Origin of the sequence: Brevundimonas sp. (genome assembly GCF_035627055.1) — a bacterium.
Lineage (GTDB): Bacteria > Pseudomonadota > Alphaproteobacteria > Caulobacterales > Caulobacteraceae > Brevundimonas.
In genome coordinates this window covers 112688-168138 of sequence record NZ_DASPMM010000010.1, presented here as the reverse complement: position 1 = coordinate 168138, position 55451 = coordinate 112688, and the positions used below count along the sequence as shown (strand labels likewise).

Here is a 55451-nt window from a genome sequence, read left to right as displayed (position 1 = left end):
TGTTCAACCTGCTGGACACGCCGGGGCACGAGGACTTTTCGGAAGACACCTATCGCACCCTGACCGCCGCCGACTGCGCGATCATGGTGCTGGACGCGGCCAAGGGCATCGAGCCGCAGACCCTGAAGCTGTTCGAGGTCTGCCGCCTGCGCGACATCCCGATCATCACCTTCATCAACAAGCTGGACCGCGAGGCCCAGGATCCGATGGCCCTGCTGGACGAGATCGCCTCGCGCCTGCAGCTGGACCCGGCGCCGATCTGGTGGCCGGCCGAGAGCGGCAACCGCCTGCGCGGCATGGTCGAGATGGGCACCGGGATGTTCCAGCCCTATGCGAAGAAGCCCGCCGGCGCCGCCGAGGATGTGCCGCACCCCGACGCCCTGCCCCTGTCCGAGGCTGCACGGTATTTCGAACAGGGCGAGCACGAGGCGCTGCTGGAGGCGCAGGAACTGGTGGAGGGCGGCTATCCGGCGTTCGACCGCCAGTCCTTCCTCGAAGGCCATATGACGCCGGTGCTGTGGGGCTCCGCCCTGCGTCACTTCGGCATCGACGAACTGCTCAAGGCCATCGGCGAATGGGCTCCGCCGCCCAAGGTGATGAAGGCCCAGAAGGCGCCGCCCGCCGGGACCCGCAACGCCGCCGACCCTGTCGCCCTGACCGTCGAACCCGGCGAGTCCGAGGTCACCGGCTTCGTGTTCAAGGTCCAGGCCAACATGGACCCCAACCACCGCGACCGCATCGCCATGTTCCGCATGGCCTCGGGCAGGTTCCAGCGCGGCATGAAGCTGAAGGTGCAGAACACCGGCAAGCAGCTGTCGGTCAACGCCCCCATCATGTTCTTCGCCAGCGACCGCGAACTGGCCGAGGACGCCTATGCCGGAGACGTCATCGGCATTCCCAACCACGGCGTGCTGCGCGTCGGCGACAGCCTGTCGGAGAGCGGCCTGATCCGCTTCGCCGGCCTGCCGAATTTCGCGCCTGAAATCCTGCAGCGCGTCCGGGTCAAGGATCCGCTGAAGGCCAAGCACCTGAAGAAGGCGCTGGACGGCCTGGCCGAGGAGGGCGTCACCCAGCTGTTCCGACCCGAGATGGGCAGCGACTTCATCGTCGGCGCCGTCGGCCAGCTGCAGTTCGAGGTCATGGCCGACCGGCTGGGCGAGGAGTACGGGCTGGAGGTGATCTTCGAGCCGTCGCCCTGGGCCGAGGCGCGCTGGATCGGCGGGACGAAAGCCGATCTCGAGGACTTCATGGGCAAATACCGCGGCCAGATGGCCCGCGACATCGACGACGACGCGGTGTTCCTGGCCAAGTCCAGCTGGGAGACCGGCTATGTGATGGAGCGCTTCCCGCAGGTGGCCTTCACGAAGACGAAGGAGCGGGGGTAGGCCCCGCCCTCAGCCGAGGATCAGCAGGTCGCAGTCGCCGTACGTCGGCCCCTCGGGCCCCTCGGCGATTTCGGCCTCCATGCGGCGGAAGCCGTCCTCGATCTCGGCCTCGTCGAGGTGTTCGAAGGTCGAGATGGCGCGGGTGCGCAGGCGTCGCGCCGATTCCGCCAGGGTGTCGGTGAAGGTCTCGCGGATGACGTCGAGGGCGACGGGCTCCAGGCCGACCTCCGCGAACAGGTCGGTGACGTCGGCGAGCGCCGGAAACATCTTCAGCTCGACCGCGCGGGCGCTCGGGAACCAGCGGTGCCAGTGGACCTCGGGCATCCGGTCCGAGAAATGGCTGCGGATCAGCAGCCGCCCGCCGGGCCTGAGCACGCGCCGGATTTCCCGCGCGGCGGCGGGGCGGTCGCGCACGTGGTGGAAGGACAGGAACATCAGCACGAGGTCACAGCTCGCATCCGGCAGCGGGATGGCCTCGGCCCGGCCGGCCAGATACCGCACCGCCTCGGGATGAGGCGACGCCTCGGCCTGTTCCCGCATCCGGTCGAAGGGCTCGACGCCGTAGACCGGTCCGCCGAACAGTTCGGCCAGCAGGGCCGTGAATCGGCCGGTGCCCGAGCCGAGATCGAGGCAGGCCAAGGGGCGCTGGGCGGGCGCACGCGCGGCGAAGGCTTGCCCCCACCGCGCCCGGCTGGCGGCCAGCAGCTCGCGCCCGGCCTGATAGCTCTCGTGCTGGCGCTGGTTGTAGTCCACGGCGTCGATCATCGGCTTCCTCGCATCTGATGACGCAGGGGAATGCCCGGCTTGCGGCGCCCGGCCTAACGACTTATCCGACCGTGTTCGTGAGTTTTCCGCACATGAAACCGTCCGTCCCGCCCCTTCCGCTGAAAGCCCTCCAGGCCTTCGAGGCGACCATGCGCCTGGGCGGCATGGGCCGGGCGGCGGAACGGCTGGGCGTCACCCACGGCGCCGTCAGCCGCCAGATCGGCCTGCTGCAGCAGGCGCTCGGCCATCCCCTGTTCGAGGGGCCGCGCAACGCCCGCCGACCGACCGCCGAGGCGGAACGGCTGTGGGGCGAGATCGCGCCGGCCTTCGCCGCCCTCGAGCAGGCGGTGGCCGGCCGGACGCGGGCCGGTCGGCGGGTGCGGGTGTCCTGCCTCTCGACGCTGGCGGCGCGCTGGCTGATCCCCCGCCTGCCCGACTTCGCCGTCGCCCACCCCGGCGTCGTGGTCGAGCTGACCGAGTCCTACGCCGCCCTCGACCGGACGCTGGGCGGCGCCGACCTGGCCATCCGCATGCTGGCCTCCGACACCGCCTGTCCCGAGGGCCTCGAGGCCGTGCCGTTCATGGACAATTCGATCGGCATGGTGGTCGCCCCCGGAGGCGCGCCCGACGTCCGGCTGCTCTCCCGCTCGCATCCTTCGGCCTGGACGGACTGGACCGCCCTGACCGGGCGATCCGCCCCGGCGGGCGGGCCGATCGAGTTCGACCACCAGCAGACCATGATCGAGGCGGCCCTGGCCGGGCTGGGCGCCGCCGTCAGCCAGCGCCCGCTGATCGAGGCCGACGTCGCCGCCGGGCGGCTGGTCGCGCCGCACGGATTCGTCGGCGACGGCGCCGCCTTCGCCGCCTTTCACAGGCGGGGCGAGGCGGCGGCGCCAATGCGGCGATTACTGCTCTGGCTGCAGGCGCAGGGCCGGGCCTGACCGCTTTTCCTGCGGCCCTCCAGATCAACCTGAGGCTGGACGTCACTCCATAAACAAGACTTAGATGTGGGCTTCCGGGGGAGGTTCCATCTTGTCGTCCACTATCCATCGCCTGCTGCTTGCCCTGCTGCTGTTCGCCCTGACGCCGACCTCCGCTCTCGCGGAGTGGAGGCGGGCCGAGAGCGAGCATTTCGTCGTCTACAGTGATGGCTCGGAACGGTCGCTGCGTGAGTACACAGCCAAGCTGGAGCGGTTCGACGCCCTGTTGAGCTCGCATTTCGGCGGCGCCCGCACGGAAGCCCGTCGCCTGCCGGTCTATCTGGTCGGCGACGGCCGCGCGCTTCGGGTCGCCGTGCCGGGCCTTCCGCCGGGGATCGCCGGCTACTATTCCAGCAGCGATACCGACGTGTTCGCCGTCCTGGTGCGGGGCGAAAGCGACGACATCCTGCTCCATGAATACAGCCACCACGTCATGGCGCGGGCCGGGGATGTCCCGTACCCGGGCTGGTTCCGTGAAGGCTTCGCGGAGTATTTCGCCACGGCCACGGTGACCGAGCGCGGCGAAGCGTCCTTCGGCCTGCCCGGCGCCGGGCGGCTTCAGGCCCTGCAACGGAACAGCTGGCTGCCGATGGACGCGGTGCTGCGGGCGACCAGTCCCCTGGACATCGCCGGCGAGACGGGCCGGAGCATGTACTACGCCCAGTCCTGGGCCCTGACCCATTGGCTGCTCGCCGACACCGCGCGGATACGGAACCTGTCCGCCTATGTCAGCGCGGTCAACGGCGGCCGGGATCCCGTCGAGGTCTGGCAGGAGGTCTTCGCCATGACGCCCGACCAGTTGTCGGCCGCGCTTCGCTCCCATGTGCGCGGGCGGCTCTCCTACGCCAAGCTCGACATGCCGCCCATCAGCCCGACGATCACCGTGGCCACCCTGTCGCCCGCGGCCGAGGCGGTGCTTCTGCCGATGGTCAACGCCCGCTCATGGAATCCGGAGGCCGTGGACGGCCCGGCCCTTCTGGCGACGCTGCGCGCAGCCGCGGTCCGCTTTCCCGACGATCCCATGGCTCAGGTCGCCGTGGCCCGCGCGGAGATGCGCTGGGGAGACGCGGCCGCCGCCGAGACGGCCCTGACCCGCGCGCTCGACCGCCAGCCAGACAACGTCGAGGGCGTGGTGCTGATGGCGGACCTGGCCATGGAGCGGGCGGCCGAGGCCACGGACGAGGCGGAGCGCGTCCGGCAGCGGGATCTGGCGCGGGATTTCATCGACCGGGGCCTGGCGGCCGACGCCACCGACTACATGGTCCACGCCGCCGAGGGGCGCTTCCGCCGATACAGATACTGACGCCTCCACGGCCAAGCCGAACCCCGGCGGCGGCGCTGCGTTTGCAATGGCAGCGAGAGGGACGGCTGTCAGTCCCGAAGCGGGACGGAGCGCCGGTCAGCCCCATGTTCGAATTCGGCCGGGACCTGAGGAAACTCTTCGAAAAGGCGCGCGAGAGCGACGACCTCGGCTGGCTGGAGCTGATCGGCGCCGATCTGGTCGAGGCCGAGGCGCGTCGCGAGGCCGTCGACGCCGGCCGGGTGTCGTGCACGCGCCCCTTCGACAGCTGGATGCGCGCCGCCGCCCTGTGGCGCGAGCACGCCCGCCGCACAGGCCGCCGCGAGAGCCTCGAGCGGGCCGCCAAATGCGCCTCCGACGCCACCCGGCACACGACCACCCCGGACCAGACCGCCATGGCGGCCATCGAGTCCGGCGAGATTCACCTGCTGCGCTTCGACCTCTTCGGCGGACCGGCGGCGCTGACCGCCGCCCTGGCCGACGCCCAGTCCCTGACCGCCGAGCGGCCGGTGACGCGGGCGGCGGCGGCGGCGCTGCACGCCCGGCTGTGCGCCCGGCGGGCCCGGCTGTCGGGCGAGCCGTCGGCCCTGCTCGACGCGGCGGCGCTGCTGGACGCGGCCCTGCACGGGTCGCGGTGCCTGCCGCCGACCACCGGCGACGAACTGCGCATCGACCGGGCGGCGCTGGCCCTCGAGGCCGGGGTGGCGCGGCGGGATGGCCGGCTGCTGGACCAGGCGGGGCGGGACCTGCGCGCCCTCGTCGAAGCCGCCTCGCCGGACTACCGGCCCCTGACCCGGGCGCGGGCGCTGGCGCTGGCGGGCGCCGGCCTGATGGCGCTGGCCGAACTGGCTGACAACGAGGCGGCCAGGGCGCAGGGACAGGCGCTGTTCGACGCCGCCGCCGAACAGTTCACGCCCGACCACAGCCCGCTGGACTGGGTCGCCGTGCGGCTCGCCCACGCCGGGGATACGCCCCTGCTGCTGCTCGCCCAGGCCGAGGCGCTGAGCCGCGAACCGGGCCTGATCCTCGGGGGCCTGGCGCGCGAGCGGCGCATGGCGGCCGAGGCCGCCCTGGCCGAGGCGATGCAGGACGTCGAGGGGCTGACGGGTCTGGAGGCGATCGTCCGCCGCCGGCTCTCGGACGCGGTCCGCACCGAACCGCTGGACTGGGCCGCCGATCAGATCGGCATGGCGCATCTGGCCATGGCCAGGGGCCGCCTGACCGGAACCGAGCCGCGCGCCGTCGGCCTGATGCTGGCCGAGGCGCTCGAGACCGCCCGCGAATGGGGCGCGCCGGCGCTGATGCAGCGCGCCGTGCTGGCGACGCCGGAGACTGTCGCGCGGGCCTGAAGACAGGCGGCAGGCAGCGGGCAGCGGGCAGCGGGCAGCGGGCAGCGGGTTGAGCTGTCGCATCGGCAGCGGTCAAGGCTGACTGGTCCGGGTAGGCGCCGGCTGCCTGCCGCCTGCCGCCTTCTTATCCCCCCAGCGCCACGAACCCGCCGTTGGCGAAGCACGACTTGCCGTAGCGCAGCGGCTGGCCGTCCTCGGCCATGACCCGGCCGCCGGCGGCTTCGAGCACCGCCTGCCCGGCCGCCGTGTCCCATTCGGAGGTCGGGCCGGTGCGCGGATAGGCGTCGAACCGCCCCTCGGCGATCAGGCAGAATTTCAGCGACGAGTCCGTCCCCTGCCACTGCTTGCAGCCGTGGCGCGAGGCGAGGCGCTCGGCCTCGTCGTCGGTCATCGAGTGGCTCATCACCGCCATCGGCGCATCGGGACGGTTACGGACCTTGATCGGCTGCCAGCCTTCGCCGAAGCGGCGGCGGAAGGCGCCGCCGCCGGGCGCGCCGCTGCGCCAGGTCATTCCGGTCGCCGGGGCGGTGACGACGCCCGCCACGACAGCGCCCTTGTGAACCAGCGCGATGTTGACGGTGAAGCTCTCGCGCCCCTCGATGAAGCCGCGGGTGCCGTCCAGCGGGTCGATCAGCCAGAACCAGTCGGCGGCCTCGGCGGGCGCGCCGTCGGCGGCCACCGCCTCCTCGGCGACGGTCTGGACGCCCGGATACAGCCCCTCCAGCCGCTCCAGGATCAGGGCCTCGGCCTCGCGGTCGGCGCGCGTCACCGGGCTGTCGTCGGCCTTGGCCTCGGCCACGACCCCGTTGCGCCAGTAAGGCAGGATGACGCGGGCCGCGTCCTCGGCGATGTCGGCCAGCGCCTCGGTCAACGCACCCGAGGCGAGGTCGGCGGTCAGTCGTTTGCTCATGGCCGCTCCGATAGACCATCGGGACGGTTTGAAGAACCGGCAAATCAGGGCAGCGTCCGCGCGACCGATCACCTGTTGTTTTCGAGCCCGATGACCGACACCGCCGCCCCCTCTCCTCTCCCCGACGGCCAGGCCCTGGCGGCGCTGGTCGCCGGCAAGCTGTGCCACGACTTCATCAGCCCGGCCGGGGCGATCAGCTCGGGCCTGGACCTGCTCAAGGACCCCACCGCCCAGGACATGCGCGACGACGCCATGGGGCTGATCGAGGCCAGCGCGAAGAAGATGGTGGCGCTGGTCGCCTTCGCCCGGGTGGCGTTCGGGGCGGCGACCTCGGCCGAGCGGTTCTCCGGCGCCGAACTGGGCGAACTCGTCGCCGGCCTGACCGAGGGCGGGCGGGCGACGCTCGGCTGGCGGGTCGACGCCGGCGACTATTCCAAGGCCGAGGCGCGGGCGCTGGTGAACCTGGCCTATCTGACCATGGCCGCCCTGCCTTCCGGCGGCGCGGCGGCGGTCTCCACCGAGCGCGGCGAAGGGCTGAGGATCACCGGCGTGGCCGACGGTCCGAGGGCGCGGCTGAAGCCCGAGGCGGTGGCCGGACTGGCGGGCCGTCCGCTCAGCGAGGGCCTGCCGGGGCAGTGGATCCAGCCCTACTGGCTGTGGCTGACGGCGCATGACGCCGGCGGCTCGCTGGAGGTGCAGGCCGACGACGGCCGCGTCTCCCTTTCCGTCCACATGCCTAACTGAGGCTTAAGCCGGTTTCCCAAGGACTCATTAACCGGCGCACGGTGATTATAGGGACGACGCACACACGCAGGCGTTGTGCGCATTTGGAACCGACACGTGACCCCCAGAACCTGTCTGATCGTCGACGACAGCCGGATCATCCGCAAGGTCGCCCGGCGCATCGTCGAGGGCCTCGGGTTCGAGGTCGATGAGGCCGCCGACGGGTCCGAGGCGCTGGCCTTCTGCGCCGGGATGATGCCCGAGGTCATCCTGCTGGACTGGTCGATGCCGGTGATGGACGGGATGACCTTCCTGCGCCGCCTGCGCACCCTGCCGGGCGGGGCCGGACCCAAGGTGTTGTTCTGCACCATCGAGACGCGGGCCGAACGCATCGCGGAGGCCCTGTCGGCCGGCGCCGACGACTATGTGATGAAGCCGTTCGACGGCGAGATCCTGACTTCGAAATTCGCCGAGGTGGGGGCCGTCTGAACCCATGTCGCCCGACGACTTCGACCGCCTGCAGTCGCTGATGGCCTCGCGCGCCGGGTTCCGGCTGACGCGCGACCGGATGAAGCTGGCCGAACACCGGCTGGGGCCGCTGGCGCGTCGCGAGGGCTATGAGACGGTCGACGCCCTGCTGGCCTCGCTGTGGGCCCGCCCGGTGGCGGCGCTGGGCTGGGCCGTGATCGAGGCGCTGCTCAATCCCGAGACCTGGTTCCGGCGCGACCGCGCCACCTTCGACACCTTCGCCGGCGAGCTGCTGCCCGCCCTGTCCGCCGCGCGCCACGGCGCCCCGGTCAAGGTCTGGTCGGCGGGCTGCTCGACCGGCCAGGAAGCCTGGTCGCTGGCCATCGGCGCGCTCAACTCAGGCTTTCCCGTCGAGATCGTCGGCACCGACCTGTCGCAGCGGGCGCTGGAAAAGGCCCGCTCCGGCGCCTACACCGGCTTCGAGATCCAGCGCGGCCTCAAGGCCGGGACCATGCTGGCCTGGTTCGACCAGGCCGAGGACAGCTGGATCGCCCGCCCCGAGTTGCGCGCCTCGGTGCATTTCGCCCGGGCCAACCTGCTCGACCCGCCGACCGACGACCACCGCTTCGACGTCATCTTCTGCCGCTATGTGCTCAGCGACATGGAGCCCGCCCGGCGGGCCCAGACCCTGGACCATCTGGAGCGGCGGCTGGTCGACGACGGCTGCCTGTTCCTCGGCGCGGACGAGGCGCTCGAGGCGGACAGCATCGCCTTCCGCCCCGTGAACGGCCGCAAGGGCCTGTTCGTCAAGACGCCGGCGGCGCTGCGCCGCGCGGCCTGAGGCGCGCGCCGGCAAGGCCTTCGCATTTCGCCGACATTGACCTAGCCTTCGCCGTCATCGGGGAGGATGTCTCATGCGGCTGTTCTGGCTGATCGGATCGCTGGCGCTCGCGCTGGTCATCGGGGTCGCATCCCTGCAGGTCCCCGGTCCGGCCGGTGCCGACGCCCCGGCGACGGCCTTCTCGGCCGGACGGGCCATGGCCGATGTGCGCGAACTGGCCCGGCGGCCGCATCCGCTCGGCTCGGCGGACCACGAGCGGGTGCGCGAGGTCCTGCGCCGACGGCTGGAACAGCTCGGCCTCGAGACCTCGATCCAAACCGGACCCCTTGCGCCCGGATCGGCGCGCTATCTGCGGCGGCTGGGCGGCGATCCCGAGGCGGCGAATTTCACCGCCACGAACCTGATCGGCGTGCTGCCAGGGCGTAACCCGGCCCTGCCCGCCGTGGCCCTGATGGCCCACTATGACACCGTGCCCGGCTCACCGGGGGCGGCGGACGATTCCACCGGCGTGGCCGCCGTGCTGGAGAGCGTGCGGGCCATCCGGGCGCGCGGCCCGGCCGAACGCACCCTGGTCGTGCTGATCACCGACGCCGAGGAGATCGGGCTGGACGGGGCGCGGGCCTTCTGGGGCGGCCATCCGCTGCGCGACCGGATCGGCGCGGTGATCAATCTCGAGGCGCGCGGCGGCGGCGGCCGCGCCATGATGTTCCAGACCGGGCCCGGCAACGCCGAAACCATCGCCCTGTTCGGCCGCGCGGGCGTGCGGGCCGACGGCGGCGTCACCTCCAATTCGCTGGCCGTGTTCGTCTATGAGCTGATGCCCAACGACACCGATTTCAGCGTCTCGAAGGACCGCGGGATCCCGGGCCTGAACCTGGCCTTCATCGGCCGGCCCGAGCAGTATCACGCCCCCTCCTCGACCCCCGAGGCGCTCGATCGGGGCGCGCTCCAGCACATCGGTTCGCAGACGCTGGAGAACGCCGACGCCCTGCTCCGCGCCGAGGCCTTGCCGGGGCGCACCGCCAACGCCGTCTACGCCGATCTGTTCGGCCGGGTGATCCTCAGCCATTCGCCGGCCGCGGGCTGGGGACTGCTGGCCCTCGCCGCGGCGCTGCTGGCGGCGGCGGCGTGGCGGGCGCGCAGCCGGGCGGGGCTGACCTTCGCCGACATCGGCCGCGGCGCGGTCGACGGCGTCTGGTTCCTGGCCACCGGCCTGGTCCTGACCCAGGCGGTGCGGACCCTGGCCGGGCCGATGGCGCAGCGGGCCGAAAGCGCCGACGCCTACTACACCCTGCTGGCCCGCCTGCCGTGGATGGAGGCCGGCGCCGCCCTGACCGTACTGGCGCTCGGCATGGGCCTGCTCGGCGGGCGCGGCCGCCCGGACCGGCGGGTGAGCGCCGGTGCAATCGCGGCCGCCGCCGTCCTCGCTCTGGGGCTGGGCGGACTGAACCCGCTCATTATCGGCGCGTCGGTCGTCGCCGTCGGCCTCTCGCTGGCCCCGGGACTGGCGGCCCGCACGGCCTGGGGCGGCTGGACCGGCCTGATCGCCCTCGTCCTCGTCCTCGCCGCGGCCGCCCAGACGCTGGCGCCGGGCACGGCCTTCCTGTTCCTGTGGCCGGGCCTGCTCGCCGCGGGCGTGGCGGCGCTGGCGAGCCTCCTCGATCCCGGCCTGATCCGCGCCCGCTCTCTGGCGCCCGTCGCCGTCGCCGGCGCCGCCGGCGGGGCCTGGCTGATCGGCATGGCCCATCCGATCTTCCTCGGCATCGGCCTCGACCTGCCCGGCGTGCTGGTCGCGATCGGCCTGCTGGTGCTGATGCTGGTGCGGCCGATGTCGCCCGGGCGCGGCGCGGTCCGCCCGTGGCTGATGGCCGCGCTGGCGGTGCTCGTCCTAGGCGGCGCCCTGTCGCTGGCCGCCCGGGCGGCGGAGCCGATGGCGCCGCCGGAGACTCCCGCCGCGTCCTGAAATCGCGGTATGGCGGCGGACGCCTGCCGCTGACCGGAGTTCTCCGTGCCCGAACAACCGCTCTACCTCGAAGACCTCCACGTCGGTCAGACCTTCACCACCGGTTCGGTGACCGTCACCACAGAGGCCATCAAGGCCTTCGCACGGGAGTACGATCCGCAGCCCTTCCACCTCGACGAGGACGCCGCCGCCGGCAGCCTGTTCGGCGGACTGGCGGCCAGCGGCTGGCATACGGCGGCGCTGAGCATGCGGCTGATGGTCGACGGCCTGCCGTTCGCCGGCGGGCTGATCGGCGTCGGCGGCGAGACCACCTGGCCGCGCCCGACCCGGCCGGGCGACACGCTGACGGTTCACATCGAGGTGCTGGAGATCACGCCGTCCCGGTCGCGCCCCGACCGCGGCATCGTCCGCACCCGCCACGAGACCCGCAACCAGCACGGCGAGGCGGTGCAGATCTCCACCCTCGGCATCGTCGCCTGGCGCCGGCCGGCCGAGCCCTGAGCCTCAGCCCCCGTCGGCCCACACCGTCTTGTACAGGTCGAAGCGCCGGTCGCGCAGGTTGCGCACCGTGCCCTGCGACTTGGCCCAGGCCAGGTCCGACAGGTCGAGGTCCGCCACCGTCACCGTCTCGACGTTCTCGCTCGCCTCGGCCGCCACCCCGTCCCGCGCGAACGGGAAGTCGCACGGCGTCAGGATGCAGGACTGCGCGTACTGGATGTCCATGTTCTCGACGTTCGGCAGGTTGCCGACATTGCCCGACAGGGTGACGTAGCACTGGTTCTCGATGGCCCGCGCCTGGGAGCAGTAGCGCACCCGCAGATAGCCCTGCCGGTTGTCGGTGCAGAACGGCACGAACAGCAGCCGCGCCCCCTCGTCGACCAGCCGCCGCGCCAGTTCCGGGAACTCCGAGTCGTAGCAGATCAGCACCCCGATCGGCCCGCAGTCGGTGGGAATGGCCTGCACCCGGTCGCCGCCCTTGATGTTCCACCAGTGGCGCTCGTTCGGGGTCGGGTGGATCTTCTCCTGCTCGTGCACCGAACCGTCGCGCAGGAAGACGTAGGCGACGTTCTGGATGTCGCCGTCCTCGGTCCGCGTCGGGTGCGAGCCGCCGATGATGTTGATGTTGTATTCGACCGCCATCTTGCGCAGCGCCTCCACGAAGCGCGGCGTGTAGCGGGTCAGGGCCTCGATCGACTCCACCGGGGTCAGCTTCTTCGATTCCAGCGACAGCAGCTGCAGGGTGAACAGCTCCGGAAACACCACGAAGTCCGAGCGGTAGTCCGAGGTCACATCGACGAAATATTCGATGTTGGCGATGAACTCCTCGAAGCTGGCGACCTTGCGGGCCTGCAGCTGCACGGTCGCCACCCGCACTGTCTCCTTGACCGCGAAGGCCGCGCCCCGGCCGTGCGTCTCGGCGTAGTAGGGATTGCGCCAGACCATGTGGGCGGCATGGCCCAGCGAGGCCGCGTCCGAGCTCAGATAGTTCTCCAGCACCCCGATCGGCTCGAAACCGGACCGCATGTGGAAGCCGATGACCGGGTCGTTCAGCTTTCGGGCGGTGACCGCGTCCAGATAGTCGCGCGCATCCGGATAGGCCGCCTTCCTCCGCGCCAGCCCCGGCATCCGCCCGCCGAAGACGATGCCCTTGAGGTTCTGCGCCTCGCACAGGTCGCGTCGCGCGTCGTACAGCCGCTGACCGATGCGCAGCCGGCGCCGGTCGGGATCGACGCACACCTCCATGCCGTAGAACCAGTCGCCCAGCGGATCGTGCCGCGCCGCATAGCCGCCGCCGGTGATCTGGGTCCAGGTGTGCGGCGACATGGCCGTCGTCTCGTCGATGCGGAAGCCGGCGGCGTAGCCGACGATCTCGTCGGCGAACTCGACCACGAACTGTCCGTCGGGATAGGCCGCGATCTGGCCGCGCAGCATGCCCGGCGTATAGGCCGGCATGTCCTTGTAGACCTTGGCGACGAGGGCGACGATGGCGTCCACATCGCCGAGCCGGGCGTTGCGGATGTTGAGGATGGCGGACTTGCGGGGCTTTTTCATGGGCCCTGAACGCACGGCCGGGGTTGGGGATCAAGTCCGGGTGGACATCGCGCCCCGCTAGCGGCCGGGTTCGCCCAGTTCGCGCACGAAGAAGGCGACTAACGCCGCGTTGAACGCCTGCTTGAAGGCGGCCCGGTCGAATCCGGGGTTCGAGCGGCAAAGCTCCGGCACGGCCGCCCGCATCTCCGCCTCGCAGGGGACGAGAAAATCGTGATGCAGGGCCCCCGGCACGAGCCGGTATTCGGGATCGCCGGGCAGGCGGTCGCGCAGAGGCTCGACATGGAAGGGCGCGGGCAGGACCTGGTCCTCTCCCGCCTGCCATAACTGGAGCGGGATCCGGACCTCGTCCAGGCTGGCGGCGTCGAAGGCGAAGCCGAACCCCGGCGCGGCCATGACCGCGGCCCGGATGCGATCGTCGCGGCCGGCAGGCTTCCAGCCGGCGAGGTCGAGCCCCTCCGGCAGGATGAAGGAGCAGACGAAGAAGTCGGGATGCGCCGCGCAATGGTCGAGGATGGCCTGGGCGTCGGACTCGCCGCCCGCCAATGTGGCCACCGTGAAGCCTCCGGCGGAAAAACCGAAGGCCCCGATCCGTGAGGCGTCGACCCCGGCCCGTCCCGGCCAGGCCTCCGTCATGAAGCTGATCAGGGCGCTGACCTGCGGGGCGCGGTCGGTCAGGCGCAGAGACCGGCTCATGTCGAGGGAGTTGTCGCCGGGGTGGGTCAGGGCGGCGACCACGAAGCCGGCCCGGGCCAGCGCCTCGGCCGTGTCCTGGTGGCCGAGAAAGTGCCCGCCGTTGCCGTGCGAAATGACCACGAGGGGTCGCGGGCCTCCCGCTGGATCGTCCGGGGTCCAGACCCCGGCCTCGATGACCTCGCCGGAGGGCCCCTGGAGCTGCACCCTCTGAAGGCTTTGCCACGCCGAGGCGGGCCCGGCCGCCGTAACCACGGTCACGGCCGCAGCGAGCGCCATGACGAACGGGATGAGGGGACGGATCGGGCGCAGTCGGGACATTCCGGTCTCTCGGCGGTTGGGTTGGTCTTCACTCCGGCGCTGGCCGGGCAGTCCTCGTCCAGGCTTTACCATACGGAGCGGTCGTGGCGATGTCCGCGATGACCCGATCACCGCTCGTGGTTCTCGACAGACTGACGAGACCCGCCAGAAGAGCGAGCGCGGCGGCGATGCCCAGCCCCAGGCGCGGCGCTGCGACGAGGCTCGTCAGGGTGAACAGCACGACCATGAGCACCGCGCCGGCGGTCTGGCCCGTGAGCCGGGCGGTTCCCTGCAGCCCGCCCGATGCCGCGCTGCGCTCCAGAGGCGCGGAGAGGAACATGTTGCGGTTGTTCGGGGTCTGGAACAGGCCGAAGCCCAGCCCGCACATCATTGCGAACACGACCATCGGGCGCACGTCCGCGGTCAGAGGCCACAGGGCGGCGCCGGCGAGGCCCAGCGCCAGGCACGCGCCGCCGGCGGCGCACAGCCAGGCGGTCGGGAACCGGTCGGCCAGCCGGCCTGCGACGACCGCCGTCATGGCGACGCTCAGCGGCCAGGCGGTCATGTAGCCTCCGGTCGCGGCGGTGGTCTGGCCGAGCCCGTGCTGCAGATAGAAGGGCAGCGCCACCAGCGCCGCCGCCTGGGCGCTGAAGCAGAGGACGGAGGCGATCACCGACAGCCGCAGCGACCGCCCACGCAGCAGATCGAGCGGCAGGAGCGGCGCCGCCTTGGGCCTTTCCCGGCTGAGCAGCAGGCGAAGGGCCAGGACGCCCGCGGCGGCGAGAAGGGCGGCGGCGACCGGCTGGGCCAGCAGCAACTGGGCCGCTGCGAGTAGGCTGGCGAACACGCCGGCGCTGAGAGCCATGCTGATCCCGTCGAGCCGCTGCGCCCCCATGGGCGTCCGGGGCAGCGCCCGACAGGCCAGAAGGACCGCCAGGCCAAGCGGAACGCCGGGAGCGAACAGCCAGCGCCAATCGCCCTGCGACAGGATCAGGGCGCCCGCTCCGGGGCCGGCGGAACTGGCCAGCGCCACCGTCAGCGCGTTCCAGCCGATGGCGGCGCCCAGCCGATGCGAAGGCACGGCGAACCGCAACAGCGGCACGCCGAGCGCCATCACCGCTGCTCCGCCCAGCCCCTGGAGCGCCCGCGCCGCAACCAGCCAGGGCAGCGACGGCGCCAGGGCGCACAGCCCCGAGGCGATGACGAACAGCCCCACGCCCAGGGCGAAGACGGGGCGATAGCCGAGGCGCTCGCCGAGGGCGGCGCAGGGCAGCAACGCGGCCAGCAGCGCCGTCTGGTAGGCGGTGACGACCAGCACCGCGAGCGCCGCCGGCGCCCGGAACGCGCCGGCGATCGCCGGCAGGGCCAGGTTCATCATGCCCGCGTCGAGCACCACCAGCGTCATCGCCGTCAGGACGGCGACGACGGCCGCGGCGCGTCCTGGCGGAGTGGGCGAGGCTTCGGCCTCCGTCGCCGGCGGGCCCGAGCCTGCGCCCGCCACCCGGGCTCCGCGGGGCGCGGGCTCCGGGTCCAGGGGCATCATGCGGCCGGGTCCGTGGTCCAGATCCCGTCACGGTGGACGTAGCGGGTCAGACGGCGATGCTCCCGGTCCTCGACCCGCAGGTCGCGCTCGGTGAAGCGGAACAGCAGGGCGGTGTCGCTGACGCAGCGGGTGTCGTGAATGTCGCCCGGCAAGTAGAGCTGGACCTGGCCCGCGCGAACGAGCGTCGTGTTCCGCCTGACCAGTCGAATTTCGCCGTCATCGCCCTCGGCCCTGGCCCAGGTTCCCATCTCGATCTCGCCGCGCTGGATCCCGTAGAGAACCCAGCTCCGGCCGTGGTCGTGCGGCGGCCGGTAGAGCCCGGCCTGTTCGGTATGGGCCAGCAGCATGAAGCCATGATCGGGGTCGCGGTGGAGTTCCGCCGCCGCCGGCGCCGCCTCATGGAGATTCGCCAGCCAGGCCTCTTCGGCCGAAGCGCCGAGCAGCGCCTCCATCGCCTCCTGGCACGCCTCCGCCAGTTCGGTCGTCAGCGGTCCCCATCGCGACCGGACGTCTTCTGTGAATGACTGCAGCGCTGTCCTGTCCATGAGCCTCGCCTCCGCTTCGACTGTGGGCGGCAGGCTACGAGCCTCGCGAAATTGCGGAAGACGCAGCATTTGCATGTTATTGCTGCACTTGACGCCATGTCGGCGCGACGGTGATGAATGGCTCTCCCGGACCTGAACCTGCTGGTCGTCCTCGACGCGCTGCTGGCGGAAGGCAGCGTCTCCGGCGCGGCGCGGCGGCTGCGGCTGAGCCCTTCAGCCATGAGCCGCGCCCTCGGACGCGTCCGCGAGGCCACCGGCGATCCCCTGCTGGTCAGGGCCGGGCGCGGTCTGGTTCCCACCCCGCGCGCGGCCGAGTTGCGCGACCGGGTCAGCCGGCTCGTCGAGCAGGCGGGGGCGGTTCTGCGCCCGGATGACCGCGTCGACCTCGCCACCCTCGCGCGCACCTACACGCTGAGGACCAGCGACGGTTTTGTGGAGACCTTCGGGCCCCGTCTGCTCGCCCTGGTCGCGGACCAGGCGCCGGGGGTTCGTCTGTTCTTCCTCCAGAAGGCGGACAAGGACAGCACGCCGCTGCGCGACGGGCGGGTCGACCTGGAAACCGGCATCATCGAAGCGGCGACGGGTCCCGAAGTGCGCAGCCAGGCGCTGTTCCGGGACCGGCTCACCGGCGTGGTTCGCAAGGGCCACCCCCTGGGCCGCGGGGGAGTGACGGAGGCGGCCTGGTCGCAAGCCTCCCATATCGTGGTGTCCAGGAGCGGACTGGAGGACGGCGCCGTCGACCGGCCCTTTCTGCCCCCGGGGACCCGACGGCGTGTCGCCACCATCGTCAGCGGCTTCTCCGCCGCCCTGTCGCTGGTGCGGGCCTCGGACCTGATCGCCACGGTTCCGGACCGTCACACCTCGAGCCTCCGCGACGGCCTGGTCTCTTTCCCGCTGCCGTTGCCCTCGGAAGAATTCACCGTGTCGATGCTGTGGCACCCTCGAATGGACGCCGATCCCGCCCACCGCTGGCTGAGACGCTGCGTCCGCCAGGTCTGCGCCTGAGACAGCCGATGCACCCCTACGTCAAAATCGGACGTAGCTGAGAGGCGCTCCGAAAAGAACATATTGGCAACCGGAACAAACCGTGCACATATCCCTGCTCACAGGGAGCGGGTCACGGTCATCGGACCGAAGGCGGGCCTCTCCTCCAGTACCGAACGGGAATCATGGCAAGGGAGAGTGGCAAGGTGGCGGCACAGGCGAATCTCAAATTGGTCGGCAAGGACGACGGCGACAAGCAGCGGGCTCTGGAGGCGGCGATCGCCCAGATCGACCGCGCCTTCGGCAAGGGCTCGGTGATGAAGCTGGGCAAGAACGGCGTGACCGAGGCCATTCCCTCGGTGTCGACCGGCTCGCTCGGCCTCGACATGGCGCTCGGCATCGGCGGCCTGCCGCGCGGCCGGGTCATCGAGGTGTTCGGCCCGGAAAGCTCGGGCAAGACCACCCTGGCCCTGCACACCGTGGCCGAAATCCAGAAATCGGGCGGCACCGCCGCCTTCGTCGACGCCGAGCACGCGCTCGACCCGGGCTATGCCCAGAAACTGGGCGTCAACCTCGACGACCTGCTGGTTTCGCAGCCCGACACAGGCGAGCAGGCGCTCGAGATCGTCGACACCCTGGTGCGCTCCGGCGCCGTGGACATCGTGGTGGTCGACTCCGTCGCCGCCCTGACGCCCCGCGCCGAGATCGAGGGCGAGATGGGCGACAGCCTGCCCGGCCTGCAGGCCCGCCTGATGAGCCAGGCCCTGCGCAAGCTGACCGCCTCGATCAACAAGTCGCAGTGCATCGTCCTCTTCATCAACCAGATCCGTCACAAGATCGGCGTCATGTACGGCTCGCCGGAAACGACGACGGGCGGAAACGCGCTGAAATTCTACGCCTCGGTCCGTCTCGACATCCGCCGCACCGGCGCGATCAAGGACCGCGACGAAGTCGTGGGCAACACCACCCGGGTCAAGGTGGTCAAGAACAAGGTCGCCCCGCCGTTCCGCGAGGTCATCTTCGACATCATGTACGGCGAGGGCATCTCCAAGCTCGGCGAGATCATCGACCTGGGCGTCAAGGCGGGGGTGATCGAGAAGTCGGGCAGCTGGTTCTCCTACGACAGCCAGCGCATCGGCCAGGGCCGCGAGAACGTGCGCGCCTTCCTCAAGGCCAACCCGGACATCGCCGACTCGATCGAGAAGGCCGTGCGCGCCTCGACCAGCAAGATCGCCGAGGAGCTGCTGGGCACGCCCGAGCCTGACGAGGGCCAGGACCTCGAGGGCTGAGGCGAACCGCTGGACGAAGCGCACTCTTCGTACGCTTCGGACGCAGTGCACTCATTGGACGCTTTGGACTGTGTTTTCGGGTTTTTACCCGGACAAAACCCTACTTCTCCGGCCGGGTCCGCCGACCCGCCACCGACCCCGCCGGGCCGGGCCGGACGGAGCGGCCGCTCGATCCCACCCGGGTCGGGCGGCCTTTTTTTCGCAAGCGGGACCTTTCCGCGAGCGCGGCGGTTGTCGGGGTCGTCAAACCGGAGCCCGCCATGGCCGATCCCCAGGTCCAGTCCCTCAGCCAGTTCACCCTCTCCGAAACCCCGTCGGGCTATCTGCTCGAGATCGAGGGCGACGGCGGGGCCTCGATGGCCGTCGTCGCCTCGCCCGAGCAGATCGACGCCATCATCGACGCCCTCGACGACCTGCTGTCCGAGGACGAGGCGGCCGCCGACGAAGTCGACGACGGCCAGGAGGAAGAGGAAGAGGACGACGGGATCACCGACGACGTGGTCGACGACGACGAGGCTTGAGCCTCTGGTCAGATCGCGCTTGCCGACATAGCCTGCCGCCTTCTCGGGGGAGAAGGTCATGACGGACAGAGCCACGGGCGCAGGCCCGGCCATCCTGTGGGCCACGCTGGCGGCCGGGACGCTCGACATCGCCTCCGCCATCCTGCTGAACCTCGGCGTCGGACCCCAGGTCGTGCTCCAGTCCGTCGCCGGCGGCTGGCTGGGCCGCGCCGCCTACCAGGGCGGCTGGCCGACGGCCCTGCTCGGCCTCGCCTCCCACTTCGGCATCATGCTGGTCATCGCCGCCATCTACATGACGCTGGCCGCGCGTCAGCCCCTGCTGCGTTCACAGTGGCTGCTCGCCGGCGTGGTCTGGGGCGTCTTGATCTGGCTGGTCATGACGCTCGTCGTCATCCCGCTGTCGGCCTCGACCCTGTCGCCGCCCGACGCCTACCATGTCGTCCAGGGCCTGATCGTCCACGTGGTGATGGTCGGCCTGCCCATGGCGTGGATCGCCCGGCGCAGGCTCGGGGCGCCCGCCGCCGCCTGAACGGAGCCGATCACGGGCGGGTGATGCTTTCGGGCTGAAACCCCTATATGAGGCGCGTTCCTTTTCGCCTCCCCAGAACGACCCGTCATGGCCAGCCTCAACCAGATCCGCTCGACCTTCCTCGACTATTTCGCGGCCGACGGCCACGAGAAGGTCCAGTCGGCTCCGCTGGTGCCGCAGAACGACCCGACCCTGCTGTTCGTCAACGCCGGCATGGTGCCGTTCAAGAACGTCTTCACCGGCCAGGAAACACGGGCGATCAAGCGCGCCACCAGTTCGCAGAAATGCGTCCGCGCCGGAGGCAAGCACAACGACCTCGACAACGTCGGCTACACCGCGCGCCACCACACCTTCTTCGAGATGCTGGGGAATTTCTCCTTCGGCGACTACTTCAAGGAGCACGCCATCGAGATGGCGTGGAACCTGGTCACGAAAGAGTTCGGCATCCCCGCCGACCGGCTGATGGCCACCGTCTACATCGACGACGACGAGGCCTTCGACCTGTGGAAGAAGATCGCCGGCCTCCCGGAATCGAAAATCGCCCGCATCGCCGGCTCGGACAATTTCTGGTCGATGGGCGACACCGGTCCGTGCGGCCCCTGCACCGAGATCTTCTACGACCACGGCGACCACATCTGGGGCGGCCCTCCCGGCACGCCGGACGAGGACGGCGACCGCTGGGTCGAGATCTGGAACCTGGTCTTCATGCAGTATGACCAGTCGGCCGACGGGAGCCGCAGCCTGCTGCCGAAGCCGTCGATCGACACCGGCGCCGGTCTCGAGCGCGTGGCGGCGGTGCTGCAGGGCGTCCACTCGAACTACGAGACCGACCTGTTCCGCACCCTGATCGCGGCCTCGGAGCATGAGACCGGCACGTCGGCCGAGGGCGACCGCACGCCCAGCCACCGGGTCATCGCCGATCACCTGCGCTCGTCGTCCTTCCTGATCGCCGACGGGGTCACGCCCTCGAACGAGGGCCGCGGCTATGTGCTGCGCCGGATCATGCGCCGGGCCATGCGCCACGCCCACCTGCTGGGCGCCGCCGATCCCCTGATGCACCGGCTGGTGCCGACGCTGGTGCAGGAGATGGGCGACGCCTATCCCGAACTGCGCCGCGCCCAGGCCTTCATCGAGGATACGCTGAAGCAGGAGGAGATCCGCTTCCGCACCACCCTCGGCCGCGGCATGGGCCTTCTGGAGGACGCCGCGCGCGATCTCGGCGAGGGCGGCGTGCTGCCGGGCCAGACCGCCTTCACCCTCTACGACACCTACGGCTTCCCGCTCGACCTGACCCAGGACGAGGCGCGCCGGCGCGGCTTCACCGTCGACACCGCCGGCTTCGACGCGGCCATGGAAGAGCAGCGCAACCGCTCGCGCGAGCACTGGACCGGTTCAGGCCAGACCGCCTCGGCCGGCGAGTGGCTGGCCCTGCGCGACCGTCTCGGCCCGACCGTCTTCACCGGCTACGACTCCGTCGAGGGGTCGGGCGAGGTGCTGGCCATCGTCGAGAGCGGCCAGTCGGTCGACGAACTCGGCGCGGGCGAAACCGCGGAGGTGCTGTTCGACCAGACTCCCTTCTACGGCGAAGGCGGCGGTCAGGCCGGCGATAAGGGCGAGATCGAGTGGACCGACGCCACCGGCCAGCAGGGCTCGGGCGTGGTGCTCGACGTCCAGAAGCATGCCGGCGACCTGTTCGCCCACCGCGTCGAGATCAGCTCGGGCACGCTGGCCATCGGCGCGCGCGTCCAGCTGCGCGTCGCCGCCGACGCCCGCCTGACCACCCGCGCCAACCATTCGGCGGCGCACCTGCTGCACAAGGCCCTCTCCAACGTGCTGGGCGGACACGTGGCCCAGAAGGGCCAGATGGTCGACGCCGAACGCCTGCGCTTCGACTTCAGCCACAACGCGCCGGTCACCGAGGACGAACTGGCCCGGATGGAGGATGAGGTGAACGCCGTCATCCGCCAGAACCTGCCTGCCGAGACCCGGATGATGGCGCCCCAGGCGGCGATCGACGCCGGGGCCGTCGCCCTGTTCGGCGAGAAATACGGCGAAGAGGTCCGCGTGCTGACGCTGGGCCGCTCTCTGACCGAGGCGGACAAGCCCTATTCGGTCGAGCTGTGCGGCGGCACCCACGTCGCCCGGACCGGCGACATCGCCCTGTTCAAGATCGTCTCGGAGAGCGGCATCGCCGCCGGCGTGCGCCGCATCGAGGCCCTGACCGGCGAGGCCGCGCGTCAGCATCTGCTGGCCCAGGCGGGAGTGGCGAAGAAGCTGGCCCAGTCGTTCAAGGTCCAGCCCGCCGACGTGCCGGCGCGGGTCGAGGCCCTGACGGCCTCGGTGCGCACGCTGGAGAAGCAGGTCGCCGACCTGAAGAAGCAGCTGGCGCTCGGCGGCGGGGCTGGCGGAAACGCCGCGCCGGAAGAGGTCAACGGCGTCAAACTGATCGCCCGCGTCCTCGACGGCGTCGACGGCAAGGGCCTGCGCGGCGTGGCCGAGGACTTCCGCAAACAGGTCGTCTCCGGCGTCGTCGCCCTGATCGGCGTCACCGAGGGCAAGGCGGCGGTCACGGTGGCGGTGACGTCCGACATGGCCGGCAAGGTCAATGCGGCCGATCTGGCGCGCGCCGCGGTTCTGGCCATGGGCGGCCAGGGCGCGGGCGGCAAGCCCGACTTCGCCCAGGGCGGCGCCCCCGACGGCGGCAAGGCCGAGGACGGCCTGGCGGCGGTGCGGGCCGCGCTGGCCTAGGGCCGCGCGTCGTTCTGGATATCGACGGCCGCCAGCTTCCAGCTGAACAGCCCGCGGCGTTCGAGAATCAGCGCCAGCCGCTGGTCCGGGTGATCTCGGTCGGTGAGGGTGACGGCGAAGGCGTTGAGGTCGCGATAGCCCCAGGCCTGGTGGATATCGTCGCCCTCGTCGGCGGCGTCGCCCGGCTCCGGCTGGTCGCGGACCGTCGGATCCGGAGCCTCGGCGGTGGTGACCATCTGGGCCACCACCTCGGGCGTCACCGCGGCGTCGACGGCCCCGGACAGCAGCATAGGCGCGAGGATCAGGCCGAGACCGCCCAGGCCGCTCTCGGCCATGCGCGGGTCGCGCCGCATCTGGGCCGCCAGTTCGGCGTTGAGCTCGTCCTTCAGGCTCTGGCGCAGGGCCGGGAAGTCGACCAGCTGCTCGATACGGTCGGCGTCTCCCGCCTTGGCGGCGCGGATCAGGGCCTGGGCGCTCAGAACGGGCGCGGCGGCCCAGGCGGCGACCAGGACGACGATGGCCACGGCGGCCAGGCCGACGACAAGCTTCTTGATCATGTTACCCTCTGGCGTCGAAACGCCTCCCCACGGCTACGGTTGCCGCGAGTCGATCAGCCTGCCTAGCGATCGGCGGGAACGGGCGTGGTCCGGGCCGGCGGAGCAACGGCGGGGGCGGCGCCCTCGGGCAGGCCGATGTGGACCAGCTTCCACTCGAACGGGCCCTTGCGCTCGAAGGTGAAGAGGGTCTCGGACCCGCCGTCGTCGGCGACGCTCATCCGCGCGCGGTTCATGCCCCAGTAGACCGGCGTCGGCATGGGGCCGCCGGTGGTCGTGACGTCCGGCGACGGCTGGGGTCCGCCCGTGCGCTGGGAGGCGTACCGCCCTTCGCCCCGGGTCAGGGCCGCGAGGGCCGCCGGGGTCAGATAGGCCTCGACGTCCGGCGCCTGGGGCGTCGCCGCCTGTTCGATCTGGCGCCGCACGGCTCCGATCGGGTCTTCCATGAACGAGGGGGCCGGAGCCAGCGCCGCGGGGTTGCCGTCCAGCTGCGGCCGCAGCGACTGGCGCACGGCGCCATAGTCGACCAGCCGCGCCAGGCCCGCGGCGTCGTTCGCCTCGGCCGCGGACCGAAGAGCGAAGAAGGCCACGCCCGGCGCCGCGAAGAAGCTGATCGCAGCCAGCACGACCAGACCGACGATGAGCCTGCCGACCAGTTTCATCGAAACCCTCCCGGTAAGGCCGCCATCAATGCACGAAGACCGGCCCCGCTCAAACGAAAGGCTCGCCGGACGCGAGTCCGGCGAGCCCTTGAAGGTCCGCAAGGCGGAAAGCCTACCCCTCCATCGCCCGGGTCAGGTTCTCGGCGACCTTGTCGAGGAAGCCCTCGGTGGTCAGCCAGCCCTGCTGGTCGCCGACCAGAAGCGCCAGGTCCTTGGTCATGTGGCCGCTCTCGACGGTCTCGACCACGACCCGCTCGAGGGTGGCCGCGAAGCGGGCCAGCTCGTCATTGCCGTCCAGCTTCGCCCGGTGCGAGAAGCCGCGGGTCCAGGCGAAGATCGAGGCGATCGAGTTGGTCGAGGTGGCCTCGCCCTTCTGGTGCTGGCGGTAGTGGCGGGTCACGGTGCCGTGGGCGGCCTCCGACTCCAGCACCTTGCCGTCCGGTGTCATCAGCACCGAGGTCATCAGGCCCAGCGAGCCGAAGCCCTGGGCCACCACGTCGGACTGCACGTCGCCGTCATAGTTCTTGCACGCCCAGACGAAGCCGCCCGACCACTTGATGGCCGCGGCCACCATGTCGTCGATCAGGCGGTGCTCGTAGGTCAGGCCCCTCTCCTTGAACTCGGCCGCGAACTCCTCGTCGAACACCTTCTGGAAGATGTCCTTGAAGCGCCCGTCATAGGCCTTGAGGATGGTGTTCTTGGTCGAGAGGTAGACCGGGAAATTGCGCTGCAGGCCGAACGAGAAGCTGGCGCGGGCGAACTCGGTGATCGAGTCATCGAGGTTGTACATGCCCATGGCGACGCCGGCCGAGGGGAAGTCGAACACCTCATGCTCGATGACCTGGCCGTCCTCGCCCTGGAACTTGATCGTCAGCTTGCCGGGGCCAGGAACCAGGAAGTCGGTGGCCTTGTACTGGTCGCCGAAGGCGTGACGGCCGACGACGATGGGCTGGGTCCAGCCCGGCACCAGTCGCGGCACGTTCGAGCAGATGATCGGCTCGCGGAAGACCACGCCGCCAAGGATGTTGCGGATCGTGCCGTTCGGCGACTTCCACATCTTCTTGAGCCCGAACTCCTTCACCCGGGCCTCGTCCGGGGTGATGGTGGCGCACTTCACGCCGACGCCGTGCTTCTGGATCGCCTTCGCGGCCTCGATCGTCACCTGGTCGTCGGTGGCGTCGCGGTTCTCCATGCCGAGGTCGTAATAGTCCAGGTCCAGGTCGAGGAACGGGAAGACCAGCTTGTCCTTGATCATCTGCCAGATGATCCGGGTCATCTCATCGCCGTCGATGTCCACGATGGGGTTGGCGACCTTGATCTTGGCCATGCGGTTTCGCGCCTCTGACTTGGAATGGGGAGTGAGGCGCGCGGTATAGCGGCGCGCGGGCGCGGGCGCAAAGGGCGGCGGGGACTCCCGCGGGCCGCCGGTGTATCGTCGCTCGACAGGGACGCCACCCATCGGGGAAATCGCCATGAAGTACGGACGAGCGGCTGCCGTTTGCGCCGTGGCGGTGGCCAGCTTCAGCGCCTGTGGACCCGCCGACGCCGCGAAGGACAAGGCCGCGCCGGGCCCGACCGCGACGGCGTCTTCTCCCGGGCAGGCGGCGGCCTCCGCCGGCGTGGCGACTGAGTCCAGGGTCTTCCGGGACTGGATCGCCGTCTGCGACAACGGCAACGCCTGTTTCGCCTATGGGCCGGGACGAGAAGGCTTCGGCTGGCTGCGCGTGGCCATGGAGCCGGGCCCGGACGCCCGGCCGCAGGTCGCCGCGGGATACTGGCCCGAGGGAGCGGAGACGACACGCGCCTTCTCGCTGACCATCGACGGCGCCGCCTATCCGATGGCGCTGGCCAACAACGAGCCGGTCGCGGCCGAGGTCGCGCCCGCCAGAGCTCTGGAGGTGGTGCGGGCGCTCGCCGCCGGGAACACGGCCCGGATCAGCGCGGATCATGGGATTTCCCTGTCCGGGGCCGCGGCCGCGCTGCTGTGGATCGACGAGCGGCAGGGCCGGGTGGGCACGGTGACGGCGCTGCGCCGGGCCGGCGCACGCCCCGCGTCCATCGTCCGACCGGCCCCTCCCCTGCCTGTGGTCGCCCCGGCGCCCGCCGTCTCGCAGACAGGCTTCGGCGATCAGAACCAGACCCTGCCGGCCGCGTTGGAAGCCGTGCCGGCGGTGGCGGAGTGCCGCGCCGAAACCGCGGAGCACTGGGTGGGCAAGGAAGTGATGTCGGCCAGACTGGACGCCTCCACAGAGCTGTGGGCGGTTCCCTGTTTCGCCGGCGCCTACAACATGGGTCACGACTGGTACATCACGGGCCCCGGCGGCCGCGATCCGCGCCCGGCGCGCCTCGCCTCCGGTTCAGGCGAAGCCGGGGCCGGCACGATCAACGGCGGCTATTCGCCGGAGAGCCGCACGATCGTGGCCTTCGCCAAGGGGCGGGGCGTCGGCGATTGCGGAACCGCCTCGACCTGGACCTGGACCGGCCGCGAGTTCGTGCTGACCCACGAGTCCGAAATGCAGGAGTGCTGGGGCGTGCCATCCGACTACTGGCCGACGACCTGGCGAACGCGTTGACCGAAGCCGGACCCGAGGTTCTGATCATCGGGGCCGGGCCGGCAGGGCTGACCGCCGCCACCTATCTGGCCCGCTTCCGGCGGCGGGTGCTGCTGGCGGACGGCGGCGCGCCGCGAGCCTGCTGGATCCCCGTCAGCCACAACCTGCCCGGCTTTCCGCAGGGCATCACCGGCGAGGCCATCATCGGGCGGATGACCGAACAGGCGCTGGAGTTCGACGCCGTGATCGAGCCAGGCCGGGTCGAGAGTCTGGAGCGCGACGGCGACGGGTTCCGGGCGCGACTGAACGGGCGGGAGGTCCAGGCGAGGGCGGTGCTGCTCGCCACCGGCGTGGTCGACCATCATCCCGACCTGCCGGGGGTCGAGCGCGCCATCGAGCGGGCGCTGGTCCGGATTTGCCCGATCTGCGACGGCTACGAGGCCATCGACAAGGCGGTGGCGATCATCGGCAAGGACGACAAGGGAGTGCGCGAGGCGGCCTTCCTGCGCACCTATTCGGACCGGGTGACGCTGATCCACGTCGGCCCGGCGGCGGCGTTGACCAAGGAGGACGAACTGCGCCGCATGGGCGTCGAACTGATCCGCGCGCCGATCGACAACGTCCGGCTCGAGGGCGACCGGGTGACGGCCCTGGGCTGGGGCGGAGCCTTCCAGGTGTTCGACCTGGTCTATTCCGCCCTGGGGACTTCGCCGAACGCGGAACTGGCCCGGGCGCTCGGCGCCAGGGTCGGCGATGACGGCTGCATGGTGGTCGACGGCCATCAGGCGACCACCGTGCCGGGGCTCTATGCCGCCGGCGACGTGGTCCGCGGCCTGAACCAGATCGCCGTGGCCGGGGCCGAGGCCGCCATCGCCGCCACGGCCATCCACAACGGCTTGCGCGAGGCGGACGGCTGGACGGTCGACTAACCGGACGAGCGGCCGCCCCGGGACATGATCAACGGCTCGAAGGCGCCACGACCCGCAACGGTTTGCGCAGCCGGGCCCGGGCGCGGCTGCGCCGCCAATCCTGCAGCACGGCGGCCCAGCCCCATGCAACTTCCTTATGCGTATGGTGAATTTCTTCCATCCCGGCCTCCTGATCTTGCTGCGGTGAGGACAGGGCCAGAATGAGCTTGACAGGAGCTGTCCACAAACCAGATTGGCGGCGCGCAGCATAAGGGACGCTTATGTCCGACCCCCTTGCCGGAATTCCCCTCGCCTCGATCCGGGTGTTCGAGGCCGCCGCCCGCCTGAACAGCTTCACCCGCGCGGCCGAGGAACTGGGCATGACCCAGGCGGCGGTCAGCTGGCAGATCAAGGCTCTTGAGGGCCGGCTGGGCCAGAGCCTGTTCCGCCGCCTGCCGCGGGAGGTCGTCCCGACGGAGTCCGGCGAGCGGCTGTCGCGCGCCGCGACGGAGGCCATGAGCCTGCTGCGCCGGGCGCTGTCCGACCTGACCGAGGCCGATCAGGCGATCCTGTCGATCACCACCCTGGCGACGCTGGCGACGCAGTGGCTGGCCCCGCGTCTGGGCGAGTTCCAACTGGCCCATCCTGAGCTGGCGGTGCGGCTCGATACGGCGGCGCGCCTCACCGACCTGTCGCGCGAGGGTTTCGACGTCGGCATCCGCTCCGGCGCCGGCGAGTGGCCGGGCGTGGAGAGCGTCGAGGTCATGCCCAGCGTGTTCACGCCGGTCTGCAGTCCGCGCCTGCGCGACACGCTCGGCCTCCACACCGCCGAGGACCTGCTCAGGGCGCCGCGCATCGGTCTGGAGAAGGAATGGGCGGTGTGGTTCGCGGCGGCCGGCGTCGCGGCGGACGGTCAGACGCCGTCGCGGCTGCGCGCCGACTACCAGGCGCTGGAGGTCGCGTCCGCGCTGGGCGACCAGGGCGTGGCCTTGGCCTCCCCGATCCTGTTCGCCCGTGAGCTGGCGGCGGGTCTGCTGGTCCAGCCGGTGCCGCTTTCGGTCAAGCTGATCCCCGGCTACGCCTACTGGCTGGTCTGGCCCGAGGGCCGCCGGCGTTCACCCAAGATCGCCCGCTTCCGGGACTGGATCCTGGCGGCGGCGGCGGCCGATCCGAGCGTCCTCGCCGCGCGCGAGGCCATCGAGGCCGCCTGAGCCCTCAGGCCATCCGGCGCGCAGTCCAGTCGTCGACGACCCGCTCCAGCACGGTCAGCGGCACGCCGCCCCCGGCCAGCGCCACGTCGTGGAAATCCCGCAGGTCGAACCGGGGGCCGAGGGCGGCTCTCGCCTTTTCACGAAGCCGGGCCCACTCATTGTGGCCGACCTTGTAGGCGCAGGCCTGGCCCGGCCAGCCGCAGTAGCGCTCGACCTCGCTGGTCGAAGCGCTTTCCTGATCGCCGAGGGTCTCGACCATGTAGCGGATGCCCTGCTCGCGGCTCCAGCGCTTGGAATGGATGCCGGTGTCGACCACCAGCCGAGCGGCGCGGAACATCAGCGACTGCAGGTAGCCGACCTGTCCCAGCGGATCGCTCTCATAGGCGCCGAGTTCGTCGGCCAGCTGTTCGGCGTAGAGGCCCCAGCCTTCGACATAGCTGGAGAAGAAGACGAGGTTCATCAGCTTCGGCGCGGCCTCGCTCTCCTGCTGGATGGCGATCTGGAAGTGATGGCCGGGCGTGGCCTCGTGATAGGTCAGGGTCGGCAGGGTCCACTTCGGCCATTCCGAGGTGTCGCGCAGGTTGATGTAGTAGATGCCCGGCCGCGAGCCATCGAGGCTGGGCGAGTTGTAGTAGCCCAGCGAGGCCCCGGCCTCGATCTCCGGCGGCACCCGCTTGATCTCGACGCCGGCCTTCGGGAGGCGGCCGAAGGCCTGCGGCAGGCGCGCCTGCATGGCCTGCATCTGCCGGTTCAGGTCGGCGATCAGGTCGGCCTTGCCGGCGTCGGTGTTCGGCCAAGTGTAGCGCGGGTCGGCGCCGAGGGCGGCGATGCGCGCGGCGACCGAGCCCTGCGTCATGCCCTGGGCCTTGAGAAGGGCGTCGGCGCGGGCGGTCAGTTCGGCGACCTGGTCCATGCCGACCCGGTGGATCTCATCGGCGCTGAGGCGGGTGGTGGTGATGTAATGCAGGCTGTTGGCGTAGTAGCGCTCGCCGTCCGGCAGGCGGGCCACGGTCGCCTCATGTCCGGCCCCGGGCAGGCGCTGCTTCAGCACGGCCGTCTGGGCGGCGAGCGCCGGATAGACCCGCTCGGACAGCAGGCGTTCGACGCGGGGGCCCCAGTCGCCGGGGATGCCCTTCTCGGCGGCGCGGCGGACGATGGAGGCGACCATGGGCGAGTCCGCGGCCCGGGTCGCGGTCATGCCCTCCTGCTGCGAGATGGCCTTGGCCAGGATGAAGTCCGGGGGGACGACGCCGCGGGCGTGGTCCTCGCGCACGCGGTCGGTTTCGGCGGTCAGGACGTCGGCGAAGGCGTTGATGCGCGAGACGTAGGCCTCGGCGTCGGCGGCGGTCTCGACGCGGTGCTGGCTGTCAAGGAAGTCCGGGATCGACTGGTAGGCGCCGGACTGCTGACTGACGCGATAGATCTCCGGCCAGCCGCCCTGGCCGTAGGGGATGTCATAGGTGGCGATCACCGCGTCCCAGTTGGCGGCGAGGGTGTCGTAGTGGATGGCGGACTGACCCGTCAGGGTGTTCCGGTCGATGCCGGCCAGTTCGCGGCGCAGGTCGCGGGTCAGGGCGCGGCTCGCCTCTTCCTCGGCCAGGGTCGGGGCGGAGAGTCGGGAGGCGGCGGCGGCGCGCTCGCCCGTGTCGAGGCCGAGCGCGGTGACGGTTTCCGGCGAGGTGTCGAGGATGCGGTCGAAGGCGCGGTCCATGAAGGCGGTCAGTTGGGCCGAGGCGGCGTCCTGACGTGGGGCGGCGAAGGCGGGGACGCCGGCGGCGGCCACGGCGGCCCCGGCTCCGGCGGTCATCAGCAGTTTGCGGCGGTCAATCATGGCGGGCTCCCTTTGACGCCACGCCAGCTAGGCCCGGGCGGCGGCGGGCGGCAAGTTACGGAACTGTCACCCGGTCAGGTTCGGTCAGTGGGAGAGCGGGCGGCGGCGCGGCAGGGTCAGGGGCCAGGGGAGGTTCGACATGGCCCACAAGCGCATTCGCACTTTGATCGTCGCCGCGACGGGGCTTCTCGCCTCGGCCTGCTCCAGCGACCCCGCCTTCTGGGAGGCCATGGCCCAGGGCCTGGACCAGGCCGCGGCCGATCTCGAGTACCAGAACGCCAACTGCTACTGGGCGCCGCCGCCCGGCCTGCCGTATGGCGCCGCCCAGCAATACTGCCCCGGCGACTACGCCTACCGCGACTTCTACATCCCGCCGGAGTCGGGCTACTGGCGGGAACGGCGGCACGGCGGGAGCGACGGCGGCCACCGGCGCGACCGGGACGATCGCGACCGCGGCCACGGGCGTCGGGGCAAATAGGGCCTCAGGCGGCGCGGAGTTCCTGCTTGACCCGTTCGGCGAGGGTCTTGATGTCCAGCGGCTTGGGCAGGAAGGAGACGCCGACCTCGTCCTGCAGCAGGTCGGAGAAGTCGCTTTCGGCGTAGCCGGAGATGAACATCACGGGGGCGTCGCCGAGGAAGGGCCGGGCCTTCTTGAGCAGGGAGGGGCCGTCGAGCCCGGGCATGATGACGTCGGAGATCATCATGTCGATGGTGCCGGCGTGCTCCTCGGCGAGGATCAGGGCCTCTTCGCCGTCGGCGGCCTCGATGACCTCGTAGCCGCGCTGGCGCAGCAGGCGGGCGGCGATTCCGCGTACGGCGGCCTCGTCCTCGACGAACAGGATACGGCCGGCGCCGGACAGGTCGCGCGGCGCCTTGGCGACCTTCTCGACCACCGGGGTCTCGGCCAGTTCGACCTCGCCGGCCTCGGGCAGGAAGATGCGGAAGGCGGCCCCCGCCCCCTCCAGGTTGGAGACGTTGATGTGGCCGCCGGCCTGCTCGACGATGCCGTAGACGGTGGCCAGCCCCATGCCGGTGCCCTCGTTGACCGCCTTGGTGGTGAAGAAGGGCTCGAAGATCTTGCCGAGGATGTCGGGCGGCACGCCGGGGCCGGTGTCGCTGACCTCGATCAGGGCGACGTTTTCGGTCGGGGCGGCGGCCCAGCCGAGGGCGCGGGCCTCGTCGCGGGTCAGACGCAGGGTGCGGATGGTCACCACCCCGGCCCCCGGCTCGACCACGCCGCGCATGGCGTCGCGGGCGTTGACGGCGAGGTTCATGACCGCGGTCTCGAGCTGGCTCTTGTCGGCGAGCACCACGGGAAGGTCGCGGCCGTAGTCCGTTTCGAGGCGGACGTCCTCGCGCAGCAGGCGGCGGAGGAGGACGGCGAATTCGCCGACCAGTTCCCCAAGGTCGAGGCGTTCGCGGCGGACGGTGGATTTGCGCGAGAAGGCCAGCAGCTTGCGCACCAGATCGGCGGCGCGGATGGCGGTCTGGCGGATTTCGTTGAGGCCCTCGTAGGAGGGGTCGCCGACCGGGTGGCGCTCCAGCAGGCCCGACAACTGCAGCTGGATGGCGGTCAGCAGGTTGTTGAAGTCGTGGGCCACGCCGCCGGCGAGCTGGCCCACGGCCTGCATCTTCTGGGCCTGCGACAGCTGCAGCTCCATCGACTTCTGGGCCGAGACGTCGAACAGCCAGATGCGGCGCTTGTCACCTTCGGGGGCGACGTAGAGGTGCAGCATCTTGTCGGGGAAGGCGCGGGCGACGAGCTCGATCGGGCCGGAGGAGCCGGCGGCCAGCCTGGCGCGGGCCTCGGCGACGCAGGCCGGATCGAACAGGTGGCCGAAGGCGGCGTCGCGGGCGGCGGCGGGGCCGGTCAGGACCGAGAGGGCGGCGTTGGCCTCCTCGACCTTGCCGCCGAACAGGTCCTCGGCGGCGATGACGGCGGAGCCGAACGGGGCCCCGGCGGCCATGGCGCGGCTCTCGGGCCCGTTCGAAGCCGGCGTGGGGGCGCTGCTGGTCATCACCGGAATGGCGGCGTCCGGCGCCGCGCGGACGAGGAACCGCCCCTCCCCGGCCATGCCGATCAGCACCTCCTGCTCGCGATCGCCGATGACGACGATGGCCCGGCCCTGCTCGCCGGCGCGGGCCTGGGCGAAGGCCATGTAGAGGGCGGAGGCGGAGCGGCCCTTGGGCAGGCTGGTGACGGCGCCGTTGCTGTCGGCCCAGGCGGCGTTGAAGGCCAGCACCTGGCCCGAGGCCCAGACCAGGGCGGCGGGCTCGGCCATGGCGTCGAGCAGGTCGACGGTGGTGTCGCCCAGCGGCTTGCGCGTCTCGCTGCGGGCGAAGGCGAACAGGCCGATCAGGGCCACGGCGCCGACGGTGAAGATCAGCACCAGCCCCGGGGCGCTCATCGGGTCGGCGCGGAAGGCCGGATAGGCCAGCGCCCCGACGGCCACGACGAAGCCGATCGCCATGACGATGAGCAGCGGATCGAAGCCCTTGCGGGAGGTTGCGGTCATGTCGCCTCGGCCCGAATCATTGGGGCGTTTCCGGCGATGATGGTCTGGATGCGCGCCGGGGGCGAATCCGGGGGCCGGCGGCGGGAGGAGGCTGGTCGGCCGAGGGGGCTTTTACCCGGGTGAAAACCCCAAAAAAGCGTCCGTAGCGTCCGTAGAGTGCATAGCGTCCGTAGAGTGCATAGCGTCCGGAACGTCCGGTTCGCGCGCGCCTCGGGCGGCGCGTCGCTGGAGGCGGATTGTCAAAGACCGGCGCCTGTCGGGGGACAGGACAGCCGCCATCATGCGCCCCCGGCTTCCCCAGGCGGGAAGATCGGTTCGAGAAAAGGCCAAGCGGTTGGAACGGCAGGAGATCGTCCGCCGAACCCGACTATGAATCCCGAAATTGCCAGCACAGCGTCATGGCCGCGCCGTCTCCTCCCCGTTCGTCCTTCGCGAATGGGGAGGGGGACCGCGAAGCGGTGGAGGGGCTGGCGGCGGATCGACCGCGCGGCGGACAGCGCCCCTCCGTCACGGCGCGTATTCGCGCCGCGCCACCTCCCCATTCGCAAACGCGAAGGGGGAGGAGACGGAAGCTCTAGGCCGCCTTGAGGCGGTCGGCTTTCTGGTCGCGGGCGGCGTTGATGCGGGCTTCGGCGATGGCGTCGGCGATCTCGTGGGTCGGGCGCTTCTCGACGGCGGAGCGTTCGAGGATTTCCTCCAGCGTCTCCATCAGGCGCGACAGCTTGCCCTCGACCCATTGCGGATCGTAGGCGCCGCCGGTCTCGCGGGCGGTCATCTCCGACGCGACGTTGATGATGCCGCCGCCGTTGACCACGTAGTCGGGGGCGTAGAGCACGCCGCGCTCGAACAGCATCTGGCCGATGTCAGGCGTGGCCAGCTGGTTGTTGGCGGCGCCGCAGACGGCCTTGACCGTCAGGCGGTTCAGGGTCTCGGGGTTGAGCGTCGCGCCGAGCGCGCACGGGGCGTAGATGTCGGCCTTGACGTCATAGATGGCGTCGGGGGCCACGACCTCGGCGTTGGTGCGGGCCGCGACTTCCGACAGCAGGGCGGTGTTGACGTCGGTCATGACCAGTTTGGCGCCGGCGGCGTGCAGCTTGTCGGCGAGATAGCCGCCGACGTGGCCGATGCCCTGCAGGGCGACGGTCAGGCCGGTCAGGTCGTCCTGCTTCCACAGGCGGCGGGCGACGGTCAGGGTCGAGCGGAACACACCCTCGGCGGTGACCGGCGACGGATCGCCCGAGGCTTCCGGGCCGTCGCTGAGGCCGAGCACATAGGGGGTGACCTTGCGGGCCTCGGCGATGTCGGCGACCGACACGCCGACGTCTTCCGCGGCGTAGTAGATGCCGCCCAGGGTGTTCACCGCGCGGCCGAAGGCGTGGAACAGCTCGGGGGTCTTCTGGGTGCGGCTGTCGCCGATGATGACCGACTTGCCGCCGCCCATCTCCAAATCCGCGACGGCGTTCTTGTAGCTCATGCCCTTCGACAGGCGCAGCACGTCCTCGAGCGCCTCGGCGCTGGAGGCGTAGTTCCACATCCGGGTGCCGCCGACCGCGGGACCGCGCGCCGTCGAGTGAACAGCGATAATGCCGCGCAGGCCGGTCTTTTCGTCAAAGACGGCGTGGACGCCTTCGTGGTTCGCGAAGGACGGGGAATCGAACAGCGTCTTACCCATGACAGGCGTCTCCCGGGGTATTTTTTGTTGCGGGGGCGTTTACGCGCTGGGGAGATGGACCGCAAGCATGGCGGTTTGCGGGCCGGCGGAAGCCCCGGGCCCGCGATGAGCCCGGGTCAGGCAGCGAGCCATGGCATTTTCGCCACGAGCCCCGCCCGAAAACCCCAGACGGACGGGCCCGCTATGGTGACGCTTGTGTCTGTGGGTTGTAGAGATTCGACGGTTGCAACCATTTGAGGACCTACCCATGAAGAAAACCATCGCTGCAGTCACGGCGGGCATCCTGCTCGTCGCAGGCCAGGCCGCGGCCGCCAACGGTTCGGCGACGGCCCGCATCGGCGACCGCGTCGGCGCCACCTCGGACGCCTCCAGCGAACTCGCGGGCGTGCCCCTGCCTGTTCTTCTCATCGGCGCCGCCGTGGTCGTCGCCGTCGTCGTCATCGCCGACGACAGCGACAGCGATTAAACGCCGACCGGGCGTTGTCAGGGCCCTCGCTTCGGCGGGGGCCTTTTTCGCGCCTCTGGCAATGACGGGCTTCCGATCGGGCGATCGGTCCGTGGGATCGGGAGTGAGCGTTGCGTTGGCTTCGGAAGCTTATCCGGCGCTTGAGGTGCCGGCGTCATCGGTGGCGGCCCAGCCGGCGGCGGGAGGGCGCGGAATACTGCGACCTGTGCGGCGCCATCCGGAGAGCGGAAGCGGATCGCTGAGCCGACAGGACGCTCGTGGCGACTACCCCCGAGAAATTTGGACCCGGCCGGAAAGCGCGCGTTGCGCGACGAGGGCCTAGCGGTCCGCCAGCGCCGGGGGGATCTCCGCCGCCCCCGACGGCAGAGGCGCGGCCGGATCGTGCAGCCAGGCTTCGGCGTCGCGGAACACGGTCCCGGCCTGCAGGTCGCGGTTCAGGATGTGCCAGCCGTCGGGATAGAAGGCGGTGCGGAGGCCGGGGCGCGGGCCGGCGCGTTCGAGGGCCCGGCGCATCGAGGCCCTCGGGACGAGGCTGTCGTGAGCGCCGTACATCAGCAGGGTGGGCGCGCGAACCTCGCCGAGGCCGGCCGAGGCCGATTCCATGAGATCGACGAGGCCATACAGGAGGTCGAAGCGCGTGGTCAGCAGGCTGTTGGGATCGCGGCCGGTGCGCAACAGCTCGATCCAGTTGTCCGAGGCCGCGTATTCGCGCACCGCCCAGTCGGGGGGCTCGACGGCGCGGTCGGGAATGGTGCGGGACGCGAGCCACAGCGCCGCGGAATTGAAGGGCCCCTGAGCCGACCAGCCCCAGACCGCCGGGGCCAGCAGGATCACCCGGTCGGCGTCGGGCGGCCGGTCCGAGGCGAAGGCGGCGATGGCGACGGCCGCGCCCATGCTCTCTCCGGCCACGGCGATGACGGCCCGCGGATGGCGCGCACGGGCGAGGTCCACGGCGACGCGCAGGTCGGCGACCATCCGGTCCTCGCCCGGCCAGACGCCCCGCCCCGGCGCCTGGCCGAAGCCGCGCTGGTCGAAGGCCCAGGTCTCGATGCCGTGCTCGGCCCACCACGGACCCGCAAGGTGGAAGGCGGCGCGGCTGTCGTTGACGCCGTGCAGGGCCACGACGACGGCCCAGGGCTCGCCCTCCGGCGTCCAGCGGGCCAGCGGCAGGCGGGCGCCGTCGTCCATGACCAGGGCGTCGGCGGCGAGCGCCGGCCCCCGGAACCCCGGCGGCGGCGTCAGCGGAGGCTGGACGGCGGGCGTGGCGCAGGCGGCGAGGGCGAGGGTCAGGAACAGGGAAAGGGCGGCCGGCGCGCGGATCATGAGGCGAGGATGCCCCGAACCCGCTCGCGAAGGTAGGGCAGCACCTCGGCCTCGAACCACGGGTTCCGCTTCAACCAGGCGGTGTTGCGCCACGAGGGGTGCGGCAGGGGGAGGATCGAGGGGGCGTAGTCGCGCCAGGCCCGGACCGTGTCGGTCATGTTCGCTTTCGCGCGGTCGCCGAGGGCCCAGACCTGGGCGTAGCCGCCGACCAGCAGGGTCAGCTCGACCTGCGGCAGGCCGGCCAGCAGCTGCGGCCGCCACAGCTCGGCGCAGCGGCGCGGCGGGGGATAGTCGCCGCCTTTCGGCGCGGTGCCCGGATAGCAAAAGGCCTGGGCGGCGACGCCGAGGCGGCGGTCGGCGTAGAAGGTTTCGTAGTCCACGCCCAGCCAGTCGCGCAGGCGGTCGCCGGAGGGGTCGGTGAACGGTCGGCCGCTCTCGTGGACGCGGCGGCCGGGGGCCTGGCCGCAGATCAGCAGCCGGGTCTCGGGGAAGACATGGATGACCGGGCGCGGCGTATGCGGCAGCTGGCCGAGACACGCCCGGCAGGCGCGGATGTCGGCGAGGACGGCGTCGAGGGTCATGCTTCTCCCTCCCCGCCCCGGGGAGGGTGGCTGAGCCGGAGGCGAAGCCGGGCGGGGGCGGCGGATGAGGCGGACAGCCGTCCCCACCCGTCGGCTGCGCCGACACCCTCCCCGGGGCGGGGAGGGAGAACGGAAGTCCTAGTCCTCATCGCTCTCCGGCTTCGGCGGAAGCGCCGCCAGGGCCGCGGCGGCTTCGGCCTCGGTGGGCAGGCGCAGGCGGATGACGCCCTTGAAGGCGTTGGGGTCGACCGGCTTGCCCTTCTTGGTGATGGTAAGCTTGCCCTGACGCATCAGGCCGAGGGCGCAGGCGCGGACCTTGGGCAGCATGCGCTGCCACTGTTCGGGCTGCAGCTCCTTGGCCACGTCGGCGGGCTCGATGCTCTTGCCGCCGACATTTTTCGGATCGGCCTTGGCCAGTTTTTCGAAGATGGCCGTTTCGATGGGGTCGCTCATCGCGCCTGTATGGTGCATTGCGGGATCAGAAAGAAGGCGGAGTTTTTGGATGGTCGCGAAAGTCACTGTCACCGAAGGCGAGTTCGCCGGCTGGCAGATGTACGACCTGCACGGCACCTTCGACCAGGTGGTCGGGCCGTTCTATTTCAAGCCGGACCCCGACGGGCGGATGCGCTGCGCCTTCCGGGCCGAGCCGAAGCACATGAACGCCGGGAACCGGATGCACGGCGGCTGCCTGATGACCTTCGCCGACATCGCCCTGTTCCAGACCGCCTATCAGGAGATGGAGGGGGCGTCGGGAGTGACGGTGCAGCTCGACTCCACCTTCATCGACGGGGCCTATGTCGGGGAGCTGGTCGAGGCCACGGGCGAGGTGATCCGGGCGGGCAAGAGCCTGATCTTCGTGCGCGGCCAGATCAACGCGGGGGAGCGGGTGCTGATGACCTTCTCCGGCGTGATCCGGAAGTTTGAACGGCGGGGTTAGCCGTCGATGATGCCCTGGAGGATGACGGCCATGCGGTCGCGCATCTGCTCGCAGTCCTTCGGCTTGAGACCGAAGCCGCCGGTGATCTCGCGGCTGACCGCCATGCCCATGACGAAGGCCGCGGCGAGGCGGGCGCGGACGGCGGCGTCGGGGCCGCCGACCCACTCCGCGAAGGGATTGAAGAAGCGCTCGTTGCCGGTGCGCTGGACCAGCTCCATCGCCTTGGTCGAGCCGACCGAGCGCAGCAGGACGAGCAGGCCCTTGAGCTTGCTCTCGCTCTTGGCCTCGTAGATGGCCTCGTGGGCGATGCGCTCGCCGAAGGTCGAGCGGTCGCCCTCCATCAGCTCGGCGCCGTTCTCGCAGCTGTCGAGCACGGCGGTGAACAGGTCTTCCTTGGAGCCGAAATAGCGGGACACCAGGGCGGCGTCGACGCCGACGTCGCCGGCGATGTCGCGCATGCCGACGTCGTCATAGCTTTCCCGCGCGAACCGTTCGCGCGCGGCGTCCAGAATGGCGGCGCGGGTCGCCTCGGCGTTTCTGGGCCGAGGCGCGACATGACAAAACAACAGGATAGCTCCTGAACAAAGCCCCACCGGCTATATGGCTTTGTCATCGCCCGTTGACAAGCGGCGATGCGATCACCATTAAGTCACCGGGCGTTGACTACCGGCTTCCTCCCCGATCGCCGCAGTCGACTGAGACAGGGATTCGCTCCCTTACGGAGACTGGCATTCATGCGCACGGTGAAGATCGTGGCCGCGTCCGCCCTTATGGCGGCCGCGCTCTATGGCTGTTCCTCGAAGAGCGAGGCGCAGGCCCCGCCGGCGCCGTCGGTTACGGTGGCCGTGCCGCTGGTGCAAGCGGTTCAGGACTGGGACGAGTTCACAGGTCGTTTCGAGGCGACCCAGTCGGTCGAGGTGCGCGCCCGCGTCGGCGGCTACGTCTCGGGCGTCCATTTCCGCGACGGCGACTATGTGCGGCGCGGCCAGCTGCTGTTCACCCTGGACCCGCGTCCGGCGCAGGCCGCCCTCGCCTCGGCCCGGGCGCAGCTGGCGCAGGCCCAGGCGCAGCTGACCCTGGCCCGCACCGAACTGGAGCGGGCGGAGACGCTGCTGGAGTCGCAGGCCGTGTCGCAGGCCGAGGTCGACACCCGGCGCGGCGCCCTGCAGACCGCCCAGGCCGCGATCGCGGCGGCCAACGCCAATGTGCGGGCGCGGCAGCTGGATCTGGAGTTCACCCGGGTGACGGCGCCGATCTCGGGCCGGGTCTCGGACCGCCGGGTCGACGCGGGCAATCTGGTCGCCGGCGGCTCTTCGGCGGCGGACGTGCTGACCACGGTGGTGTCCAGCGCGCCGATCCATTTCGTCTTCGACGGCTCGGAAGCCGTGCTGCTGAAATACCAGCGGCAGGCCCGCAACGGCGCCGCGCCGATCCAGGTGCGGCTGCAGGATGAGGCGACCTTCACCCGGGCGGGGACGCTCGACTTCACCGACAACGCGGTCGACACCGCGTCGGGCGTGATCCGGCTGCGGGCGGTGATCCCCAACGCCGACGGCTTCCTGAAGCCGGGCATGTTCGGGCAGGCGCGGCTGGCGGGCTCGGGCAGCTACCGGGCCATGCTGGTGCCGGACGCCGCGATCGCCACCGACCAGGCGCGGCGTATCGTCTATGTCGTCGCCGCCGACGGTTCCGTCGCGCCCAAGCCGGTGCAGCTGGGGCCGGTGGTCGACGGCCTGAGGGTGATCCGCTCGGGCCTCGTCCCGACCGACCGCGTCATCATCAACGGCGTCCAGCGCATCCAGGCGCCGGGCATGAAGGTGCAGGCCCGGCTGGGCCAGATCCGTCCGGTCGCCCGCGAGGCCCAGATCCCCGTGACCCAGGCCGCGCCGGCCTCGACCGCGACCTTCGCCAACAGCCTGTCCTCGGGCGACTGAGCCGGACATGAACATCTCACGCTTCTTCATCGACCGGCCGATCTTCGCGGCCGTGATCGCGGTGTTCATCACCCTGATCGGGGCCTTCGCCTATCCGCTGCTGCCGCTGTCGCAGTATCCGGAGATCGCGCCGCCGACGATCACCATCAACACCGCCTATCCGGGCGCCTCGGCCGAGACCGTGGCGGAGACCGTCTCCGCGCCGATCGAGCAGGAGGTCAACGGCGTCGAGGGCATGCTGTATCTGACCTCGTCTTCGACCTCGGACGGGACGGTGGCGGTCACCGTCACCTTCCAGCCGGGCACCGACCTGGATGCGGCGCAGGTGCTGGTCCAGAACCGCGTCGCCCTGGCCGAGCCCCGCCTGCCCGAACAGGTGCGCCAGATCGGCGTCACCGTGAACAAGCAGGAAAGCGGCTTCCTGATGATCGTCGGGCTGACCTCGCCCGACCGGTCGCTGGATAACGACTACGTCGGCAACTACGCCCAGTCGGTGCTGCGCGACCGGCTGCTACGCGTCGATGGGGTCGGCAACGTCCAGGTCTTCGGCGGCGGCAACTATTCGATGCGGGTCTGGATCGATCCGGCCAAGGCGGCCGCGCGCGGCCTGACCGGGCCGGACATCGTCACAGCCCTGCGCGCCCAGAACGTCCAGGCCGCCGCCGGCGCCATCGGCCAGCCGCCCTTCGCCACCAACGCCGCGGCCTTCCAGCTGCCGGTGCAGGTGCAGGGCCGGCTGAGCGATCCCGACCAGTTCTCGAACGTGGTGATAAAGACCGACGCCGAGGGCCGGGTGACGCGCGTGCGCGACATCGGCCGCGTCGAACTGGGCGCCCAGGACTACGGCATCCGCGGCTATTTCGACGGCCAGCGCGGCGTCGGCATCGCCATCATCCAGCAGCCGGGGGCCAACGCCCTGGCCACCGCCGAGCGGGTGCTGGACGAGGTCGAGGCCATCGGCGGCGAGCTGCCGGCCGGCATGGCCATCTCCATCCCCTACAACCCGACCGAATTCGTCGCCGCCTCGGTGGAGTCGGTGCAGCACACCCTGTTCGAGGCGGTGATCCTCGTCGTGCTGGTGGTCATCGTCTTCCTGCAGACCTGGCGGGCGGCGATCATCCCGATCGTGGCCATTCCGGTGGCGCTGGTGGCGACCTTCGCGGTGCAGCTGGCGCTCGGCTATTCGATCAACTCGCTGTCGCTGTTCGCGCTGGTGCTGGCGGTGGGGATCGTGGTCGACGACGCCATCGTCGTGGTCGAGAACGTGGAGCGCTACATCCGCGAGGGGCTGACGCCCAAGGAGGCCGCCTACCGGTCGATGAAGGAGGTCTCCGGGGCCCTGATCTCGATCGGCCTGGTGCTGATCTCGGTGTTCGTGCCGACGATGTTCGTGCCCGGCATCCCCGGCATCTTCTATCGCGAGTTCGCCATCGTCATCACCACCGCCTCGGTGGTGTCGCTGCTGGTGTCGCTGACCCTGTCGCCGGCCATGGCGGCGCTGCTGCTGAAGCCGCACAGAGCTCATGAGACGGTGCGCAGGCCGGGCGCCTGGGGCTCGGTCCTCTACTACGGCGGCTGGGCCGGACGGCGCTTCAACGAAGGCTTCGACTGGCTGTCCGACAAGTACGGCCGCCTGACCGCGCGGCTGGTGCGCACCGTCGGCATCGTGCTGATCGTCTATGCCGCCCTGCTGGGCCTGACCACGTGGCGGGTGCTCGACACCCCGTCCGGCTTCATCCCGGAGCAGGACCAGGGCTTCCTGATCGGCGTCATCCAGCTGCCCTCGGGCGCCTCGCTGGAGCGGACGGAGGCGGTGATGAGCCGCGCTTCGGACATCATCAAGAAGACCGAGGGCGTCGACGGCACCGTGGCCTTCGCCGGCCTCGACGGCTCCAGCTTCTCGTTCGGCTCCAACGCCGCGACCATCTTCGTGCGCCTTGAGGACTTCAAGGAACGCAAGACCAAGGAGGAGGCCGCCGCCGCCCTGGCGGGGGCGATCACCGGCGCCACCTCGGGCATCGAGGACGCCAACATCTTCGTCATCGCCCCGCCGGCGGTTCAGGGTCTGGGCAACGGCAACGGCTTCAAGATGATGGTGCAGGACCGTTCGGGCGCGGGCTATCGCGCGCTCGAGGGAGCCACCTTCGCCATGATGGGCGCCGCCGCCCAGGCGCCGGACCAGGTGCAGCAGGTGTTCTCGACCTACAACACCGGATCGCCGCGCGTGACCGCCGACGTCGACCGCGACAAGGCGCTGATGATGGGGGTCCAGCCCAGCGACGTGTTCAACACGCTGGGGGTCTATCTGGGCTCGTCCTACATCAACGACTTCAACTATCTGGGCCGCACCTTCCGGGTCACGGCGCAGGCCGAGCCGGCCTATCGCGACGACGTCGCCGACATCGCCAACCTGAAGACCCGCTCGGCCTCCGGCGCCATGGTGCCGATCGGCTCGGTGGCGACGCTGAAGGACGACAGCGGCCCGTCGCGGATCGTGCGCTACAACCTGTTCCCGGCCTCCGAGCTGCAGGGACAGGCGGCGCCGAGCGTGTCGTCCGGTCAGGCCATCGACCGGATGGAGCAGCTGGCGCAGGCGGCCCTGCCCCCGGGCTTCTCGTTCGAATGGACCGAGCTGGCGCTGCAGGAGAAGCAGTCGTCGGGCGGGGCGACCCTGGTCTTCATCATGGCCGTGGTGTTCGTCTTCCTGGTGCTGGCCGCGCAGTACGAGGCCTTCACCCTGCCGATGGCGGTCGTGCTGATCGTGCCGATGTGCATCCTCGCGGCCATGATCGGGATCAACATCCGCGGTCTGGACAACAACATCCTCGTCCAGATCGGCCTGGTGGTGCTGATCGCGCTGGCGGCCAAGAACGCCATCCTGATCGTGGAGTTCGCCAAACAGGCGGAAGAGGAAGGGCTGAACCGCTGGGACGCCGCCGTGCGCGCCGCGCGGACCCGTCTGCGGCCGATCCTGATGACCTCTTTCGCCTTCATCTTCGGCGTCGTGCCGCTGATGCTGGCGACCGGGCCCGGCGCCGAGATGCGCCAGTCGCTGGGCACGGCGGTCTTCTCCGGCATGCTGGGGGTGACCTTCTTCGGCCTGATCTTCACCCCGGTCTTCTATGTGGTGATGCGCTGGGCGGCGTCGAAGATGCCCGGCGCGCCGCAGAAGGAGGCCGAGATCCCGACCACCGGCGGCCTGCCGCCGCATGACCAACTCGAGCCCGCCACGCCCCGGCTGGGAGACGCCTGATGACGACCCGTTCCCTTTCCCGGTTCCTGACCGCAACCGCCGGCGCCAGCCTGTTGCTGGCCTCGTGCGCGGTCGGGCCGAAGGCGCCTGACGCGACCCTCCCCCCCACCGCGTCGGGCGCCTTCATCGGGGCCGCCATGCCGGCCGTGACCGCAGAGGCGGCGCGCGACGACTGGTGGCGGCTGTACGACGATCCGGTGCTGGACGGGCTGGTCCGTCAGGCGCTGACCGAGAACAACGAGCTGGAGGCCGCGGCCGCCAACCTGCGTCGTGTCCGCGCCGCGCTCGGCGAGGCCCGCACCGGGCGCCTGCCCTCGACCACGACCAGCGCGACCGGCCAGTACGGCCGCGCCTCGGCCGCCACGGTTCCGGGCGGGAACGGCGGCCAGCCGCTGGACGAGGGCGAGACCTACGACGTCGGCCTCGACGTCGCCTATGAGATCGACCTGTTCGGCCGCGTCGGATCGGGCATCCGCGCCGCCCGCGCCGATGCGGACGCGGCCGCCGCCGCCCTCGACGTGGTGCGCGTCAGCGTCGCCGCCGAGACGGCGCGCGCCTATGCCGACGCCTGTTCGGCCAACGCCCAGATCGAGGTGGCCGAGCGGACCATCGCCCTGCAGGGGGACACGGCCGACCTGACCCGACGGCTGCAGGAAGCCGGGTCGGGCAACGGCCTGGACGTGGCCCGGGCGCGCTCGGCGCTGGAATCCAGCCGCGCCTCGCTGCCGCCGCTGCGGGCCCAGCGCGACGGCGCCCTGTTCCGGCTGGCCACCCTGACCGGCCGCACCCCCGCGGAAGCCAGCGAAACGGCGCGCGCCTGCCAGCGTCCGCCGCAGCTGTCGCAACCGATCCCTGTCGGCGACGGCGCCGCCCTGCTGGCGCGCCGCCCCGACGTGCGCCGGGCCGAACGCAACCTGGCCGCCGCGGCGGCGCGGGTGAATGTGGCGACGGCGGACCTGTATCCGCGCATCAGCCTGGGCGGTTCGCTGGGCTCGACGGCGCTGGACGCCGCAGATCTCGGCGACGACGCCAGCTTCCGCTTCAGCGTCGGGCCGCTGATCAGCTGGTCCTTCCCCAATGTGTTCGCCGCCCGCGCCCGGATCGAACAGGCCGGCGCCGGCTCGGACGCGGCGCTCGCCACCTTCGACCAGACCGTTCTGGTCGCGCTGCAGGAGACCGAGACGGCGCTGGCCAACTACGCCAACGAGCTGGACCGTCGTTCGGCCCTGCAGGCGGCGCGGGACCAGGCGGCCAATGCGGCCCGCCTGTCGCGGCTGCGCTTCGAGGCGGGGGCGGACAGCTTCCTGACGGTGCTGGACGCGGAACGGACCCTGGCCGGCGCCGACGCCCAGCTGGCGGCGTCGGAGGCGCTGGTCACCACCTACCAGATCGCCGTGTTCAAGGCGCTGGCGGGGGGCTGGAGCGAGGGGTGAGGCGGCGGGAAGACGGCGCCGGACGACCCTAGAGGGTGGCCTGGGACAGTACGTCGGTCAGTGCGCGGCAGGTCTTTGCGACCTCATCCTCCGTCAAGGTCGGATGGGTCAGGAGCGCCAGACTTGTCTCCCCGAGTTCGCGGGCGACGGGCAGGCGCTGGAGCGGGCGCCAGCCCGTCCCGTCGAAGGCCTTCTCCAGATAGACTTCCGAGGCCGAGCCGTGCAGGCACGGTACGCCGGCCGCGCTGATCTGCTCGATCAGGCGATCACGGGTCCAACCCTGGGCCAGTCGATCACGATCCACGAAGGCGTAGAAGCGATACCAGGCGTGGGTCATGAATTCCGGCGGGAGCGGAACGCGAACACTGGCGAACGGCGCGCAGGCCTCGGCGTAGCGCAGGGCGATTTCGGAACGCCGCGCCGTCCAGCCGGCCATGCGGCCGAGCTGGATCAGGCCGATCGCCGCCTGCATTTCGATCATGCGCCAATTGGTGCCGAAGCTTTCGTGGACGAGCCGCGGCCCCGGCGGGTGCTCGCGCTCGTAGACCGCTTCCCAGCTCTTGCCGTGATCCTTGTAGGACCACATGAAGGCCCACAGGTCCGGGTCGTCCGTGGTGACCAGGCCCCCCTCGCCGCCCGTGGTGATGATCTTGTCCTGGCAGAAGGACCAAGCCCCGATGTGACCGATGGAGCCGACGCTGCGTCCCCGGTAGCGGGCCCCGTGGGCCTGGGCGCAATCTTCGATGACCTTCAGGCCGCGCTCTTCCGCCAGGGCCATGATGGGATCCATGTCGCACGGCATGCCGCCGAGGTGGACGCAGATGATGGCTTTGGTCCGCGGGGTCAGGACCGCTCGGATCGACTCGGCGGTGATGTTCTGGCTGTCGGGGTCGACGTCGGCGAAGACCGGGACGGCGCCGGCCGTGACGATGCAGGACGCCGAGGCGAGGAAGGTGCGCGGGGTGGTGACCACCTCGTCGCCCGGACCGATCCCCAGCGCCTTCAGCGCCACGTCGAGCGCGACGGTGCCGTTGGCCAGGGCGACGGCGTATTTCGAACCGGTCCACTCGGCGAAGCGGCGCTCGAACTCGCGACAGCGGTCACCGGTCCAGTAGTTGACGCGATTGGAGGACAGCACCGCGGCGACCGCATCCGCCTCCTCGCGGGTGTACGACGGCCAGGGCGAGAAGGGCGTGTTGAGCATGTTCAGTCCCTCGCCGCCGGTGGTGAGAACAGCGAGCTGGCGTTTGGATCCGCCAGGGATTCGAGCAGGGCCCGATTGACCAGGGTGTACCGCTGCCCGCCCGCCTCGACATAGGCCCCGTCGTACGGCGGGAACCAGAAGGCGCGAATCTTCCGATCGATATCGTCGGAGTCGAGATCGACCTTTTTCAGCGCCTCAAGCTCGGTGCGGGAAAGGTAGAGGCCTGTCGCGGTCCCGTTCGGCCTGGTCGGGAGCCGCCCCGGCGCGCGGCAGAGCCGCTCGAACACATCGGCGAAAAGCTCGAACAGGACATCCTGCGATTCACGCTCGAGCGATTGCGCCGTCGCCGTCCCGGGATCGATGGGGAAGACTCGGTCGGCGATGATCGGACCCGTGTCGATCGACGCATCGACGTAGTGGGCGGTGCAGGCCCACTCCGTCAGCCCATGCAAGACCGCGAGATTGTAGCCGCCGACCCCCTTGTACCCGGGCAGGGGCGCGGGGTGGAAATTGACGATGCCGCGGGCGGGATGAGCGAGAAGTTCGCCCTTGAATTTCCGCCAGTACAGCATGGACAGGCCAAGGTCGAAACGCAGGCTGCCGTCGGCCACGGCCCGGGTCGCCGACTCGTAGTCATAGAGCGGAACGCCGGCGGCCCGTGCGACGTCGGCGGTGACCGAGACCGCCAGGTGGCTGTCCGTAAGAACGCCGACCACCTCGACGTCGGAGCGGCAAAGCAAGGCTTGCAGGCACCGGGCCGAGACCGGCTTTCGCCCCATGAACAGGACCTGGATCATCTCGAGTTTCCTGAGAACCGGGTCTGCCCCACGCCCCCCGGCTCATCGACGTCGTGCTTGGCGATCACCTTGTGGATCGTCAAGGCGAGGATCCTCAAATCGAGCCACAGATTGTGTCTGTCGACGTACCAGACGTCGAGCTCGAACTTGCGCTCCCAGCTCAGGGCGTTGCGGCCATTGACCTGGGCCCAGCCGGTGACGCCGGGGCGGACCTCGTGACGTCGCGCCTGTTCGGGCGAATAGAGGGGCAGATATTCGGTCAGCAGCGGGCGGGGCCCCACGAGGCTCATGTCGCCCTTGAGGACGTTCCAGAGTTCAGGAAGTTCATCCAGGCTGGTCGCGCGCAGCCACCGGCCCAGAGGCGTCAGCCGCTCCGCGTCGGGCAGGGCGCTGCCGTCGGGGAGATGGGCGTCGCGCATGGTGCGGAACTTGATCATCTCGAACGGACGGCCGTGGAGCCCCGGGCGGACCTGCCGGAACAGGACCGGCGATCCCATGCGCCGGCGCACCATCACGGCGATGACCGCCAGCAACGGGGACAGGAGGGCGAGGGCCGTCGCCGACACGACGATGTCGAACAGGCGTTTCATCGGGCTGCGCCTGGCTCCGCCACGCCGGCCGCGACCGCTTCAAGCGTCTCGACGAACCGCCTGGCCAGGGTGGGGCGCGCGAACAGCCGCTCCCCCATGGCCAGGGCCGCGGCGCCCCGCCGCTCCGTCTCCTGACGATCTCCGGCGGCGGCGATCAGGGCGTCGGCGAAGGCCTCGGGGTCCTGCGGCCGCACCGCCCATCCGCAACCCTGCTCGCCCACCAGCTGCGCCAACCATCCCGGATAGTTGATCAGGATGGGCCGCCCCGCCGCCAGGTAGTCGAAGAATTTGTTGGGCGAGGTGCCGTCGTAAAAGGCCGGGACGTTGGCCAGTATCTGCAGGCCTGCGTCCGCTCCGCGGAGCAGGCCGGCGACGCGGAGCTTCGGCAGGGGATCGACGAAGCGGACGGTCTCAAGATCCGCCGCGTCCTGCATCAGCTGGCGCTTTTCGGAGCCCGAACCGATCAGCAACAGCTTGATGTCCGTGCGTCCCCGTTGCTGCAGGACCCTGCCCGCGGCGATGGCTGCGCCGAGGCCGTTCGCCTTGCCATGGGCGCCGGCGAAGACGGCGACGAAGTCGCCCGGGTTGATCATGTCGGGAAACTGATCCGACGGCCTGATGGGCAGAGCGGCGCCGAAGAGGTCGAGGTCGCAGCCGTTCGGTATCAGGGTGATGCGGTCTTTCCTGAAACCCGTCCGGGCGACGCCGTCGCGGATCCCGGGCGCCAGCGCGATCACGTGATCGGCCATGGCGTAGGCCGAGCGTTCCAGCAGGGCCATGGCGCCGATGAGCAGCGGATTGGTCATCCCCATGGCGCGTGGAAGTTCCGGCCAGAGGTCGCGCACCTCGAACACGAAGGGCTTGCGGCGGAACAGTTTGCCGGCGATGCCCGGCACGGCGGCGGTCAAGGGGGTGGAGGTTGCGAACAGCAGATCGTACGGCTCTTTCAGGGCCGTCCAGATGGATCGATGGGCGAAGATCGCGAACCGCCATGCGCGCGTGAGAAGCGGGTCGTTGTTCGAATAGCCCAGCGCGAACTCGATGACCCGGATGCCGTCGACCACGCCCTGCCGGCGCCCTCTGACGAAAGCGTCCGTCAACCCGGTCGTCGAGCGGTCCGAAGACGCGCAGACCATCGTCACCTCATGCCCGGCCGCGACCAGGGCCCGCGCCATTTCGTATGAGCGCGTCCCGCAGTTGCTCTCGGGCGTGCCAAAATACTGATGGATGTAGAGGATACGCATCCGGGGTCAGGTCGCCATTCCGACGCCGCTCGCTTCGCCGACATACCGCTTCACCAGCGCCTCCACGATGCGGATGGCCGACCGCCCGTCGCCATAGGGAGAGGTGTCGACGATCATCGCTTCCCGCGCCTGCGCATCGTCGATCAGCCGGAGCGTGTTGTCGACGATCGAGGTCCGCTCCACGCCGATCAGCAAGGCGGCCCCGGCATGGACGCCTTCCGGCCGTTCCGTCTCCGTCCGAAGCACCAGGACGGGCGTCTTCAGGGTCGGAGCCTCTTCCTGGACTCCGCCTGAGTCCGAAAGCGCAAGCGAGGCTCCCGACAGGGCGGAGAGAAACTCCCGATAGTCCAGAGGGGCTCGCAGAAACACGTTGGGAAGGCCCTGAAGGCCCGCCTCGACGCGACCCTTTATCTGGGGATTTGGATGCACGGGCCAGACAAACCCGAAGCCGGGTCGCGCCAGGGCGACCTCGCGGATCGCGGCGATGATATCCTCGACCGGCCGGCCGAAATTTTCCCGCCGGTGGACGGTGATCAAGCCGAAGGAGTCGAAGCCCGGGAGAGTCAGCGGCTCGATCAGACCCCGGGCGGTCTCCACGGCGTCAATGACCGTATTGCCGGTCAGGAGAACGGCGGCTGGATCAACCCCCTCGCGCAACAGGGTGTCCTGCGCCAGCCGGGTCGGGGCGAAATGCAGGCTGGTGAGCTTCCCCGCCGCGACGCGATTGAACTCCTCCGGGAAGGGGCTGCGCAGATTGCCGCTGCGCAGGCCCGCCTCAACGTGCGCGAAGGGCACATCGCGATAGAAGGCGGCCAGGGCTGAAGCGAAGACGGTGGTCGTGTCCCCCTGCCCCACCACGCAGACGGGATCGCACTCGGAGATCACCCGGTCCACACCCACCAGGCAACGCGCGTTCAGCTCCGCAAGCGACTGGTTGGGCGTCATCAGGTCCAGGTCGTAGTCCGGAACGATCCCGAAGATGTCCAGGACCTGGTCGAGCATCTCCCGGTGCTGCGCCGTGACGGCGACCCGGTGAGGCACTCCACATTCACGCAGGCGGCGAACCACAGGGGCCATCTTGATGGCCTCGGGGCGCGTGCCGAAGACACAAAGGACCGGCTTCATAGAACGGCCGACACAGTTCGGGACAGGATGCCGCGCGTGTCCACGATACGGTCCTTGGCGGCGATCCGGTCGACGTTCTGCCGGAAGGGTGTGTGATCGACCAGAACGGCAACGGCGTCGGCCCGCGAAAGAGCGGTTTCCAGGTCGACCAGCTCAGCGCCCGCGGCGCGAATATGAGCCGGCAGTTGATTGATGTTCGGCTCGACCACCAACAACTCGACGCCGGGCAGTCGCGCGACCTCAAGGACAACATCGACCGCCGGGCTTTCGCGCAGGTCGTCGATGTCCGGCTTGAACGCCAGGCCGAGGCAGGCGACCACCGGTGAACGCAGGCCCTCGACCATGACGCGGATCTTTTCCACGACCCTGTGCGGCCGGCCGTCGTTGACCGCCCGAGCGGCCTGAATGACCGGCGTGTCGTCCGGCGCCGATTCAACGATGAACCACGGGTCGACGGCGATGCAGTGCCCTCCCACGCCAGGGCCGGGGTTCAGGATATTCACCCGCGGATGCCGGTTGGCCAGACGAATGACCTCCCAAACATCGACGCCCTGGCTGTCGCAAACGTTGGCCAGTTCGTTCGCATAGGCGATGTTGACGTCCCTGAACGCGTTTTCGGCGAGCTTGCAGAGTTCGGCTTCGCGGGCCCGGGTCGCCACCAGTTCGCCTTCGACGAACAGCGCGTAGAGGCCGGTCGCCAGTTCCGTGCACGCCTCGGTCATCCCGCCGATGGCGCGATCATTGGAGACCAGTTCCTGGATGACCTTGCCAGGGAGAACCCGCTCCGGACAGTAGGCGACGTGGACGTCCGGCCCGTCGACGCCAACCTTGGGAAACCGCAGATCGGGGCGCGCGGCGGCCATCCGCTGGTTGATGATGTCCGTGGTGCCCACCGGCGATGTCGACTCCAGCACCACCAGGTCGCCCGCTTTCAGGACCGGTGCGATGGCGTCCACCGCGCTGAGCACGGCGCGCATGTCCGACGCCTTGTCGGCGGTGATCGGCGTGGGCACAGCGATCAGGAAGGCGTCGGCGGTTTCCGGACGGGGGGCGGCCCGCAGCCGCCCAGACCCGACCGCGGCCTGAACCACCGCATCCAGACGCGGCTCAACGATATGGACGGCGCCCCGGTTCACCGAGTCGACCACGGATTCATTGATGTCGACGCCGACGACCTCCAGGCCACGTGACGCCATCAGAGCTGCGGTTGGCAAGCCGATATAGCCAAGACCAACGACACAGACCTTCTTAAACTTCATTGCCCCACTCCCGCGAGTCCGTCACGCCAAGGCCGGCCAACCCGCTGGAGTCCGCCCAGTCGAATTCCATCAATATGACGTCGCTCTACTGTCACCGCGAACCAATGCAGTCACATTGCTTCAGCCTTCGGCCAGCCAGGGCATGCGACGACCCGGTTCTTCCGATAGCAGATGCGGTCGTTCCTTGTGAACGGAAAATCATTGATCAGAAGGGCCGCTCTGGGAGGCGAGACCCTGCTCCCGGTCCGGCGAATCCGGCGCCGCGCCGGACCCGCCGGCGATGATGTCGGAATAGAAGTTCAGAAGCGTCCGCTTCTCCGCATCCCAGTTGTAGCGTGTCAAAACCCCGCGACGGCCGTTCTCGCCCATCCGCGTGCCCTCTTCACGATGCGTGGCAAGCCAGTCGATCGCGCCCGCAATGGCGACGGGGTCCATGGGGTCTACGCAGATGCCGCAGCCGCTTTCCTCGACGATCGTCCGCCACAGGGGGAAGTCGGACGCGATGACCGGCAGGCCAGCGGCCATGTATTCGAACATCTTGACCGGCAGCGACACCGTGTACGCCGTCGTGGGCTGGAGCGTCACCAGACCGGCCAGCGACGCTCCCAGGGTCTCTGCGACCCCGGCCCGGCTCAGGAAGCCGAGCTCATTGAATCGCGCCCAGCCGGGGTGAGCCACACACGCCGCACGAAGTTCCTGGGTCTCGAACGGACCCCCGAGGTTGATGCGCACAGGCGTGGAAAGGTGTCGGGCCGCCTCCAGCAGTTCCATGATGCCGCGGACCCGCGCGATCCCTCCGACGTAGCAGACGGCGTCCTGTTTCACCGACTGCCCGAGGGCGGGTCCGAACTCGCTGAGCAGAGGGTAGTTGTTCACCGCGACGCATCGGATGCCCATGCCGGCGAATTTCGCCTGGATGTGGGGCGTCGCGCCGATCACGCCGTCGAGTTTCCTGCAGGCGAAAGACTCGTAGGCGCTCATCGCGGCCGAGATCGCACCCCTCAGGATCGGGCTGATGTAGCTCTTGCTGCGGATCTGTTGGGGCACGTCCTCGTGCGAGTCGAAGATGACCCGACGCCCCTTGGCCTTGAGGCGCATTCCGATCGGGAGAAGCTCCGGGTCGTGGAGGTGATAGATGTCGCCGTCCAGTTGCAGCGCCTGCCGGAAGAGTCGCCCGGGGGCGCCGAGCACCCGCGCCAGGCGGCCGGGAGATCGTCCGACGTCGAGGATCCGGACGCCCTCAAGGGTGGCGTCGCCCAGACCGTCGGCGACGACCAGGGTTACCTGATGCCCATCCTCGGCGACCGTCCGGCACATCTTGTGAAAGACGCGCGTGTCGACACGCTGGTGAACGGACGTCAGGTGCACAATGTGCATTATCGCTCTTTCTTCTTTCGGCTCGACTGAAGCGGCCGTCTGGCCCGGCGGGCGCTAACGACGCGCCGCCGAGGTCGCGGCGAGGATTCGATCGGCCCATTCCGGGCGACAGATCAGGAGGTCCGGCAGGTAAGGGTCGGGGCGGTTGTACCTCAGCGGCGATCCGTCCGCGCGTGAGACATGCAGACCGCAGGCGCGCGCCACCGCCGCCGGCGCGCAGGAATCCCACTCATACTGCCCTCCGCTGTGCAGGTAGATCTCGGCCTCGCCCCTTACAACCGCCATGGCCTTTGCGCCCGCCGAACCCATCGGAACGAGGTCGGCGCCGATCGCCTCCGCGACGGCCACGCTGTCTGCGCCGGGCCGCGTGCGACTGACCAGCATGCGCGGCCGCGCCGGCGCCTCGCATGCAGGCGAAGGCGCGCGGGTACAGAGCACCAGGTCGAGGCCGGGCAAGGCGACGGCGCCGACCACGGCCTCGCCATCAATCGCGAGGCCGACGTGAACGGCCCAGTCCGTGCGCCCTTCGGAATACTCCCTCGTTCCATCCAGCGGATCGATGATCCAGGCCCGCGCACAGGAGAGACGCGCCGGATCCGCAGGGGCCTCCTCGGAGAGCAGGCCGTCCGCCGGTCGCGCCTCGGCCAGGGCGCGCAACAGAAAGGCGTGAGCGATCGCGTCCCCCGCCGCCCCGAGCGCCCTGCCCTCCAGGAGACCGGAGCGCTGAAGCACGGTCAGGAGCTCGCCCGCCGTGCGGGCCAGTTTTTCCGCGAGTTCCGCATCCGCTTCGAGGTCGAGGTCCGTCGCCGTGATCATCAGACAAGTCCCGCCATCTGCGCGAACTGGTATAGGGCGAGCCCGAGGACGAGCGCGCCGACGATCCAGGTGAGTCCGCGGGCGGGCAGCGCCTTGGTGATCCAGCCCGCCAGGGGCGCCGCGACCACGCCGCCAACGACCAGACCGCCCACGGCCCAGGCGTGGCCCTGGAGGCCCTCGGCGTTCCGCCAGTGGCCGGTGACAAGAGCGAAGAGGAAGGCGGAGGAGACGGCCACGGCGACGAAGAACTCGGCCGAGTTGGAGGTGCCGATCGCCTGCCGCGGCGGGGTTCCCGAACCGACCAGCAAGGTGGTCACGGTCGGACCCCACCCGCCTCCGCCCATGGCGTCCAACAAGCCGCCGACGAAGCCGAGCGGAACCGGAGCCCTGAACGGCGTTGTGCGCGGCCTCACGCCGCGCCAGGCCCGATGCAGGATGACCAGGCCCATGACGCCCAGCCAGGCGATCACATAGGGCTTGATCCGGGCGCCGTCGATCGAGGTGAGGATCGTGGCTCCCACCACGCCGCCGACGATGCCGGCAGCCGCCAACGGGACCAGGGCGCGGAAATCGACGTTGCGGTGCCCGACATGCGACAGCGCCGAGGCGGCGCCGGTGAAGACCTTGGACGCGTGGACGCTGGCCGACGAGGTGGCCGGCGGCACGCCGAGGCTGAGGAGGACCGTCGAACAGACGACGCCGTACGCCATGCCCAGGGCTCCGTCGACGATCTGGGCCGCGAAGCCTACCGCGGCGAACAGAAGGAAGTCTTCCATCAGCTCCCCCAGGACAATCGGCCGGTCGCAGCGTCAGCCATGCAGGCGCCCTGCGCGGCGCAAGGTCTCGACGATCTGCGAACAGGCGTCCTCGGGCGTCAGCCTGGACGTGTCGATATGGATGTCGGGATTTTCGGGCGGCTCGTACGGACTGTCGATGCCCGTGAAATTCTTCAGTTCGCCCCGTCGCGCCTTGCCGTAAAGACCCTTCACATCGCGCTGTTCAACGACCTCGAGCGGCGTGTCGACGAAGACCTCGAGGAACTCGCCCGGCGCCATCATCTCCCGCGCCATCCGCCGCTCGGCGCGGAACGGCGAGATGAAGGAGACGAGGACGATCAGGCCCGCGTCGGCCATCAGCCGCGCCACCTCGCTGACCCGCCGGATGTTTTCGACACGGTCGGCCTCGGTGAAGCCGAGATCCTTGTTGAGGCCATGGCGGACGTTGTCGCCGTCGAGGAGATAGGTGTGCCGCCCCTCGGCGAGAAGACGCTTTTCGACGAGGTTGGCGATCGTCGACTTGCCGGCGCCGGAAAGCCCCGTGAACCACAGCACCGCAGGGCTCTGCTGCTTCAGGGCCGCCCGGTTCGCCTTCGATACATCGAGGGTCTGCCAGTGAATGTTCTGGGACCGTCGAAGGGCGAAATGGATCATTCCCGCGCCGACCGTGGCGTTGGTGATCCGGTCGATCAGGATGAACCCGCCCATGGTGCGATTGTCGCGGTAGGCGTCGAAGGGAATCGCCTGGTCGACGGACAGATTGCAGACCGCGATCTCGTTGAGCTCCAGCGTCTTGCCGGCCAGGTGCTCCAGGGTGTTCACGTTGATCTTGTATTTGATGTCGGTGATCTGGGCCGAGACCAGCTTGGCGCCGATTTTCAGCCAGTAGGATCGTCCGGCGAGGAGCTCCTCCTCCGCCATCCAGACCACGGTGGTCTCGAACTGGTCCGCCGTTTCGGGCGGGGAGTCGGCGGCGGCGATGACGTCGCCCCGGGATATGTCGATCTCGTCCGCAAGGGTGAGCGTCACCGACAGGCCGGCTACAGCCTCCTCGAGATCGCCGTCCAGCGTCACGATCCGCCCGACGGTCGAGGTCCGGCCGGAGGGGAGCGCCCGCACGGGGTCTCCAGCCCTGATCCGCCCGGAGGCCACGCGGCCGGCGAACCCCCGGAAATTCAGGTCCGGGCGATTGACCCATTGCACCGGCATGCGGAACGGTTCGCCCTGCAGCCGGTCCTCGTCGATCTCGACGGTTTCCAGATGCTGCATCAGGGTCGGGCCTGAATACCAGGGCGAGTTGGCGCTGGCGGAGGTGATGTTGTCGCCTCTCAGCCCCGAGATCGGAATGCAGACGACATTTTCGATTCCGATCCTGGCGGCGAACGCCCTGTAGTCGGCCACAATGGCGTCGAACCGATCCTGCGACCAGTCGACGAGGTCCATCTTGTTGACGGCCAGGACTACGTGCCGGATGCCGATCAGGGACACCAGATAGCTGTGCCTGCGGGTCTGCGTCAGCACGCCCTTTCGGGCGTCGATCAGGACCACGGCGAGGTCGGCGGTCGAGGCCCCGGTGACCATGTTGCGGGTGTATTGTTCATGTCCGGGGGTGTCCGCGACGATGAATTTCCGCTGGTCGGTCGAGAAGAAGCGATAGGCGACATCAATGGTGATGCCCTGTTCACGCTCGGCGGCGAGGCCATCGACGAGAAGCGCGAAATCGAGGTCGCCGCCCTGGGTGCCGACCCGCTTCGAGTCGGCTTCCAGCGCCGACATCTGGTCGTCGAAGACCATCCGGGAGTCATACAGCAGTCGCCCGATCAGCGTGGACTTGCCGTCGTCGACGGATCCGCAGGTGATCAACCGCAACAGGCTCTTGTTCTGGTGCGCGGCCAGATAGGCGTCGATGTCGGTGGCGATGAGGTCCGAAACGTGGGCCATCAGAAATAACCCTCCTGCTTCTTCTTCTCCATCGAGGCGGCCTGGTCGTGGTCGATCATCCGGCCCTGACGTTCGGAGGTGGTGGCGAGCAGCATCTCCTGGACGATGGCGCCGAGGGTGTCCGCCTCGCTCTCGATCGCGCCGGAGAGCGGATAGCAGCCGAGCGTGCGAAAACGCACCTTCTTCATCATCGGGACCTCGCCGGGGCGCAGCCGCATGCGGTCGTCATCGACCATGATCAGCGTGCCGTCCCGATCGACCACCGGACGCTCCGCCGCGAAATACAGCGGCACGATCGGGATGTTTTCCAGCTGGATGTATTGCCACACGTCCAGTTCGGTCCAGTTCGAGATCGGGAAGACCCGGATCGATTCCCCCTTGTCGATACGCGTGTTGTAGAGCTGCCAGAGTTCCGGCCGCTGCTGTTTCGGATCCCAGCGGTGGGCCGCCGAGCGGAACGAGAACACCCGCTCCTTGGCGCGGCTCTTCTCCTCGTCGCGCCGCGCGCCCCCGAAGGCAGCGTCGAAGCCGTAGTGGTCCAGCGCCTGTTTTAGCCCCTGGGTCTTCCACATGTCGGTGTGAACCGACGAGCCGTGATCGAACG

The 55451-nt window shown here is 70.1% G+C and carries 50 protein-coding genes (2 of these 50 running past the window's edge); 23 read left to right on the top strand and 27 right to left on the bottom strand.

The features are described 5' to 3' along the window. On the top strand, nucleotides 1-1385 hold the 3' portion of the coding sequence (locus VEA98_RS04495) for a peptide chain release factor 3 (protein WP_324811282.1). Its footprint begins 247 nt before the window's first position; only the last 1385 of its 1632 coding nucleotides appear in the window; its start codon lies beyond the left edge, outside the window; its stop codon occupies nucleotides 1383-1385. 9 nt (nucleotides 1386-1394) lie between these two features. On the opposite strand, the gene VEA98_RS04490 is transcribed toward VEA98_RS04495, so the two are convergent. Continuing rightward, nucleotides 1395-2150 (bottom strand): class I SAM-dependent methyltransferase, encoded by a 756-nt coding sequence (locus VEA98_RS04490; RefSeq protein ID WP_324811281.1) that lies wholly within the window; start codon nucleotides 2148-2150, stop codon nucleotides 1395-1397. A gap of 92 nt (nucleotides 2151-2242) precedes the next feature. Between VEA98_RS04490 and VEA98_RS04485 the strand changes: the two genes are divergently transcribed. The 3 genes from VEA98_RS04485 to VEA98_RS04475 all read left to right on the top strand — a co-directional run bounded on the left by VEA98_RS04485 (nucleotide 2243) and on the right by VEA98_RS04475 (nucleotide 5779). Continuing rightward, the gene (locus VEA98_RS04485) at nucleotides 2243-3091 is read left to right on the top strand and encodes a LysR substrate-binding domain-containing protein (protein ID WP_324811280.1); all 849 of its coding nucleotides are present in this window, start codon (nucleotides 2243-2245) and stop codon (nucleotides 3089-3091) included. Nucleotides 3092-3182: 91 nt separating this feature from the next. Next, the gene (locus VEA98_RS04480) at nucleotides 3183-4433 is read left to right on the top strand and encodes a DUF1570 domain-containing protein (protein ID WP_324811279.1); all 1251 of its coding nucleotides are present in this window, start codon (nucleotides 3183-3185) and stop codon (nucleotides 4431-4433) included. 104 nt (nucleotides 4434-4537) lie between these two features. Further along, nucleotides 4538-5779 (top strand): hypothetical protein, encoded by a 1242-nt coding sequence (locus tag VEA98_RS04475; protein WP_324811278.1) that lies wholly within the window; start codon nucleotides 4538-4540, stop codon nucleotides 5777-5779. Between the two features lie 124 nt (nucleotides 5780-5903). Here the strand turns inward: VEA98_RS04475 and cysQ are convergent, their stop codons facing one another. Then, entirely contained in the window at nucleotides 5904-6689 is a 786-nt protein-coding gene (cysQ, locus tag VEA98_RS04470) for a 3'(2'),5'-bisphosphate nucleotidase CysQ (RefSeq protein ID WP_324811277.1), read from the bottom strand. Nucleotides 6690-6779: 90 nt separating this feature from the next. Between cysQ and chpT the strand changes: the two genes are divergently transcribed. The 5 genes from chpT to VEA98_RS04445 all read left to right on the top strand — a co-directional run bounded on the left by chpT (nucleotide 6780) and on the right by VEA98_RS04445 (nucleotide 11185). Continuing rightward, a complete protein-coding gene (gene chpT / locus VEA98_RS04465; protein ID WP_324811276.1) occupies nucleotides 6780-7433 on the top strand; it encodes a histidine phosphotransferase ChpT in 654 nt (217 codons plus the stop codon). 96 nt (nucleotides 7434-7529) lie between these two features. Further along, nucleotides 7530-7901, top strand: a complete 372-nt coding sequence (locus VEA98_RS04460) for a response regulator (protein ID WP_324811275.1) — start codon at nucleotides 7530-7532, stop codon at nucleotides 7899-7901. Between the two features lie 4 nt (nucleotides 7902-7905). Then, entirely contained in the window at nucleotides 7906-8721 is an 816-nt protein-coding gene (locus VEA98_RS04455) for a protein-glutamate O-methyltransferase CheR (protein WP_324811274.1), read from the top strand. 73 nt (nucleotides 8722-8794) lie between these two features. Beyond that, the gene (locus VEA98_RS04450; protein ID WP_324811273.1) at nucleotides 8795-10684 is read left to right on the top strand and encodes a M20/M25/M40 family metallo-hydrolase; all 1890 of its coding nucleotides are present in this window, start codon (nucleotides 8795-8797) and stop codon (nucleotides 10682-10684) included. Between the two features lie 45 nt (nucleotides 10685-10729). Beyond that, a complete protein-coding gene (locus VEA98_RS04445) occupies nucleotides 10730-11185 on the top strand; it encodes a MaoC family dehydratase (protein WP_324811272.1) in 456 nt (151 codons plus the stop codon). Between the two features lie 3 nt (nucleotides 11186-11188). Here VEA98_RS04445 and VEA98_RS04440 read toward each other — a convergent pair whose 3' ends face one another. The 4 genes from VEA98_RS04440 to VEA98_RS04425 are packed head-to-tail and all read right to left on the bottom strand — an operon-like array spanning nucleotide 11189 to nucleotide 15814. Then, nucleotides 11189-12736 (bottom strand): GNAT family N-acetyltransferase, encoded by a 1548-nt coding sequence (locus VEA98_RS04440; RefSeq protein ID WP_324811271.1) that lies wholly within the window; start codon nucleotides 12734-12736, stop codon nucleotides 11189-11191. A 57-nt stretch (nucleotides 12737-12793) separates the two neighbouring features. Next, nucleotides 12794-13747 (bottom strand): dienelactone hydrolase, encoded by a 954-nt coding sequence (locus tag VEA98_RS04435; protein WP_324811270.1) that lies wholly within the window; start codon nucleotides 13745-13747, stop codon nucleotides 12794-12796. Between the two features lie 28 nt (nucleotides 13748-13775). Further along, nucleotides 13776-15269: an MFS transporter gene (locus VEA98_RS04430; RefSeq protein WP_324811269.1), complete on the bottom strand. Its 1494-nt coding sequence runs from the start codon at nucleotides 15267-15269 to the stop codon at nucleotides 13776-13778. After that, the gene (locus VEA98_RS04425) at nucleotides 15266-15814 is read right to left on the bottom strand and encodes a hypothetical protein (RefSeq protein WP_324811268.1); all 549 of its coding nucleotides are present in this window, start codon (nucleotides 15812-15814) and stop codon (nucleotides 15266-15268) included. The genes VEA98_RS04430 and VEA98_RS04425 overlap by 4 nt, the downstream gene beginning before the upstream one ends. Before the next feature lie 117 nt (nucleotides 15815-15931). On the opposite strand from VEA98_RS04425, the gene VEA98_RS04420 reads away from it, so the two are divergent. The 5 genes from VEA98_RS04420 to alaS all read left to right on the top strand — a co-directional run bounded on the left by VEA98_RS04420 (nucleotide 15932) and on the right by alaS (nucleotide 21885). Then, nucleotides 15932-16819, top strand: coding sequence for a LysR family transcriptional regulator (locus VEA98_RS04420; protein WP_324811267.1), 888 nt, complete (start codon nucleotides 15932-15934; stop codon nucleotides 16817-16819). 185 nt (nucleotides 16820-17004) lie between these two features. Next, nucleotides 17005-18087, top strand: coding sequence for a recombinase RecA (gene recA, locus VEA98_RS04415; RefSeq protein ID WP_324811266.1), 1083 nt, complete (start codon nucleotides 17005-17007; stop codon nucleotides 18085-18087). Between the two features lie 260 nt (nucleotides 18088-18347). Further along, complete coding sequence (locus VEA98_RS04410; protein ID WP_324811265.1) at nucleotides 18348-18608, top strand: hypothetical protein; 261 nt, start codon at nucleotides 18348-18350, stop codon at nucleotides 18606-18608. A 58-nt stretch (nucleotides 18609-18666) separates the two neighbouring features. Next, a complete protein-coding gene (locus VEA98_RS04405) occupies nucleotides 18667-19137 on the top strand; it encodes a hypothetical protein (RefSeq protein WP_324811264.1) in 471 nt (156 codons plus the stop codon). Nucleotides 19138-19224: 87 nt separating this feature from the next. Beyond that, the gene (gene alaS / locus VEA98_RS04400) at nucleotides 19225-21885 is read left to right on the top strand and encodes an alanine--tRNA ligase (protein ID WP_324811263.1); all 2661 of its coding nucleotides are present in this window, start codon (nucleotides 19225-19227) and stop codon (nucleotides 21883-21885) included. On the opposite strand, the gene VEA98_RS04395 is transcribed toward alaS, so the two are convergent. The 3 genes from VEA98_RS04395 to VEA98_RS04385 form a co-directional block, all read right to left on the bottom strand. Then, entirely contained in the window at nucleotides 21882-22442 is a 561-nt protein-coding gene (locus VEA98_RS04395) for a DUF2939 domain-containing protein (protein ID WP_324811262.1), read from the bottom strand. The two genes, alaS and VEA98_RS04395, sit on opposite strands and share 4 nt — an antisense overlap. A gap of 62 nt (nucleotides 22443-22504) precedes the next feature. After that, nucleotides 22505-23101 carry a DUF2939 domain-containing protein gene (locus VEA98_RS04390; protein WP_324811261.1) on the bottom strand — a complete coding sequence of 199 codons (597 nt, stop codon included), beginning with the start codon at nucleotides 23099-23101 and terminating at the stop codon, nucleotides 22505-22507. 112 nt (nucleotides 23102-23213) lie between these two features. Continuing rightward, nucleotides 23214-24428 carry an NADP-dependent isocitrate dehydrogenase gene (locus VEA98_RS04385; protein WP_324811260.1) on the bottom strand — a complete coding sequence of 405 codons (1215 nt, stop codon included), beginning with the start codon at nucleotides 24426-24428 and terminating at the stop codon, nucleotides 23214-23216. 145 nt (nucleotides 24429-24573) lie between these two features. Between VEA98_RS04385 and VEA98_RS04380 the strand changes: the two genes are divergently transcribed. From VEA98_RS04380 to VEA98_RS04370, 3 genes are all read left to right on the top strand, one after another. Then, nucleotides 24574-25674: a DUF1176 domain-containing protein gene (locus tag VEA98_RS04380; protein WP_324811259.1), complete on the top strand. Its 1101-nt coding sequence runs from the start codon at nucleotides 24574-24576 to the stop codon at nucleotides 25672-25674. Further along, entirely contained in the window at nucleotides 25671-26582 is a 912-nt protein-coding gene (locus VEA98_RS04375; protein ID WP_324811258.1) for an NAD(P)/FAD-dependent oxidoreductase, read from the top strand. Before VEA98_RS04380 ends, VEA98_RS04375 begins: the two co-directional genes overlap by 4 nt. Nucleotides 26583-26842: 260 nt before the next feature. Beyond that, a complete protein-coding gene (locus VEA98_RS04370) occupies nucleotides 26843-27772 on the top strand; it encodes a LysR substrate-binding domain-containing protein (RefSeq protein ID WP_324811257.1) in 930 nt (309 codons plus the stop codon). A 4-nt stretch (nucleotides 27773-27776) separates the two neighbouring features. On the opposite strand, the gene VEA98_RS04365 is transcribed toward VEA98_RS04370, so the two are convergent. Then, nucleotides 27777-29603, bottom strand: a complete 1827-nt coding sequence (locus VEA98_RS04365; protein ID WP_324811256.1) for a DUF885 domain-containing protein — start codon at nucleotides 29601-29603, stop codon at nucleotides 27777-27779. Nucleotides 29604-29742: 139 nt separating this feature from the next. Between VEA98_RS04365 and VEA98_RS04360 the strand changes: the two genes are divergently transcribed. Continuing rightward, a complete protein-coding gene (locus VEA98_RS04360) occupies nucleotides 29743-30081 on the top strand; it encodes a hypothetical protein (protein ID WP_324811255.1) in 339 nt (112 codons plus the stop codon). A 4-nt stretch (nucleotides 30082-30085) separates the two neighbouring features. On the opposite strand, the gene cckA is transcribed toward VEA98_RS04360, so the two are convergent. Then, on the bottom strand, nucleotides 30086-32119 hold the full coding sequence (cckA, locus tag VEA98_RS04355; RefSeq protein WP_324811254.1) for a cell cycle histidine kinase CckA: 2034 nt from the start codon (nucleotides 32117-32119) through the stop codon (nucleotides 30086-30088). Between the two features lie 574 nt (nucleotides 32120-32693). Continuing rightward, nucleotides 32694-33791 (bottom strand): Glu/Leu/Phe/Val dehydrogenase, encoded by a 1098-nt coding sequence (locus VEA98_RS04350; protein WP_324811253.1) that lies wholly within the window; start codon nucleotides 33789-33791, stop codon nucleotides 32694-32696. A 247-nt stretch (nucleotides 33792-34038) separates the two neighbouring features. Between VEA98_RS04350 and VEA98_RS04345 the strand changes: the two genes are divergently transcribed. After that, nucleotides 34039-34257: a hypothetical protein gene (locus VEA98_RS04345; protein ID WP_324811252.1), complete on the top strand. Its 219-nt coding sequence runs from the start codon at nucleotides 34039-34041 to the stop codon at nucleotides 34255-34257. Between the two features lie 318 nt (nucleotides 34258-34575). Here the strand turns inward: VEA98_RS04345 and VEA98_RS04340 are convergent, their stop codons facing one another. From VEA98_RS04340 to VEA98_RS04330, 3 genes are all read right to left on the bottom strand, one after another. Then, nucleotides 34576-35580 carry an alpha/beta fold hydrolase gene (locus VEA98_RS04340; protein WP_324811251.1) on the bottom strand — a complete coding sequence of 335 codons (1005 nt, stop codon included), beginning with the start codon at nucleotides 35578-35580 and terminating at the stop codon, nucleotides 34576-34578. Then, nucleotides 35577-36161: a uracil-DNA glycosylase family protein gene (locus VEA98_RS04335; protein WP_324811250.1), complete on the bottom strand. Its 585-nt coding sequence runs from the start codon at nucleotides 36159-36161 to the stop codon at nucleotides 35577-35579. The genes VEA98_RS04340 and VEA98_RS04335 overlap by 4 nt, the downstream gene beginning before the upstream one ends. Nucleotides 36162-36299: 138 nt before the next feature. Then, nucleotides 36300-36614, bottom strand: coding sequence for a DUF3253 domain-containing protein (locus VEA98_RS04330; RefSeq protein WP_324811249.1), 315 nt, complete (start codon nucleotides 36612-36614; stop codon nucleotides 36300-36302). Nucleotides 36615-36663: 49 nt separating this feature from the next. Here VEA98_RS04330 and VEA98_RS04325 point away from each other — a divergent pair, with 49 nt between their 5' ends. Further along, nucleotides 36664-37098, top strand: coding sequence for a PaaI family thioesterase (locus tag VEA98_RS04325; protein WP_324811248.1), 435 nt, complete (start codon nucleotides 36664-36666; stop codon nucleotides 37096-37098). Here VEA98_RS04325 and VEA98_RS04320 read toward each other — a convergent pair. Next, nucleotides 37095-37664, bottom strand: coding sequence for a TetR family transcriptional regulator (locus VEA98_RS04320; RefSeq protein WP_324811247.1), 570 nt, complete (start codon nucleotides 37662-37664; stop codon nucleotides 37095-37097). The two genes, VEA98_RS04325 and VEA98_RS04320, sit on opposite strands and share 4 nt — an antisense overlap. A gap of 168 nt (nucleotides 37665-37832) precedes the next feature. Between VEA98_RS04320 and VEA98_RS04315 the strand changes: the two genes are divergently transcribed. Genes VEA98_RS04315 through VEA98_RS04305 form a run of 3 tightly spaced genes read left to right on the top strand, consistent with a single transcriptional unit; the run spans nucleotide 37833 to nucleotide 43718 of the window. Beyond that, nucleotides 37833-39032, top strand: coding sequence for an efflux RND transporter periplasmic adaptor subunit (locus VEA98_RS04315; RefSeq protein WP_324811246.1), 1200 nt, complete (start codon nucleotides 37833-37835; stop codon nucleotides 39030-39032). A 7-nt stretch (nucleotides 39033-39039) separates the two neighbouring features. Further along, nucleotides 39040-42285 (top strand): multidrug efflux RND transporter permease subunit, encoded by a 3246-nt coding sequence (locus VEA98_RS04310; protein ID WP_324811245.1) that lies wholly within the window; start codon nucleotides 39040-39042, stop codon nucleotides 42283-42285. Beyond that, a complete protein-coding gene (locus tag VEA98_RS04305; RefSeq protein WP_324811244.1) occupies nucleotides 42285-43718 on the top strand; it encodes a TolC family protein in 1434 nt (477 codons plus the stop codon). The genes VEA98_RS04310 and VEA98_RS04305 overlap by 1 nt, the downstream gene beginning before the upstream one ends. 28 nt (nucleotides 43719-43746) lie before the next feature. Here the strand turns inward: VEA98_RS04305 and VEA98_RS04300 are convergent, their stop codons facing one another. The 11 genes from VEA98_RS04300 to cysD form a co-directional block, all read right to left on the bottom strand. Next, a complete protein-coding gene (locus VEA98_RS04300) occupies nucleotides 43747-44922 on the bottom strand; it encodes a DegT/DnrJ/EryC1/StrS aminotransferase family protein (protein ID WP_324811243.1) in 1176 nt (391 codons plus the stop codon). Between the two features lie 2 nt (nucleotides 44923-44924). Beyond that, the gene (locus VEA98_RS04295) at nucleotides 44925-45719 is read right to left on the bottom strand and encodes a formyltransferase family protein (protein ID WP_324811242.1); all 795 of its coding nucleotides are present in this window, start codon (nucleotides 45717-45719) and stop codon (nucleotides 44925-44927) included. Further along, entirely contained in the window at nucleotides 45716-46309 is a 594-nt protein-coding gene (locus VEA98_RS04290; RefSeq protein ID WP_324811241.1) for a sugar transferase, read from the bottom strand. The genes VEA98_RS04295 and VEA98_RS04290 overlap by 4 nt, the downstream gene beginning before the upstream one ends. Further along, nucleotides 46306-47553, bottom strand: a complete 1248-nt coding sequence (locus VEA98_RS04285; protein ID WP_324811240.1) for a glycosyltransferase family 4 protein — start codon at nucleotides 47551-47553, stop codon at nucleotides 46306-46308. The genes VEA98_RS04290 and VEA98_RS04285 overlap by 4 nt, the downstream gene beginning before the upstream one ends. A gap of 6 nt (nucleotides 47554-47559) precedes the next feature. Then, complete coding sequence (wecB, locus tag VEA98_RS04280; protein WP_324811239.1) at nucleotides 47560-48678, bottom strand: non-hydrolyzing UDP-N-acetylglucosamine 2-epimerase; 1119 nt, start codon at nucleotides 48676-48678, stop codon at nucleotides 47560-47562. Beyond that, complete coding sequence (gene wecC, locus VEA98_RS04275; protein ID WP_324811238.1) at nucleotides 48675-49937, bottom strand: UDP-N-acetyl-D-mannosamine dehydrogenase; 1263 nt, start codon at nucleotides 49935-49937, stop codon at nucleotides 48675-48677. The genes wecB and wecC overlap by 4 nt, the downstream gene beginning before the upstream one ends. Before the next feature lie 198 nt (nucleotides 49938-50135). Next, nucleotides 50136-51305 carry a glycosyltransferase family 4 protein gene (locus tag VEA98_RS04270; RefSeq protein WP_324811237.1) on the bottom strand — a complete coding sequence of 390 codons (1170 nt, stop codon included), beginning with the start codon at nucleotides 51303-51305 and terminating at the stop codon, nucleotides 50136-50138. Between the two features lie 63 nt (nucleotides 51306-51368). Next, nucleotides 51369-52130, bottom strand: a complete 762-nt coding sequence (locus VEA98_RS04265) for a 3'(2'),5'-bisphosphate nucleotidase CysQ (protein ID WP_324811236.1) — start codon at nucleotides 52128-52130, stop codon at nucleotides 51369-51371. Beyond that, nucleotides 52130-52906 carry a sulfite exporter TauE/SafE family protein gene (locus tag VEA98_RS04260; protein ID WP_324811235.1) on the bottom strand — a complete coding sequence of 259 codons (777 nt, stop codon included), beginning with the start codon at nucleotides 52904-52906 and terminating at the stop codon, nucleotides 52130-52132. The genes VEA98_RS04265 and VEA98_RS04260 overlap by 1 nt, the downstream gene beginning before the upstream one ends. 33 nt (nucleotides 52907-52939) lie before the next feature. Continuing rightward, complete coding sequence (gene cysN / locus VEA98_RS04255; RefSeq protein WP_324811234.1) at nucleotides 52940-54847, bottom strand: sulfate adenylyltransferase subunit CysN; 1908 nt, start codon at nucleotides 54845-54847, stop codon at nucleotides 52940-52942. After that, nucleotides 54847-55451: the 3' portion of a sulfate adenylyltransferase subunit CysD gene (cysD, locus tag VEA98_RS04250; protein ID WP_414642138.1), read on the bottom strand. It continues 304 nt past the right edge of the window; the window shows 605 of its 909 coding nt (coding positions 305-909); its start codon lies off the right edge, out of view; its stop codon occupies nucleotides 54847-54849. Before cysD ends, cysN begins: the two co-directional genes overlap by 1 nt.

What these genes read in the sequence shown, in the direction of transcription:
- VEA98_RS04345 (WP_324811252.1), top strand. Translation starts at nt 34,039, where the DNA reads ATGAAGAAAACCATCGCTGCAGTCACGGCGGGCATCCTGCTCGTCGCA.
- alaS (WP_324811263.1), top strand. Translation starts at nt 19,225, where the DNA reads ATGGCCAGCCTCAACCAGATCCGCTCGACCTTCCTCGACTATTTCGCG.
- cckA (WP_324811254.1), bottom strand. Translation starts at nt 32,119, where the DNA reads ATGACCGCAACCTCCCGCAAGGGCTTCGATCCGCTGCTCATCGTCATG.
- cysQ (WP_324811277.1), bottom strand. Translation starts at nt 6,689, where the DNA reads ATGAGCAAACGACTGACCGCCGACCTCGCCTCGGGTGCGTTGACCGAG.
- VEA98_RS04315 (WP_324811246.1), top strand. Translation starts at nt 37,833, where the DNA reads ATGCGCACGGTGAAGATCGTGGCCGCGTCCGCCCTTATGGCGGCCGCG.
- chpT (WP_324811276.1), top strand. Translation starts at nt 6,780, where the DNA reads ATGACCGACACCGCCGCCCCCTCTCCTCTCCCCGACGGCCAGGCCCTG.
- VEA98_RS04290 (WP_324811241.1), bottom strand. Translation starts at nt 46,309, where the DNA reads ATGAAACGCCTGTTCGACATCGTCGTGTCGGCGACGGCCCTCGCCCTC.
- VEA98_RS04450 (WP_324811273.1), top strand. Translation starts at nt 8,795, where the DNA reads ATGCGGCTGTTCTGGCTGATCGGATCGCTGGCGCTCGCGCTGGTCATC.
- VEA98_RS04455 (WP_324811274.1), top strand. Translation starts at nt 7,906, where the DNA reads ATGTCGCCCGACGACTTCGACCGCCTGCAGTCGCTGATGGCCTCGCGC.
- VEA98_RS04370 (WP_324811257.1), top strand. Translation starts at nt 26,843, where the DNA reads ATGTCCGACCCCCTTGCCGGAATTCCCCTCGCCTCGATCCGGGTGTTC.
- VEA98_RS04395 (WP_324811262.1), bottom strand. Translation starts at nt 22,442, where the DNA reads ATGATCAAGAAGCTTGTCGTCGGCCTGGCCGCCGTGGCCATCGTCGTC.
- VEA98_RS04385 (WP_324811260.1), bottom strand. Translation starts at nt 24,428, where the DNA reads ATGGCCAAGATCAAGGTCGCCAACCCCATCGTGGACATCGACGGCGAT.
- VEA98_RS04485 (WP_324811280.1), top strand. Translation starts at nt 2,243, where the DNA reads ATGAAACCGTCCGTCCCGCCCCTTCCGCTGAAAGCCCTCCAGGCCTTC.
- VEA98_RS04405 (WP_324811264.1), top strand. Translation starts at nt 18,667, where the DNA reads ATGACGGACAGAGCCACGGGCGCAGGCCCGGCCATCCTGTGGGCCACG.
- VEA98_RS04335 (WP_324811250.1), bottom strand. Translation starts at nt 36,161, where the DNA reads ATGACCCTCGACGCCGTCCTCGCCGACATCCGCGCCTGCCGGGCGTGT.
- VEA98_RS04265 (WP_324811236.1), bottom strand. Translation starts at nt 52,130, where the DNA reads ATGATCACGGCGACGGACCTCGACCTCGAAGCGGATGCGGAACTCGCG.
- VEA98_RS04420 (WP_324811267.1), top strand. Translation starts at nt 15,932, where the DNA reads ATGGCTCTCCCGGACCTGAACCTGCTGGTCGTCCTCGACGCGCTGCTG.
- VEA98_RS04475 (WP_324811278.1), top strand. Translation starts at nt 4,538, where the DNA reads ATGTTCGAATTCGGCCGGGACCTGAGGAAACTCTTCGAAAAGGCGCGC.
- wecB (WP_324811239.1), bottom strand. Translation starts at nt 48,678, where the DNA reads ATGAAGCCGGTCCTTTGTGTCTTCGGCACGCGCCCCGAGGCCATCAAG.
- VEA98_RS04380 (WP_324811259.1), top strand. Translation starts at nt 24,574, where the DNA reads ATGAAGTACGGACGAGCGGCTGCCGTTTGCGCCGTGGCGGTGGCCAGC.
- VEA98_RS04365 (WP_324811256.1), bottom strand. Translation starts at nt 29,603, where the DNA reads ATGATTGACCGCCGCAAACTGCTGATGACCGCCGGAGCCGGGGCCGCC.
- VEA98_RS04390 (WP_324811261.1), bottom strand. Translation starts at nt 23,101, where the DNA reads ATGAAACTGGTCGGCAGGCTCATCGTCGGTCTGGTCGTGCTGGCTGCG.
- VEA98_RS04295 (WP_324811242.1), bottom strand. Translation starts at nt 45,719, where the DNA reads ATGATCCAGGTCCTGTTCATGGGGCGAAAGCCGGTCTCGGCCCGGTGC.
- VEA98_RS04260 (WP_324811235.1), bottom strand. Translation starts at nt 52,906, where the DNA reads ATGGAAGACTTCCTTCTGTTCGCCGCGGTAGGCTTCGCGGCCCAGATC.
- VEA98_RS04330 (WP_324811249.1), bottom strand. Translation starts at nt 36,614, where the DNA reads ATGAGCGACCCCATCGAAACGGCCATCTTCGAAAAACTGGCCAAGGCC.
- VEA98_RS04285 (WP_324811240.1), bottom strand. Translation starts at nt 47,553, where the DNA reads ATGCGTATCCTCTACATCCATCAGTATTTTGGCACGCCCGAGAGCAAC.
- VEA98_RS04305 (WP_324811244.1), top strand. Translation starts at nt 42,285, where the DNA reads ATGACGACCCGTTCCCTTTCCCGGTTCCTGACCGCAACCGCCGGCGCC.
- VEA98_RS04490 (WP_324811281.1), bottom strand. Translation starts at nt 2,150, where the DNA reads ATGATCGACGCCGTGGACTACAACCAGCGCCAGCACGAGAGCTATCAG.
- wecC (WP_324811238.1), bottom strand. Translation starts at nt 49,937, where the DNA reads ATGAAGTTTAAGAAGGTCTGTGTCGTTGGTCTTGGCTATATCGGCTTG.
- VEA98_RS04360 (WP_324811255.1), top strand. Translation starts at nt 29,743, where the DNA reads ATGGCCCACAAGCGCATTCGCACTTTGATCGTCGCCGCGACGGGGCTT.
- VEA98_RS04340 (WP_324811251.1), bottom strand. Translation starts at nt 35,580, where the DNA reads ATGATCCGCGCGCCGGCCGCCCTTTCCCTGTTCCTGACCCTCGCCCTC.
- VEA98_RS04425 (WP_324811268.1), bottom strand. Translation starts at nt 15,814, where the DNA reads ATGGACAGGACAGCGCTGCAGTCATTCACAGAAGACGTCCGGTCGCGA.
- VEA98_RS04440 (WP_324811271.1), bottom strand. Translation starts at nt 12,736, where the DNA reads ATGAAAAAGCCCCGCAAGTCCGCCATCCTCAACATCCGCAACGCCCGG.
- VEA98_RS04430 (WP_324811269.1), bottom strand. Translation starts at nt 15,269, where the DNA reads ATGATGCCCCTGGACCCGGAGCCCGCGCCCCGCGGAGCCCGGGTGGCG.
- VEA98_RS04350 (WP_324811253.1), bottom strand. Translation starts at nt 33,791, where the DNA reads ATGGGTAAGACGCTGTTCGATTCCCCGTCCTTCGCGAACCACGAAGGC.
- VEA98_RS04310 (WP_324811245.1), top strand. Translation starts at nt 39,040, where the DNA reads ATGAACATCTCACGCTTCTTCATCGACCGGCCGATCTTCGCGGCCGTG.
- VEA98_RS04325 (WP_324811248.1), top strand. Translation starts at nt 36,664, where the DNA reads ATGGTCGCGAAAGTCACTGTCACCGAAGGCGAGTTCGCCGGCTGGCAG.
- VEA98_RS04300 (WP_324811243.1), bottom strand. Translation starts at nt 44,922, where the DNA reads ATGCTCAACACGCCCTTCTCGCCCTGGCCGTCGTACACCCGCGAGGAG.
- cysN (WP_324811234.1), bottom strand. Translation starts at nt 54,847, where the DNA reads ATGGCCCACGTTTCGGACCTCATCGCCACCGACATCGACGCCTATCTG.
- VEA98_RS04410 (WP_324811265.1), top strand. Translation starts at nt 18,348, where the DNA reads ATGGCCGATCCCCAGGTCCAGTCCCTCAGCCAGTTCACCCTCTCCGAA.
- VEA98_RS04435 (WP_324811270.1), bottom strand. Translation starts at nt 13,747, where the DNA reads ATGTCCCGACTGCGCCCGATCCGTCCCCTCATCCCGTTCGTCATGGCG.